33 protein-coding genes, 1 tRNA gene and 2 pseudogenes are annotated in these 44,578 nt (G+C 69.5%); 25 read left to right on the plus strand and 11 right to left on the minus strand.

Annotated features, from left to right (window positions below):
• Together JUB11_RS27340 and JUB11_RS33005 are read left to right on the plus strand one after the other, a co-directional pair.
• Positions 1 to 131: pseudogene (locus tag JUB11_RS27340) on the plus strand (IS256 family transposase); the annotation flags it as partial.
• A 38-nt stretch (positions 132 to 169) separates the two neighbouring features.
• Positions 170 to 478 (plus strand): annotated as a pseudogene (locus tag JUB11_RS33005) (transposase); the annotation flags it as partial.
• A 269-nt stretch (positions 479 to 747) separates the two neighbouring features.
• Here JUB11_RS33005 and gyrB read toward each other — a convergent pair.
• From gyrB to JUB11_RS27360, 4 genes are all read right to left on the minus strand, one after another.
• A complete protein-coding gene (gene gyrB / locus JUB11_RS27345; RefSeq protein ID WP_207461965.1) occupies positions 748 to 3,219 on the minus strand; it encodes a DNA topoisomerase (ATP-hydrolyzing) subunit B in 2,472 nt (823 codons plus the stop codon).
• A gap of 96 nt (positions 3,220 to 3,315) precedes the next feature.
• Positions 3,316 to 4,476 carry a DNA replication/repair protein RecF gene (recF, locus tag JUB11_RS27350; RefSeq protein ID WP_207461966.1) on the minus strand — a complete coding sequence of 387 codons (1,161 nt, stop codon included), beginning with the start codon at positions 4,474 to 4,476 and terminating at the stop codon, positions 3,316 to 3,318.
• 247 nt (positions 4,477 to 4,723) lie between these two features.
• On the minus strand, positions 4,724 to 5,854 hold the full coding sequence (dnaN, locus tag JUB11_RS27355; RefSeq protein WP_207461967.1) for a DNA polymerase III subunit beta: 1,131 nt from the start codon (positions 5,852 to 5,854) through the stop codon (positions 4,724 to 4,726).
• 161 nt (positions 5,855 to 6,015) lie between these two features.
• Positions 6,016 to 6,930 carry an SDR family oxidoreductase gene (locus JUB11_RS27360; protein ID WP_207461993.1) on the minus strand — a complete coding sequence of 305 codons (915 nt, stop codon included), beginning with the start codon at positions 6,928 to 6,930 and terminating at the stop codon, positions 6,016 to 6,018.
• A gap of 49 nt (positions 6,931 to 6,979) precedes the next feature.
• Between JUB11_RS27360 and JUB11_RS27365 the strand changes: the two genes are divergently transcribed.
• Positions 6,980 to 7,768 (plus strand): tetratricopeptide repeat protein, encoded by a 789-nt coding sequence (locus JUB11_RS27365; protein WP_207461968.1) that lies wholly within the window; start codon positions 6,980 to 6,982, stop codon positions 7,766 to 7,768.
• Between the two features lie 478 nt (positions 7,769 to 8,246).
• Here JUB11_RS27365 and JUB11_RS27370 read toward each other — a convergent pair whose 3' ends face one another.
• The 3 genes from JUB11_RS27370 to JUB11_RS27380 all read right to left on the minus strand — a co-directional run bounded on the left by JUB11_RS27370 (position 8,247) and on the right by JUB11_RS27380 (position 15,200).
• Positions 8,247 to 8,915 carry a glutathione S-transferase family protein gene (locus JUB11_RS27370; protein WP_207461969.1) on the minus strand — a complete coding sequence of 223 codons (669 nt, stop codon included), beginning with the start codon at positions 8,913 to 8,915 and terminating at the stop codon, positions 8,247 to 8,249.
• Between the two features lie 156 nt (positions 8,916 to 9,071).
• A complete protein-coding gene (gltB, locus tag JUB11_RS27375) occupies positions 9,072 to 13,613 on the minus strand; it encodes a glutamate synthase large subunit (RefSeq protein WP_207461970.1) in 4,542 nt (1,513 codons plus the stop codon).
• 135 nt (positions 13,614 to 13,748) lie between these two features.
• On the minus strand, positions 13,749 to 15,200 hold the full coding sequence (locus JUB11_RS27380) for an NAD(P)-dependent oxidoreductase (protein WP_207461971.1): 1,452 nt from the start codon (positions 15,198 to 15,200) through the stop codon (positions 13,749 to 13,751).
• 385 nt (positions 15,201 to 15,585) lie between these two features.
• Between JUB11_RS27380 and JUB11_RS27385 the strand changes: the two genes are divergently transcribed.
• Positions 15,586 to 16,389: an undecaprenyl-diphosphate phosphatase gene (locus JUB11_RS27385; RefSeq protein WP_207461972.1), complete on the plus strand. Its 804-nt coding sequence runs from the start codon at positions 15,586 to 15,588 to the stop codon at positions 16,387 to 16,389.
• A gap of 79 nt (positions 16,390 to 16,468) precedes the next feature.
• Here the strand turns inward: JUB11_RS27385 and JUB11_RS27390 are convergent, their stop codons facing one another.
• Positions 16,469 to 17,467, minus strand: coding sequence for a complex I NDUFA9 subunit family protein (locus tag JUB11_RS27390; RefSeq protein WP_207461973.1), 999 nt, complete (start codon positions 17,465 to 17,467; stop codon positions 16,469 to 16,471).
• 267 nt (positions 17,468 to 17,734) lie between these two features.
• Between JUB11_RS27390 and JUB11_RS27395 the strand changes: the two genes are divergently transcribed.
• The 10 genes from JUB11_RS27395 (at position 17,735) to JUB11_RS27440 (ending at position 26,268) form a co-directional block, all read left to right on the plus strand.
• A tRNA-Leu gene (locus JUB11_RS27395) sits at positions 17,735 to 17,821 on the plus strand.
• A gap of 140 nt (positions 17,822 to 17,961) precedes the next feature.
• Positions 17,962 to 18,612, plus strand: coding sequence for a ribonuclease H-like domain-containing protein (locus JUB11_RS27400; RefSeq protein ID WP_247887366.1), 651 nt, complete (start codon positions 17,962 to 17,964; stop codon positions 18,610 to 18,612).
• 409 nt (positions 18,613 to 19,021) lie between these two features.
• Positions 19,022 to 19,936 carry a KpsF/GutQ family sugar-phosphate isomerase gene (locus tag JUB11_RS27405; protein ID WP_207461994.1) on the plus strand — a complete coding sequence of 305 codons (915 nt, stop codon included), beginning with the start codon at positions 19,022 to 19,024 and terminating at the stop codon, positions 19,934 to 19,936.
• Positions 19,937 to 19,962: 26 nt separating this feature from the next.
• Positions 19,963 to 20,757 (plus strand): LPS export ABC transporter periplasmic protein LptC, encoded by a 795-nt coding sequence (lptC, locus tag JUB11_RS27410; RefSeq protein ID WP_207461975.1) that lies wholly within the window; start codon positions 19,963 to 19,965, stop codon positions 20,755 to 20,757.
• Positions 20,757 to 21,599: an LptA/OstA family protein gene (locus tag JUB11_RS27415; protein ID WP_207461976.1), complete on the plus strand. Its 843-nt coding sequence runs from the start codon at positions 20,757 to 20,759 to the stop codon at positions 21,597 to 21,599. Before lptC ends, JUB11_RS27415 begins: the two co-directional genes overlap by 1 nt.
• Positions 21,596 to 22,408 (plus strand): LPS export ABC transporter ATP-binding protein, encoded by an 813-nt coding sequence (gene lptB / locus JUB11_RS27420; RefSeq protein ID WP_348771521.1) that lies wholly within the window; start codon positions 21,596 to 21,598, stop codon positions 22,406 to 22,408. Before JUB11_RS27415 ends, lptB begins: the two co-directional genes overlap by 4 nt.
• Before the next feature lie 17 nt (positions 22,409 to 22,425).
• Complete coding sequence (gene rpoN / locus JUB11_RS27425; protein ID WP_207461977.1) at positions 22,426 to 23,997, plus strand: RNA polymerase factor sigma-54; 1,572 nt, start codon at positions 22,426 to 22,428, stop codon at positions 23,995 to 23,997.
• 153 nt (positions 23,998 to 24,150) lie between these two features.
• A complete protein-coding gene (raiA, locus tag JUB11_RS27430) occupies positions 24,151 to 24,756 on the plus strand; it encodes a ribosome-associated translation inhibitor RaiA (protein ID WP_207461978.1) in 606 nt (201 codons plus the stop codon).
• Positions 24,757 to 24,793: 37 nt separating this feature from the next.
• Positions 24,794 to 25,252: a PTS IIA-like nitrogen regulatory protein PtsN gene (gene ptsN, locus JUB11_RS27435; protein WP_207461979.1), complete on the plus strand. Its 459-nt coding sequence runs from the start codon at positions 24,794 to 24,796 to the stop codon at positions 25,250 to 25,252.
• A 479-nt stretch (positions 25,253 to 25,731) separates the two neighbouring features.
• A complete protein-coding gene (locus JUB11_RS27440; RefSeq protein WP_207461980.1) occupies positions 25,732 to 26,268 on the plus strand; it encodes a Uma2 family endonuclease in 537 nt (178 codons plus the stop codon).
• Positions 26,269 to 26,368: 100 nt separating this feature from the next.
• On the opposite strand, the gene ubiG is transcribed toward JUB11_RS27440, so the two are convergent.
• The gene (ubiG, locus tag JUB11_RS27445; RefSeq protein WP_207461981.1) at positions 26,369 to 27,130 is read right to left on the minus strand and encodes a bifunctional 2-polyprenyl-6-hydroxyphenol methylase/3-demethylubiquinol 3-O-methyltransferase UbiG; all 762 of its coding nucleotides are present in this window, start codon (positions 27,128 to 27,130) and stop codon (positions 26,369 to 26,371) included.
• Positions 27,131 to 27,280: 150 nt separating this feature from the next.
• On the opposite strand from ubiG, the gene JUB11_RS27450 reads away from it, so the two are divergent.
• From JUB11_RS27450 to JUB11_RS27490, 9 genes are all read left to right on the plus strand, one after another.
• Positions 27,281 to 28,516 (plus strand): aspartate kinase, encoded by a 1,236-nt coding sequence (locus JUB11_RS27450; RefSeq protein WP_207461982.1) that lies wholly within the window; start codon positions 27,281 to 27,283, stop codon positions 28,514 to 28,516.
• Between the two features lie 29 nt (positions 28,517 to 28,545).
• Positions 28,546 to 29,607, plus strand: coding sequence for a nitronate monooxygenase family protein (locus JUB11_RS27455; RefSeq protein WP_207461983.1), 1,062 nt, complete (start codon positions 28,546 to 28,548; stop codon positions 29,605 to 29,607).
• Between the two features lie 249 nt (positions 29,608 to 29,856).
• Positions 29,857 to 32,142 (plus strand): phosphoenolpyruvate--protein phosphotransferase, encoded by a 2,286-nt coding sequence (gene ptsP / locus JUB11_RS27460; RefSeq protein WP_247887367.1) that lies wholly within the window; start codon positions 29,857 to 29,859, stop codon positions 32,140 to 32,142.
• Positions 32,143 to 32,333: 191 nt separating this feature from the next.
• A complete protein-coding gene (locus tag JUB11_RS27465; protein ID WP_207461984.1) occupies positions 32,334 to 33,668 on the plus strand; it encodes a helix-turn-helix domain-containing protein in 1,335 nt (444 codons plus the stop codon).
• A gap of 165 nt (positions 33,669 to 33,833) precedes the next feature.
• Positions 33,834 to 34,979 (plus strand): flavodoxin-dependent (E)-4-hydroxy-3-methylbut-2-enyl-diphosphate synthase, encoded by a 1,146-nt coding sequence (ispG, locus tag JUB11_RS27470; protein WP_207461985.1) that lies wholly within the window; start codon positions 33,834 to 33,836, stop codon positions 34,977 to 34,979.
• Positions 34,980 to 35,242: 263 nt separating this feature from the next.
• Positions 35,243 to 36,622: a glutamyl-tRNA reductase gene (hemA, locus tag JUB11_RS27475; protein ID WP_207461986.1), complete on the plus strand. Its 1,380-nt coding sequence runs from the start codon at positions 35,243 to 35,245 to the stop codon at positions 36,620 to 36,622.
• Complete coding sequence (prfA, locus tag JUB11_RS27480; RefSeq protein ID WP_207461987.1) at positions 36,619 to 37,692, plus strand: peptide chain release factor 1; 1,074 nt, start codon at positions 36,619 to 36,621, stop codon at positions 37,690 to 37,692. The genes hemA and prfA overlap by 4 nt, the downstream gene beginning before the upstream one ends.
• Complete coding sequence (prmC, locus tag JUB11_RS27485; protein WP_207461988.1) at positions 37,689 to 38,543, plus strand: peptide chain release factor N(5)-glutamine methyltransferase; 855 nt, start codon at positions 37,689 to 37,691, stop codon at positions 38,541 to 38,543. The genes prfA and prmC overlap by 4 nt, the downstream gene beginning before the upstream one ends.
• Before the next feature lie 278 nt (positions 38,544 to 38,821).
• Positions 38,822 to 39,256: a DUF4167 domain-containing protein gene (locus JUB11_RS27490; RefSeq protein ID WP_207461989.1), complete on the plus strand. Its 435-nt coding sequence runs from the start codon at positions 38,822 to 38,824 to the stop codon at positions 39,254 to 39,256.
• Between the two features lie 73 nt (positions 39,257 to 39,329).
• On the opposite strand, the gene JUB11_RS27495 is transcribed toward JUB11_RS27490, so the two are convergent.
• Complete coding sequence (locus JUB11_RS27495; RefSeq protein ID WP_207461990.1) at positions 39,330 to 40,091, minus strand: MOSC domain-containing protein; 762 nt, start codon at positions 40,089 to 40,091, stop codon at positions 39,330 to 39,332.
• A gap of 143 nt (positions 40,092 to 40,234) precedes the next feature.
• Entirely contained in the window at positions 40,235 to 40,855 is a 621-nt protein-coding gene (locus JUB11_RS27500; protein ID WP_247887368.1) for an NUDIX domain-containing protein, read from the minus strand.
• 293 nt (positions 40,856 to 41,148) lie between these two features.
• On the opposite strand from JUB11_RS27500, the gene clpB reads away from it, so the two are divergent.
• Entirely contained in the window at positions 41,149 to 43,770 is a 2,622-nt protein-coding gene (gene clpB / locus JUB11_RS27505; protein ID WP_207461991.1) for an ATP-dependent chaperone ClpB, read from the plus strand.
• Positions 43,771 to 43,957: 187 nt separating this feature from the next.
• A complete protein-coding gene (locus JUB11_RS27510; RefSeq protein WP_207461992.1) occupies positions 43,958 to 44,410 on the plus strand; it encodes an SH3 domain-containing protein in 453 nt (150 codons plus the stop codon).
• Positions 44,411 to 44,578: the final 168 nt, after the last annotated feature.

Consider the following 44,578-nt stretch of genomic DNA (forward strand, 5'->3'; position numbering starts at 1 on the left):
TGAAACTCCTGTTTCTCGTCTTGAACCGTGCCGAGAAAGACTGGAAGATGTCAGCCCGTGAATGGACGGCCGCCAAGGCACAGATGGCCATCATGTTCGGCGAGCGCTTCACAAAGGCGATGAACGCCTGAAACTGAAACCGCCCCTGCCGAGCACGAAATTCCGGACACTCCCGACCCAACTCGCCCCGACCTTGCGGCCGGGCGACGTTGTCATCCTGGACAATCTGTCCAGCCACAAAAGCAAAAAGGCCGAGACCATCCTCAAGGAGCGCGGCGCCTGGTTCCTCTTCCTGCCTCCCTACAGCCCCGATCTCAACCCGATCGAGATGGCCTTCGCAAAGCTCAAGGCTCATCTCCGACGCATCGGAGCCAGAACCATAGAGGAGCTGTGGAAGGCCGTCGGCTCCATTTGCGACCTCTACACACCTGAGGAGTGCTGGAACTACCTCAAACACGCAGGCTATGCGTCAGATTAAACGCTCGAAGCTCTAATAAGGTGTCTTTACGTCCGCAAAGACGTAGCGCCCGGCGTGTTGGCATCTCGCCTCAAGACAAATGCCAAAGTCGGATCACGGCACAGCATCTCTGCGCGCATCTATGGCGCAGCAACTTTGCAACTGAATGCGCGGTAATGCCAGACTGATGCATAGCCCGGAAACAGCCGCATATAGAGCGTAAAACAGCTAATGTTCACGCTCTATATGCCAGCTTTCTCAACTTCTGTTCAGGAAACGACAAGTGCCCATTACACGTCCAAGTTCGCCACCTTCAGAGCGTTCTCCTGGATGAACTCGCGGCGGGGTTCCACGACGTCGCCCATGAGGGTGGAGAAGACCTCCTCCGCCTCGTCGGCGTGGTTGACGCGGACCTGGAGGAGGGAGCGCTTGGTGGGGTCCAGCGTGGTTTCCCAGAGCTGTTCGGGGTTCATCTCGCCCAGCCCCTTGTAGCGCTGGATGGTCACGCCGCGTCGGCCCAGCTCCATGACCGTGTCGAAAAGGGCCATGGGGCCGATCACGCTGCGGATCTCCTTCTGCTTCTCGAAGGCCCGGCCCGGCTCGGTGAAGGCGCGCTTCAGGTCGGCGGCGAGCGCGTCCAGGCGGCGGGCCTCCGCGCTCTTCAGCAGATCGGAGTCCAGGCGATGGCGGTGGGTCACGCCGCGCCGGGCGCGGACGAGCTGGTAGCCGCCCTCGGGCAGGGCCTCGCCGGTCCAGCCGCCTTCCTCGTCCAGACGGTTCAGCCGGTCGGCCACGGCCTTCGCGGCCTCGGCGGCGACGGCCGGGTCGGTGGCGGCCGCCGCCGGCAGGGCGCCGGCGACGGCGGCCTGCTCGGCGACGGCGTAGCTGCCGGCCTTGCGGGCGAGCGCGTCGATGTTCTGGCGGGCGGTGCGGGCCTGCTCGACCAGCGCCTTCAGGTCGTCGGCGGCCAGGATCGCCCCGTCGGCGCGCTGCACCGTCAGGTCGCCCAGAGCCGCCTCGATCAGGTATTCCTCGAGCGCCCGGTCGTCCTTCAGGTACCGCTCGCGCGCGTTGCCGCGCTTGATGCGGTAGAGCGGCGGCTGGGCGATGTAGAGGTAGCCGCGCTCGATCAGCTCCGGCATCTGCCGGTAGAAGAAGGTCAGCAGCAGCGTGCGGATGTGGCTGCCGTCCACGTCCGCGTCGGTCATGATGATGATCTTGTGGTAGCGCGTCTTGTCCGGGTTGAACTCGTCGCGCCCGATGCCGGTGCCCAGCGCCGCGATCAGCGTGCCGATCTCGGCCGAGGACAGCATCTTGTCGAAGCGCGCGCGCTCCACGTTCAGGATCTTGCCGCGGAGCGGCAGGATGGCCTGGAACTGGCGCGAGCGGCCCTGCTTGGCGGAGCCGCCGGCCGAATCGCCCTCGACAATGAACAGCTCCGACAGAGCGGGGTCGCGCTCCTGGCAGTCGGCCAGCTTGCCGGGCAGGGAGGCCATGTCGAGCGCACCCTTGCGCCGGGTCAGCTCGCGCGCCTTGCGGGCGGCCTCACGGGCGGCGGCGGCCTCGGCCACCTTCTGCACGACGCGGCGGGCGTCGGCCGGATGCTCCTCGAAATATTGGGCCAGCGCCTCGCCGACGATGGCCTCGACCACCGGGCGCACCTCGCTCGATACGAGCTTGTCCTTGGTCTGGCTGGAGAATTTCGGGTCCGGAACCTTCACCGACAGAACGCAGGTCAGGCCCTCGCGGGCGTCGTCGCCCGACAGCGTGACCTTTTCCTTCTTCGCGATGCCGGATTCGTTCGCGTAGTTGTTGATGGCGCGCGTCAGCGCCGCGCGGAAGCCGGCCAGGTGCGTGCCGCCGTCGCGCTGCGGGATGTTGTTGGTGAAGCAGAGCGTCGTCTCGTGGTAGCTGTCGTTCCACTGGAGCGAGCATTCCACCGTGACCACGCCGCCATGCTCGGTCGGCCGCTCGGCCTTCACGGAGATGGCCGGCTTGTGCAGGGGGACCTTGGAGCGGTCGAGATAGTTGACGAAGGCCTCCAGCCCGCCCTCGTAGAACAGGTCCTGGCTCTTCGGCTCGACGCCGCGCGCGTCGGTCAGCACCAGCCGCACGCCGGAGTTCAGGAAGGCCAGCTCGCGCAGCCGGTGCTCCAGCGTCGAATAATCGAACTCGGTGTTGGTGAAGGTGTCCTTCGACGGCAGGAAGGTCACCTCCGTGCCGCTCAGCGTCTTGCCGTTCTCCAGCACCGGGGCGGGGCCGACGTCGGCCAGCCGGGCGTCGGCGACGCCGTGGCGGAAGCGCATGAACCATTCGCGGCCACCGCGCCAGATGCGCAGGTCCAGCGTTTCCGACAGGGCGTTCACGACGGACACGCCCACGCCGTGCAGGCCGCCGGAGACCTTGTAGCTGTTCTGGTTGAACTTGCCGCCGGCGTGCAGCTGGGTCATCACGACCTCGGCAGCCGACACGCCCTCCTCGGAGTGGATGTCGGTGGGGATGCCGCGCCCGTTGTCGCGCACCGTCACCGATCCGTCGGCGTTCAGCTGCACCACGACCTTGTCGCAGTAGCCGGCCAGCGCCTCGTCGATGGCGTTGTCCACCACCTCGTAGACCATGTGGTGCAGGCCCGAACCGTCATCGGTGTCGCCGATGTACATGCCGGGCCGCTTGCGCACGGCGTCGAGACCACGCAGGACGGTGATCGACTCGGCGCCGTATTCCCCCTGGAGGAGGTCGTTGTTCAGAGCTTCCTGTGCCATCCGATTATTGTACCAGAGTCCGTTGGATTTCGGCGATTTACCGTACTGTGACGGCGCATTTTTTTGCGTTTTCCCCAGCCCTTCAGGGGGAATGGATCAGGGGATCGGCGTCACGGTCGCGTCCTCGATGTGGAACCGCCTGGCGTCCTGCCCGAAGGGGGTGAAGACCCCCTCGTCGGTGCCGGTCATCCAGGCCTGGGCGCCCAGCGCCAGGATCTCCTCGAACAGGGCCTCGCGGCGGTGCCCGTCCAGGTGGGCGGCCACTTCGTCCAGCAGCAGAAGCGGGGCGGCCCCGCGCTCGGCCGCCAGAAGCCGGGCGTTGGCCAGCACCATGGAGATCAGCAGCGCCTTCTGCTCGCCGGTGGAGCAGAGCCCCGCCGGCATGCTCTTGGCGGCGTGGTGGACCGACAGGTCGCTCTTGTGCGGCCCGACGGCGGCCCCGCCGCTGTCCGAATCCTGCCGGCGGCTCTCGCGCAGGCTCTGGCGCAGCGCGTCCTCGGCGGCCAGCGCCGGCCCCAGGTCCAGCCAGCCCTCCACCGTCCCCAGCACGGCGAGGTCGGCGGCGGGGAAGGGGCCGACCGAGCGGGCGCAGGCGGCGCGCAGCCGCTGCACCACGTCGCGCCGGGCGGCGGCCACGGCGATGCCGGTGGTCGCCATCTGGTCCTCCAGCCCGCTCAGCCAGCCCTCGTCGAACCGCCCGTCGCGCAGCAGCCGCGCGCGCTCCCGCAGGGCGTGCTCGTACCGGTTCAGCCGCCCGGCGTGGGCCGAGTCGAATCCGAAGACCAGCCGGTCGAGGAAGCGGCGGCGGCCCGACGATCCCTCCAGGAACAGCCGGTCCATCTGCGGGGTCAGCCAGACCACGGCGACATGCTCGGCCAGCGCCGTCTGGCCCTTGGCCGGGTGGCCGTCGATGCGCACCACGCGGCGGTCGCGCTCGGCCCCACCGTCGCGGCTGCTGCCCTCGCGGCCCGTGCCGATGTCCAGCGGACCCATGGGGGTTTCCAGCGTGGCGGCGACGGCCCAGCCGGTGCCGGGCGGGGATCCGAGCCGGTCCACCTCCGACAGCCGGGCGCCGCGCAGGCCGCGGCCGGGGGCGAGGAAGCTCACGGCCTCAAGAAGGTTGGTCTTGCCGGCCCCGTTCGGGCCGATCAGCAGCACGGGGCGGCGGTCCGTCTCCAGCCGCGCGGCCTCGTAGCCGCGGAAGCGGGTCAGCGTCAGCCGCGTGACGGCGAGCGATCCGGTGGGCGTGCCGGTCAAGGCGCCGGGTCCCGACCGAAGGTCGGCCTTACCATCAGCCGGACGCAAATCGTCCTCCCCATCATCGGACGGAAGGTCCGTGGGGAGCGAATCCGGAAGGGCCGGATGGATGGCCTCCGGCAAATCATGAATGCGCCTGGCTTCGAGCACTGATCCGTTACCACTCCGCGGGAGCCGGTGGCGCCCGGCGACACGCGCGCGAGGGCACCGTTCCATGGCGGGGCGTTATCGGGCGCCCCCCGCCTGGTCACACACGCATGGGCATCAGCACATACAAGGCGGTGCCGTCGGCAACGTCGCGGATGATGGTCGGCGAGGCCGCGTCCGCCAGCGTGAAGCGGGCGCCCTCGCCCTCGATCTGCTGCGTGATATCAAGCAGATAGCGAGAGTTGAAGCCGATTTCCAGGGGGGTCTCGCTGTAATCGACCTCCAGCTCCTCCTGGGCGCTGCCGGCCTCCGGGCTGGTGGCGGACAGCACCAGGGCGCCGCGGTTCAGCGACAGCTTCACGGCCCGGCTCTTCTCCGTGGAGATGGTGGCGACGCGGTCCACGGCGGCGGCGAACAGCTTGGCGTCCACCTCCATCGACTTGTCGTTGCCCACGGGGATCACCCGCTCATAATCGGGGAAGGTGCCGTCGATCAGCTTCGACGTCACGGTCACCGAATCGAAGGTGAAGCGGATCTTGTTGTCGGACATCGACAGCTCGATGGCGTCGGCGGCCTCGTCGATCAGCTTGCGGATCTCGGTGACGGTCTTGCGCGGCACGATGACGCCGGGGATGCCGTCGGCCCCCTCCGGCAGGGGCATCTCCACCCGCGCCAGCCGGTGGCCGTCCGTCGCCACGGTGCGCAGCACCGGCAGCTCGGCGCCGCTGTCCTTGGAGCGGGCGGCGTGCAGGTAGATGCCGTTCAGGTAATAGCGCGTCTCCTCCGTGGAGATGGCGAAGCGCGTGCGGTCGATCAGGCGGCGCAGCTCGCCCGCCGGGACGTTGAAGCGGTGCTTCAGGTCGCCGCCGGACAGCTGCGGGAAATCCTCCACCGGCAGGCAGGACAGCTTGAACTGCGACCGGCCGGCGCGCAGCGTCAGGATCGTGCCCTCGCCGCCCAGCTCCAGCTCCACCTGGCTGCCGTCGGGCAGCTTGCGGACGATGTCGTACAGCGTGTGGGCCGGAGCGGTGGTGCCGCCCGCGCGGGACACGGTCGCCGGCACCGACTCGACGATCTCCAGGTCCATGTCGGTCGCCGCCAGCGACAGCTCGCCGTTGGCGGCGCGCAGCAGGACGTTCGACAGGATCGGAATCGTGTTGCGCCGCTCCACCACACTCTGCACGTGACCGAGGGACCGAAGAAGGGCGGCGCGTTCGATGGTGATGTTCATGCTGGTCTTCTTGTCCCGGCAGGTCGGTTGGCGGTTTAATCCGGCGGTTTTCTCGAATCTCTGCCGATCCAGGCCGGTTTGCGGCCCAGAACGGGCGGCCATGATATCACAACATGGTTGTCACCGAACCAAATTCGTGCGCCGCGCGCATCGCGCCGCCATCATCCCGCCATTTTCCCGTCCGTGGCAGCCCGTTCGGCAGTCCGTTCCGCGGCGAGCTGGGCCGCCAGCCCGGCCCGGTAGTCCGGGTGTTTCAGCACCACCCCAAGCCGGGTCTTGATGCGGTCGTTCCGCACGCGGCGGCAGTCGGCGTAGAAGCTCGCCGCCATGGGCGACAGCTCGGCCTGATCGAAGGGCACCAGCGGCGGCGGCTCCACCCCCAGCAGCGCGCAGGCGTGGGCCACCACCTCGTGCGACGGGCAGGGCAGGTCGTCGGCGAGGTTGTAGACGGCGCCGGGGCTGATCGACGCCATGGAGGCGCGCAGGGTCGCCGCGATGTCCTCCACATGGATGCGGCAGAAGACCTGCCCCGGCTTGTCCACCCGCTTGGCCGTGCCCTCGCGCACATGATCGATGGCGCTGCGGCCGGGGCCGTAGATGCCGGCCAGCCGGAAGATGTGCATCGGCACCCCGTATTCCCGGTGCAGATACTGCCAGCCGCGCTCCGCCTCCACCCGGCGGCGCTGCCGGTCGCCGTTGGGGCGCAGCCAGGAAGCCTCGCTTACCCATTCCCCGCCGGTGTCGCCGTAGACGCCGGTGGTGGAGAGGTATCCGGCCCAGTCCAGCCTGCGCAGCCCGGCGATGTCCCGGCCGTGCAGGTCCAGCACCGGGTCGCCCTTGGCGTCGGGCGGCACGCTGACCAGCAGGTGGGTGACGCCGTCGAGCAGGGCGGGGGCGTCGGGCAGGGGGTGCTCGCGGTCGAACAGCACGGCCTCGAAGCCACGCGCCTCCAGCTCGGCCCGCTTCTCCTCCGTGCGGCAGGTGCCGCCGACCCGCCAGCCGTCCGCCTTCAGCGCCTCGGCGAAGACGCCGGCGCTGTAGCCGAGGCCGAACACGAACAGGCGGGGAGCGGTCATCATGCGGGTCCTTGCGTCACGTCGGGCGATGGCGGAGTGTAAGGCCACCATGACCGGACGCAAACCCTCCCTTGCCGCCGCGCTCGCGCTGTTCCTCGCCGGCGCGGCCGCCACCGCTTCCACGCCCTCGCCGGCCGCCGCCATCGATCATGACCGGCAGTTCCAGGCCTGCGTCACGCTGGCCGAGCGCGCGCCGTCCGACGCGCTGGGCAGCGCGCGGAGCTGGATGAGGCAGGGCGGGGGCGACCGCGCGCGGCTCTGCCAGGCGCTCGCCCTCTTCCACAAGGGCGAGTTCAAGGAGGCCGGCACCCAGCTGGAGGAGCTGGCCCCGCTGCTGGGCGGGAACGACCCGGCGGTCGAGGCCTCGCTGCTGGCGCGGGCCGGCTGGGCCTGGCTGCGCGCCGGCGACGCGGCCCAGGCCGACCGGCTCTACAGCACGGCACTCTCCAAGCAGCCCGAGGACGTGGACCTGCTGATCGACCGCGCCATCGCGCGCGGCGAGACGGAGCGCTACTGGGACGCCGTCGCTGACCTGGACAAGGCCATCAAGAGGGACCCGCAGCGCGCCGACGCCTGGCTCTACCGCGCCACCGCGCACAAGGCACTGGCCAACGCCCGCCAGGCCCTGTCCGACGTGGACCGCGCCATCGCCCTGCGGCCCGGCGACCCGGACGCCCTGCTCCTGCGCGGCAACCTCCGCGCCGAGACCGGCAACGCCGACGGCGCCCGCGCCGACTGGCAGGACACCATCCGCTCCGCCCCCGACAGCAACGCCGCGAAGACGGCCAGGCGCAACCTGGATCGGGTTCCGGCGGCGGGGCAGGGCGGGAAGAAGTAGGGGGAGGGAGACAATGGGCGAAGCGTGTCTTTCGAAGACGACGCCCCTCCGCATCAACCACCGTCATTCCCGCGAAAGCGGGAATCCAGTGTTCCCGAAGCGAAACCGTTGGAAACCCTGGATCCCCGCGTCCGCGCATGGGCGCTAACTTTTGCATGTTCGTCCGTTCGACCGAAGCCCACGCCATCCCTCTTCGTCATTCCCGCGAAAGCGGGAATCCAGTCCCTTCCCGCAGCGAACCTGTTGGAAACTCTGGATCCCCGCGTCCGCGGGGATGACGGTGAAGAGTGGTCGAACCGTTGTTTCGGTCGCTCAACCCTCAAAGTCAGCGCCTATGCGCGTCCGCGGGGATGACGGTGGAGGGGGGCGGAGGCTTGCTTCAGTCAGTTAGCCGCTAAAGTTAGCGCTTATGTGCTTTCGCGGGGATGACGGAGCGTTGCAGGCTGCTGGTCAAAGCTGCTCCTGCGCAGCCAGCCCCTCAGAAATCCAGATCCGCGTAGTGCCTGGGCGGGGGCGCGCCGGGGATGCTGTCGGCGAGGAGGGGGCGGAAGCTGGGGCGGGACTTCATGCGGGCGTACCAGTCCTTGGCCTCGCGGTTGTTGTCCCAGGGGACGTCGCCGACATAGTCCAGGCAGCTCAGCTGCGCCGCCGCCGCGATATCCGCGAGCGAGAGGCTGTTTCCGGCGAGCCAGGGGCGCCGTTCCGACAGGAAGGCGATGTAGTCCAGGTGGACCGTGATGTTGTGCAGCCCGGCCCGGATCGCCGGGGCGTAGGGCTGGCCCTGGCCCGACAGGCGCTTCATCAGCTTCTCGCCGAGAAGGTTGTCGGTCACCTCGCGCTCGAACTTCTGGGTGAACCAGGCGACCAGCCGGCGCACCTCGGCGCGCTCGGCGATCTCCCGCGGCATCAGCGGCGTGTCGGGGTAGGCCTCGATCAGATATTCCAGCGCCGGCCAGCCGCCGGCGACGACGGTCCCGTCCTCCTCCACCAGCACCGGGACCTCGCCGGACGGGTTGAGGGCGAGGAAGCCCTCGCGCCATTCCCACGGCTTTTCGACCACCGTTTCGAAGGGAAGGCCCTTCTCGGCGAGCACGACCCGCAGGATGCGGGAGAACGGATGGAGGGGGTGGTGATAGAGGGTGCGCATGGCGGGCCGGACTGTAACGCAAGCGCCATCGTGAGAACAGCCCGCGCGACGCCCGGCGGGCCGCCCGTTGGTGGGAGTCCGCTACTCCCTTCGGAATAGAAAAGGCGGCCCGGTTTCCCGGGCCGCCCTGACGTCGCGGTGCTGGAGGGGAACGCCTTACTCGGCGGCCCTGGCGGCGGTCACGGGGACCTCCAGACGCTTCAGCATCTCCTTGGGCACGATCTGCCAGAACTTCGGCAGGACGCGCTCCCAGTCGTTCAGCAGCTCCTCGGCGAAGCGGCTCTGCGTCTCATGCACATGCTCCTGGATGAGCTGCTTGAGCTGGTTCTCGTAATGGGCCACCTCGACGCGCTGGTAGATCACGCTCTCCTCGTTGACGCGCGAGGGCAGGGTGCCCTGCTCGTCGTAGATGTAGGCCATGCCCCCGGTCATGCCGGCGCCGAAGTTGTCGCCGACCGGGCCGAGGATCACCGCGACGCCGCCGGTCATGTACTCGCAGCCGTTGGAGCCGCAGCCCTCGACCACGACGCTGGCGCCGGAGTTGCGCACCGCGAACCGCTCGCCGGCCTGGCCCGCCGCGAACAGCTTGCCCGCCGTGGCGCCGTACAGGACGGTGTTGCCGATGATCGTGTTCTTGTTGCTGATCAGCGGGCTGGCGCTGGTCGGGCTGACCACGATGGTGCCGCCGGACAGGCCCTTGCCGACATAGTCGTTGGCGTCGCCCATGACCTCCAGCTTGATGCCCTGCACCGCGAAGGCGCCGAGCGACTGGCCGGCCGTGCCGCGCAGCCGGACGGTGATGTGGCCGGGCTGCAGCCCGTACATGCCGAACTTGCGCGTCACCATCGAGGACAGCCGCGTGCCGATGGCGCGCTGCGTGTTCCGGACATTGTAGGCGAGCTGCATCTTCTCGCCCTCCTCGAACAGCGGGCGGGCATCCGCGACGATGCGGGCGTCCAGCGTGTCCGGCACCTCGTTGCGGCCCTGCAGCGTGCAGTAGCGCGCGTTCTCGCCCGGATCGACCTGCGCCAGCAGCGGGTTCAGGTCGAGGTCGTCGAGATGCTCGGCGCCGCGGCTGACCTGGTGCAGCAGGTCGGTGCGGCCGATCACCTCGTTCAGCGAGCGGAAGCCGAGCTGGGCCAGGATCTCGCGGACCTCCTCGGCCAGGAAGGTGAAGAGGTTGACGACCTTCTCCGGCGTGCCGACGAACTTCTCGCGCAGCTTCGGATCCTGCACGCAGACGCCGACCGGGCAGGTGTTGGAGTGGCACTGGCGGACCATGATGCAGCCCATCGCGATCAGCGAGGCCGTGCCGATGCCGAACTCCTCCGCACCCAGCATGGCGGCGATGACGATGTCGCGGCCGGTCTTCAGGCCGCCGTCGGTGCGCAGCCGCACGCGGTGGCGCAGGCGGTTCAGCGTCAGGACCTGGTGGACCTCCGACAGGCCCATCTCCCACGGAACGCCGGCGAACTTCACGGAGGTCTGCGGGCTGGCGCCCGTGCCGCCGCTGTGGCCGGAGATCAGGATGATGTCGGCGTTGGCCTTGGCGACACCGGCGGCGATGGTGCCGATGCCCGACCGGCTGACCAGCTTCACCGTGACCTTGGCGTCCGGGTTGATCTGCTTCAGGTCGTAGATGAGCTGCGCCAGATCCTCGATCGAGTAGATGTCATGGTGCGGCGGCGGGCTGATGAGCGTGACGCCCGGCGTCGAGTGACGCAGACGCGCGATCATCTCCGTCACCTTGAAGCCGGGGAGCTGGCCGCCCTCGCCGGGCTTGGCGCCCTGGGCCACCTTGATCTCCAGCTCGCGGCACTGGTTCAGGTACTCGGCGGTGACGCCGAAGCGGCCCGAGGCCACCTGCTTGATCGCGGAGTTCCAGTTGTCGCCGTTCTTGTCCGGGCGGAAGCGCGCCGGATCCTCGCCGCCCTCGCCCGAGTCGGAGCGGGCGCCGATGCGGTTCATGGCGACATTCAGCGTGCCGTGCGCCTCGGGCGACAGGGCGCCCATGGACATGCCCGGCGTGATGAAGCGCTTGCGGATCGCGGTGATGCTCTCGACCTCGTCCACCGAGACCGGCTTGTTGGCCGAGCGGAACTCCAGCAGGTCGCGGATCTGCATCGGCGGCCGCTTGTTCACCTGCTCCGAGTACTTCTTGAAGGCGGTGTAGCTGTCGTTGGTGACCGCCTGCTGGAGGGTGTGGATGATGCCGCCCTCCCAGCCGTGCCGGTCGCCCGTCTTGCGGAAGCGGTAGAAGCCGCCGACCGGAAGCGTCACGACCTCCTCGCTGTAGGCGATGGCGTGCTGCTCCAGCACCTTCTTCTGGATGCCGTTCAGGCCGATGCCGGAGATGCGGCTGACCATGGTCGGGAAATGCTCGGCGACCATGGCGCGGGACAGGCCCACCGCCTCGAAGTTGCAGCCGCCGCGATAGCTGCTGATGACCGAGATGCCCATCTTGGACATCACCTTCAGCAGACCCTCGTCCATGGCCTTCTTGTAGCGGACCATGCACTCCTCGAGGGAGATGGCGCCGAACAGGCCGCGGCGGTGGCGGTCGGCGATGGCCTCCTGCGCCAGGTAGGCGTTCACCGTCGTGGCGCCGACGCCGATCAGCACGGCGAGGTAGTGCACGTCCAGCGCCTCGGCCGAACGGACGTTCAGCGAGGTGAAGGTGCGCAGGTTGTTGCGCACCAGATGGGTGTGGACCGCACCCGTGGCGAGGATCATCGGGATGGCCGCGCGGGCGGCGTCCATCCGCTCGTCGGTCAGGATGATGTGGGTGGCGCCCCCGCGCACCGCGTCCTCGGCCTCCTGGCCGATGCGGCGGAGCGCGTCGCGCAGCGCGTCGGGACCGGCGGCGGCCGCGAAGGTCGCGTCGATCTCCGCCGCCGTCTCGCCCATGTAGGCGCGCATGGCGCGGAACTCGGCCGTGGTCAGGACCGGGCTGTCGAGCTGCAGCAGGCGGGTCTGGCTCTCATCCTCGTCCAGGATGTTGCCGAGGTTGCCCAGCCGCGTCTTCAGGCTCATCACCCGGCGCTCGCGAAGCGAGTCGATGGGCGGGTTGGTGACCTGGCTGAAGTTCTGGCGGAAGAAGTGGTGCATGCCGCGGTACTTGTCCGACAGCACGGCGATGGGGCTGTCGTCGCCCATCGAGCCGATGGCCTCCTTCGCGTCCTCCACCGTCGGGTGCAGGATCAGCTCCATGTCTTCCATGGTGATGCCGAAGGCCATCTGGCGGCGGCGCAGCTCGGCCTTCTCCATCTCCGACGGCTCGCCGCGGTTCGCGGCCTGCTTCACGAGGTCGTCGAGCTGGGTGGTGTTCTTCATCCAGTTCGGCCAGGGGCGCTGGCCGGCCAGATGGGCCTTCAGCTCGCGGTCGTGGTAGAGCTTGCCGGCGCCGAGATCGACGGCGATCATCTCCCCGGGCCCGAGGCGGCCCTTCTCGATCACCTGGGACTCGTCGATGCGCACCATGCCCGTCTCGGAGCCGGCGATCAGCAGCCCGTCGGTGGTGATGGTGTAGCGCATCGGGCGCAGGCCGTTGCGGTCCATGCCGCCGACGACCCAGCGGCCGTCGGTCATGGCGAGTGCCGCCGGGCCGTCCCACGGCTCCATCACCGAGTTGCAGTAGCCGATCAGCGCCTGGTAGTCCTCGGGCATGGAGGCCGAGCGGGTCATCGCTTCGGGCACCAGCATGACCTTGACCATCGGCGCGGTGCGGCCGGCACGGACCAGAACCTCGAACACGGCGTCCAGCGCGCCGGAGTCGGACAGGCCGACGCCGATCACCGGCTTGATGTCGCCGACGTAGGACCCGAACGCCGCATGCTCCATGCGCGTCTCGTGGGCCTTCATCCAGTTGACGTTGCCCTTCAGCGTGTTGATCTCGCCGTTGTGGGCGAGCATGCGGAAGGGCTGGGCCAGCGGCCAGGTCGGGAAGGTGTTGGTCGAGTAGCGCTGGTGGTAGATGGCGAAGCTCGACTCGAAGCGCTCGTCCAGCAGGTCCGGGTAGAAGGTCGTCAGCTGCTCGGCGAGGAACATGCCCTTGTAGATGATCGAGCGCGCCGACAGCGAGCAGATGTAGAAGTCGTTGATCTGCTCGTTCTTCACCGCCCGCTCGATGCGGCGGCGGATGACATAGAGGTCCAGCTCGAACTGTTCGTCCGAGACGCCCTTGCTGTTGCCGATGATGATCTGCTCGATCTCCGGCCGGGTGGCGTTGGCCTTCTCGCCGACGATGTCGACGTTCACCGGCACCTGGCGCCAGCCGTAGATGTAGTAGCCGAAGCTGAGGATCTCGGTCTCGACGATGCAGCGGCAGGCTTCCTGCGCTTCCATGTTGATGCGCGGCAGGAAGACCTGGCCGACCGCCAGGTTGTTCTCCGGCGCGCGGTGGCCGACCACCGCGACATGGTCCTTGAAGAACTTCTGCGGGACCTGGACATGGATGCCGGCGCCGTCGCCGGTCTTGCCGTCGGCGTCCACGGCGCCGCGGTGCCAGACGGCCTTCAGGGCCTCGATGCCCTTCTCGACCACCGAGCGGCGGGGCTTGCCGTCGATCGCGGCGATCAGGCCGACGCCGCAGGCGTCATGCTCGTCCGACGGATCGTAGGCATGGGCAGTGGTGAGCGCCTCCGCGTTGGCGCGGTACTCGGCAACGAACTGCTCGCCCTGGTTCATCTCGGTGGCCATGGGTGGACCCTTTCCGTCAGTCTGTTCCGAAGGGGGCGCCGCCCCCTTCTCCCCCACCGGAGGCCTCTCGGCCCCCGGTTCCCGGATATCGATGTTTGAGGTGCCGGTTCCGGCGGTTCTTGCCGGGCGGCCGTCTTATTCGGCGGCTTGGGCCATGCCGGCCCGGGCCTTCGCCTGGGCGTAGGCGTGGATGCCGTCGGCGGCCTCGCGGCCGTCGCGGATCGCCCACACGACGAGGCTGGCGCCGCGCACGATGTCGCCCGCGGCGAAGACGCCGTCCAGGTTGGTCATCTTGTTGCGGTAATCGACCAGCAGGGTGCCCCAGCGCGTGACCTTCAGCTCCTTGTCGCCGAACAGGCCAGGCAGGTCCTCCGGTTCGAAGCCCAGCGCCTTGATGACGAGGTCGGCCTCGACCGTGAACTCGGAGCCTTCCATCACCTGCGGCGTCTGGCGGCCGGTGGCGTCGGCCACACCCAGATGGATGCGGACGGCCTTGACGCCGCTGACCTTGCCACCGGCGCCGTCGAAGCTCTCAGGGGCGGCCTGCCAGAGGAACTCAACGCCCTCTTCCTCGGCGTGGGCGACCTCGCGCTGCGAGCCCGGCATGTTCTTGCGGTCGCGGCGGTACAGACACTTCACGGAGGTGGCGCCCTGGCGGATGGCGGTGCGCACGCAGTCCATGGCGGTGTCGCCGCCGCCCAGCACCACGACCTTCTTGCCCGCGGCGTTCAGCGAGCCGTCCTCGTAGGCGGCGACCGTGTCGCCCAGACCGACGCGGTTGGAGGTGGTGAGGTACTGCAGCGCCGGCACGATGTTGCCGAGGTCCGCACCGGGCAGGTCGAGGTCGCGGGCCTTGTAGACACCGGTCGCGACCAGCACGGCCACGTGGCGGTCGCGCAGCTCGGCCAGCGAGGCGTCGCGGCCGACCTCGAAGCTCGGGTGATAGATCACCCCGGCCTCGGCCAGCAGCTTCACGCGCCGCTCGACGACGTACTTCTCCAGCTTGAAGGAGGGGATGCCGTAGACCATCAGACCGCCCATGCGGTCGTAGCGGTCGTAGACATGCACCTCGTAGCCCTTGGCGCGCAGCTCCTCGGCGGCGGCGAGGCCGGCCGGGCCGGCGCCGATGATGCCGACGGACTGGCCCAGCTCGCGCGAGGGCTTGCGCGGCTTGACCCAGCCGTTCTCCCAGGCCGTGTCGTTGATGTACTTCTCCACCGAGCCGATGGTCACGGCGCCGTGGGTGGACTGCTCGATGACGCAGTTGCCCTCGCACAGCCGGTCCTGCGGGCAGATGCGGCCGCAGATCTCGCCGAAGTTGTTGGTCGCCTGCGAGGCCTCGTAGGCCTCCTCCAGCCGGCCCTCGGCGGTCAGCTTCAGCCAGTCCGGGATGTTGTTGGCGACCGGGCAGTGGACTTGGCAGAAGGGAACCCCGCACTGGGAGCAGCGGTTGGACTGCTCGTGCGCGCGCTCGTCGGAGAACTGCGCGTAGATCTCGCCGAAGTCCTGGCGGCGCTCCTCGGCCGAACGCTTGTCGGGCATCCGCTGCGCGGTGTGCACAAAGCCCAACATCCTCTGGTTCGCCATGGCGCCTGCTCCTTCTTCGCGAGCCCGCACCCCCGGCCGGGGGCGGACCTCTTGGCTAGCGAGGCCGTGCCGGTCTCTTCGGCACAGTCATCGGTGGATAGAGAAACCTGCGTCCATCGCAAGTCATGGGTCATATACCGCACGTGCCAAGGGGTTGCGAGCATAAAAACGCCGATTGGTCAGCATACCTGACCCGAATTTTCCAGGCTGCCGCCGAACCGCGCCGCCTGCCCAAAGATTGCGCGCGAAACCGGGAGAAAAATAGTACCGATACGGACCTATCGCCCTCTTTGGGGTACCAACCCATTCACATCGTCAAGCGAAGCCGCCGCTGCTATAAGCCCGCTGTCCCCCCGCCGCATTCACAGCGAAAGCGTTTCGCCGCATGCCGACCGACCAGCTTTTCAACGCCGCCCTCCTCGGCCTCCTGGAGGGGCTGACGGAATTCCTGCCTGTGTCCTCGACCGGCCACCTCATCCTCTTCGGCGAGCTGCTCGGGTTCCAGGGGCCTCCCGGGCGGGTGTTCGAGGTGGTGATCCAGCTTGGCGCGATCCTGGCCATCTGCCTCGTCTATTTCGGCCGCTTCCAGCGCGTCCTGACGGGGATGCTGCGCGCCGACCCCGACGCCTGGCGCTTCGTCCGGGCGGTGCTGCTGGCCTTTCTGCCGGCCATGATCCTGGGCGCCCTGCTGCACGGCTTCATCAAGGAGAGGCTGTTCAACCCGACCGTGGTGAGCGTGATGCTGGTTCTCGGCGGCATCGCCATCCTGGTGATCGAGCGTTACCTGCCCCCGACGCGGCACAAGGAGATCGAGCGCTTCCCCGCACCGCTCGCCCTCAAGATCGGCCTGTTCCAGTGTCTGGCGCTGGTGCCCGGCGTGTCGCGCTCCGGCGCCACCATCATCGGCTCGCTGATGATGGGGGTGGACCGCCGCACCGCCGCGGAGTTCACCTTCTTTCTCGCCGTGCCGACGATGGCCGGCGCCACCGTCTACGACCTCTACAAGAACTGGGGGGAGATGAGCCTCGACGCGGGCGGCCTCGTCGCCGTTGGCTTCATCGCCGCCTTCATCGCCGCGGCGCTGGTCGTCAAGACGCTGGTGGAGTTCGTCGGCCGCTACGGCTTCGCCCCCTTCGGCTGGTACCGCATCGCGCTCGGCCTCGGCATGCTGGCCTTCCTGCACCTGTGAGGGCCACCTTCGCGCATGAAAAAGCCCCGGCCGCGAGGCCGGGGCTTTTTTGCTGCGCGTGACGGGCCGTGCCGGCCGGTCAGTGCGCGCTGGGGTACTTGTTGAACTTGCTGACGTCGCGGGTCAGCGTGGCGTTGCGGCCGCCGACGATGAAGCGGTGCAGGTAGGTCGGCAGCATCACCTCGCAGGAGGTCAGCTCGGTCATGCCCAGCTCCTTGAAGCCGGGGGCGTCCTCCGGAACGACGTTGTCCGTCTTCAGCAGCTCCACCTGGTCGCGGGTCACCAGCGGGGTGATGACGGGGATCTTCTCGAAGACGCGGCCGAGCGTTTCCGACAGGCTCCAGCTCACCGGCCACAGGCGGCGCTTGCGGCGGATCTCCGACAGCATCAGTTCCATCATCTCGCGGAAGCTGTAGACGCGCGGGCCGCCCAGCGCGAAGGTCTTCCCCTTGGCCTCGGGCACCTGCAGGGCGCGGATGATGGCCTCGGCGAGGTCGCCGACATAGACCGGCTGGAACTTCGTCTCGCCGCCGCCGACCAGCGGCAGGACCGGCATCACCTGCGCCATCGCGGCGAACTTGTTGAAGAACCGGTCGTCCGGGCCGAAGACGACGCTGGGGCGCAGGATCACGGCCTCGGGGAAGGCCTCCAGCACCCGCTTCTCGCCCTGCGCCTTGCTGCGCGCGTAGGTGGACTTGGAGCCCTCGTCGGCGCCGAGCGCGGAGACATGGACGAAGCTCTGCACCCCGGCGGCCTTGGCGATGCGGGCGATGCGGGCCGGGGCCTCGACATGGACGGCGTCGAAGCTCCAGGGGCCGCGCTCGAACAGGGCGCCGATGAGGTTGATGACGATGTCGCTGCCCTTGATGACGCGGGCGACCGACTCGTCGTCCATCACGTCCGCCGACAGCGACGCGATCTGGCCGACCGACCCCGCCGTGCGCAGGTAATTGCCCTGGCCCGGATGCCGGGAGACGATGCGCACCGTGGCGCCGTGCTTGGCGATCTTCCGGATCAGATGGCGGCCGATGAAGCCCGACCCGCCGAACACCGTGACAACCTGACTGCGATAAGTCATCGACCCTCTCCCCTGTGCCTTCGTGGCTGCCGTGCCCCGTTGACGTGAGCCGCGCGGGCCAATCACCGGCCAAATTCCGAATTCAACGGCGCAAGCTTATATAGAAGGCTCGCAATTCAGGCCAGACCCCTCGGGCGCCCTTTCCGCAGGGCGGGGCGCGCCCCGCCGGCCGTCCGGCAGGGGCGGCGGGAGGGCGTGAAAAAACCTGTTGACGGGCGCCGGACGGATCGCTAAAAACCGCCCACCGCACCGAGCACCGGTTGCTGAGCCCAGGTGGCGGAATTGGTAGACGCGCAGGTTTCAGGTACCTGTGGCAGAAATGTCGTGGAAGTTCGAGTCTTCTCCTGGGCACCATATCTACCCGACAACGCCGCATGCCGCAGGGCAGAGCGGCGTTTGTCGTTTCCGGGCTCCTGATTCCGGTCTTCCGATCCGGGCGCCCGTCCAAAAGCCATCCACATCGATCGCCGGGTTCCATGCGCGGGAGGCCTTCCTTGTCCAACGCGGTGTCCAACGCCGTTCCCATCACGCTCCATGACGGGGACCTTCCCGACGGGCTCGACCTGAAGGCCGCGGCGCGTGGCGGCGCCGTCGCCGTGGACACAGAGACGATGGGGCTGAACCCGCACCGCGACCGGCTGTGCCTCGTCCAGCTCTCCGCCGGCGACGGCAGCGCGCATCTCGTGCAGTTCCGGAAAGGCCGCTACGAGGCGCCGAACCTCACGCGGCTTCTGGCGGACGGGGAGGTCACCAAGCTCTTCCATTTCGCCCGCTTCGACGTGGCGGCGCTCCAGGCCTATCTCGGCGTGACCTGCGCGCCGGTCTACTGCACGAAGGTCGCCTCGAAGCTGGTCCGCACCTTCACCGACCGGCACGGGCTGAAGGACCTCTGCCGCGACCTGCTGGGGGTGGAGCTGTCCAAGCAGCAGCAATCCTCGGACTGGGGTGCCGCGGCCCTGACGCCGGAGCAGATGAAGTACGCGGCGTCGGACGTGCTGCACCTGCACGACCTGCGCGACCGGCTCGACCGGATGCTGGAGCGCGAGGGGCGGGTGGAGCTGGCCGAGGCCTGCTTCCGCTTTCTGCCGGCGCGCGGCGCGCTGGACCTCGGCGGATGGAGCGAGCCGGACATCCTCGCCCATTGACCGGCCCGGCCTCTTGATCGGGCCTTTCATCCCGCCCGTGCGCCCCGGACTTTCGCCCCGGACTTTCGCGTTGCCCCTTCCGGGGCGGTCGGTTCGTCCTATATCTCCAGATTGATTCGCCGAAGGCGTATCGGGGGCGTGTTTGACCGGCCCTCCGCCGACAGGCATACTGCGCGCGGGTTGTTCGCCGTTTCGGACGTTCGAGGCAGCCCCTTCGGCGAAGCTTCCGGCCGGATCTTCCGGGCCAAACAGTGGGACGACGTCACCCTTGACCTCAGCCTTTGCAACCGTGCCCGCCGCCCTCCAGGCCGATCCGGCGGGCGCCCGAACGGACGGCGTGGACGCGCAGGCGGCTCCCGCCACGGCGGTTCCCGACCGCGACCTCGCCAGCGCCGTCCGGGTGCTGCGCATGGAAGCCGACGCGCTGAACACGCTTGCCGGATCGCTGGACGGCGCCTTCGGCCGCGCGCTCGACCGGCTGGCCGCGGTGACCGGGCGGATCGTGGTCACCGGCATGGGCAAGTCCGGCCATGTCGCGCGCAAGATCGCCGCGACGCTCGCCTCCACCGGCACGCCCTCGATGTTCGTCCATCCGGGCGAGGCCAGCCACGGCGACCTCGGCATGATCACGCGGTCGGACGCGGTGGTCGCCCTGTCCAATTCGGGCGAGACGAACGAACTCGGCGACATCATCGCCTACACCCGCCGCTTCGCCATCCCGCTGATCGGGATCACGCGCCGCGCCGGCTCCTCCCTGGCGGAGCAGTCGGATGTGGCGCTGGTCCTGCCCCCGGCTCCGGAGGCCTGCCCGCTGGGGCTGGCGCCGACCACATCGACGACGATGATGCTTGGGCTGGGCGACGCCCTGGCGGTCGCCCTGCTGGAGCGCAAGGGCTTCTCGGCCTCGGACTTCCACCAGCTCCACCCCGGCGGCCAGCTCGGGCAGCTGCTGATGAAGGTCACGGACGTCATGCACAAGGGCGGCGACATGCCGCTCTGCGGGCTGGCGGCGCCGCTCAGCGAGGTCATATTCGAGATGACGGCCAAGCGGCTGGGCTGCGTCGGCGTGACGGACGGGTCCGGCGCGCTCGTCGGCGTCATCACGGACGGCGACCTGCGCCGCCACCTGAAGCCGGAGCTGCTGGGCGGACGGGCGGACGGCATCATGTCGCCCCGCCCGAAATCGATCCGGCCGCAGGCGCTCGTGACGGAGGCCCTGCGCGAGATGAACGAAAAGCAGATCACGAGCCTCTTCGTGGTCGAGGCTGGCCGGCCGCTCGGAGTCGTGCACATCCACGACTGCCTGCGCGTCGGCGCGGCCTGACCGCGGGGGTTTTCTGGAGCGATGCGATGAGCGTGCAGAACCTTCACCCGGAACTCGAGCAGGACGTGGAACAGAAGATCGCGAAGCGTCCGGCGCCGCGCCGCGCGGCCCTGCCCCCGCTGGAGGAGTTCGGCGCCCGGTCCGTGCACCGCCGCACCGTGCGGCCGGTCAGCCGCTTCCACAGCCGTTTCGTGGCTTCGCTCAAGGTCGTGCTGCCCGTGCTGGCGTTGGCGCTGCTGGCGCTGCTCGCCGCCTGGCCGAGTCTGACCGAGCCGCCCCGGCCGCAGATCACCGCCGACAAGGGCCAGCTGGAGATGATCAAGCCTCGCTACTACAGCGTGGACGAGCAGAACCAGCCCTTCTCCGTGACCGCCGCCGAGGCCGACCAGTCGGCCGACCAGCCGGGCATCATCCTGCTCGACCAGCCGGAAGCCGAGATGACGGAGCTGAACGGGACCTGGGTCACCATGCGCTCCGACAAGGGCTGGTACAACCAGGAGACCGGCATCCTGAAGATGCGCGGCCATGTCCGGCTGATCCGCGACGACGGGAACGAGTTCACGACGCCGGAAGCCGACGTGGACGTGAAGAAGGGCACCGCCTGGGGCGACGCCCATGTCGAGGGGCAGGGGCCGGACGGCGTCATCGACGCCGAGGCCTTCCGCATGACCGACCGCGGCAAGACGATCACCTTCCTGAACCAGTCCACGGCGTCGGTGCAGACCAGCGCTCCCCAGTCCGGTGCGCCCCAATCCGGCGCCGGCTCCAACACGCCGGACGGCGCGACGTCCAAGCCCGGCTCCACGAAAGGTCCGAAGTGATGAGCGCGCGTTCCGCCATCCTGGGCGCCCTGCTGCTGGGCGGTGTTCTGTCCATCGCCCCCCTGGCCCCGTCCGCCCTGGCGCAGGGCATGCCGGGAATGGGCGAGGGCAAGCAGCCGCTGGAGATCGACGCCGACCAGGCCATCGAATGGCACCAGGACGTGCGCGCCTATGTGGCGCGCGGCAACGCCTCGGCCAAGCAGGGCGGCAGCACCGTCTTCGCCGACGTGCTGACCGCTTATTACCGGCAGGTCCCCGGGCAGGGCAACGTGGTCTTCCAGATCGTCGCCGACGGCAACGCCCGCATCGTCTCCCCCTCGCAGGAGGTGTTCGGCGAGCGCGCGATCTATGACGTGGACAAGCAGGTGGCGGTGGTGACCGGCCGGAACCTGAAGCTGGTGACCCCCGAGCATGTGGTCACCGCCCGCGACAGCCTGGAATATTACGAGGCACGCGACCTCGCCGTGGCGCGCGGAGACGCGGTGGCCGTGCGCGGCCAGGACCGCATCACCGCCGACGTGCTGATCGGCCAGTTCAAGGACGGCCCGGACGGCGCCAGCCGGATGGAGCGGCTCGACGGGTCCGGCAACGTCGTGGTGACGACTCCAACCGATGTGGCGCGTGCCGAGAAGATGGTCTATTCCATCCCCGACGACACCGCCGTGCTGATCGGCAACGTGAAGATCACGCGCGGCCAGAACCAACTCAACGGCCAGGCGGCGGAGATGAACATGAAGACCCGGATCAACCGGGTGATTTCCGGCGAGCAGGCGGGGGGGCGCGTCAAGGGCCTCCTCATCCCCGGCCAGACCGGCCCGGATCCGAAGGCGCCTTCCTCGTGACCGATCCCGATCTCGACATCCCCCCGATGCCGTCCTCCGCGCAAGCGCCCGACGGCGCGGCCCGTGCGGCGGAGGGGACCGCGCCGGCCGAGGGTCTGGTCGCCCTCAACCTCGGCAAGTCCTACAAGAAGCGGCCGGTGCTGCGCGACGTGTCCGTGCGCGTGCAGCGTGGCGAGGCGGTCGGGCTGCTGGGGCCGAACGGCGCCGGCAAGACCACCTGCTTCTACATGATCACCGGCCTGGTCTCGGCGGATGCCGGCACGATCCTGCTGGACGGCCAGGACATCACCGACCTGCCCATGTACCGGCGGGCGCGGCTCGGCATCGGCTACCTTCCGCAGGAAGCCTCGATCTTCCGGGGCATGTCGGTGGAGAACAACATCCGCGCGGTGCTGGAGGTGGTCGAGCCCGACCGCGCCGCCCGCGAGGCGATGCTGGAAGACCTGCTGACCGAATTCTCGATCACCCACATCCGCCGCTCCCCCGCCGTCGCCCTGTCGGGCGGCGAGCGGCGGCGCGTCGAGATCGCCCGCGCGCTCGCCTCGCAGCCCCATTTCATCCTGCTGGACGAGCCGCTGGCGGGCATCGACCCGATTGCCGTGAACGACATCCGCGAGCTGGTCAGCCATCTGCGGGATAGGGGTATCGGAGTACTCATAACGGATCACAACGTAAGAGAAACTTTGGACCTCGTCGATCGGGCATACATTTTGCACGACGGTGTGGTATTGATGGAGGGAGAGCCGTCGGAGATCGTGGCGCACGAAGGCGTGCGCCGGGTCTATCTCGGCGACCGGTTCAGTCTCTAACCTGGTCCTCTCCGCCCATGGCGCTTACGCAACGCCTCGATCTCCGTCAAAGCCAGACCCTGGTGATGACGCCGCAGCTGCAGCAGGCCATCAAGCTGCTTCAGCTGTCCAACATCGAGCTGTCCGACTTCGTCGATCGCGAGATCGAGCAGAATCCCCTTCTCGAGCGTGACGGCGGCGGACCGGACGGCGGCGACGGCTTCGACGGCGAGGCCGGCGCCCCCGACCGCGCGGCGGCCGAGGCCGCCGGTGCCGACGGCGCGGGCGAGGCCGCCCTTCCGCCGTCCGACGGACGCACCCGCGACACCGTCGAGATGACCTCGTCGGAGACGATGGGCTCCGCGACCGAATCCCCGCTCGACACCGATTTCGAGAACGTCTACGGCGACGACCGCTTCGGCGACGGCTCCGACGGCGGGGCGGAAGTCTATGGCGCCTGGAACGAACGGGGTGGGCGCGGCTTCGAGGACGACTCCAGCCTGGAGGCGACCCTCACCGGCGAGAAGAGCCTGCGCGAGCATCTCATCGAGCAGCTCAAGATCGACCTTCCCGACCATGGCGACCAGCTCATCGGGCTGGCCCTGATCGACTCCCTGGACGAGGCCGGCTATCTCGTCGGGATGGACCTGGCCGGGCTGGCCGGGCAGCTCGGCTGCGGCCTGGACCGGGTGGAGCGGGTGCTGGCCGCCGTTCAGCGCTTCGAGCCCTCGGGCATCTTCGCCCGCTCGCTGAAGGAATGCCTGGCCATCCAGCTCCGCGAGAAGAACCGGCTCGACCCCGCCATGCAGGCGCTGCTCGACAATCTGGAGCTTCTGGCCGCCCGCAACCAGGCGGCGCTGCTGAAGGTCTGTGGCGTGGACGCCGAGGATCTCACCGACATGGTGGCGGAGATCCGCAAGCTGAACCCGAAGCCGGCGCTCAGCTACGACCACACGCCGGCCCAGCTCGTCACGCCGGACATCCTGATGCGGGCGAGCCCCGGCGGCGGCTGGCTGATCGATCTCAACCCCGACACGCTGCCGCGCGTGCTGGTGAACCAGCGCTATTTCGCCCGGATCTCCGACACCGCGCGCAACAAGGCGGATAAGGACTACATCGCCGAGCGCTTCCATTCCGCCAACTGGCTGGTGAAGTCGCTGCACCAGCGCGCGACGACGATCCTGAAGGTGGCCGGGGAGATCATCCGGCAGCAGGACGCCTTCTTCACCCACGGCGTGTCGCACCTGCGCCCGCTGATCCTGCGCGACATCTCCGAAGCCATCGGCATGCATGAGAGCACGGTCAGCCGCGTCACCACGAACAAGTTCATGGCGACGCCGCGCGGCGTGTTCGAGCTGAAATACTTCTTCACCTCCGCGATCCAGGGCTCCGACGGGCAGGCCGCCCATTCGGCCGAGGCGGTGCGCCACCGCATCAAGACCATGATCGACGCGGAGAAGCCCGAGGACGTGCTGTCCGACGACAAGCTGGTGGAGGTCCTGCGCGCCGAGGGGATCGACATTGCGCGCCGGACGGTTGCGAAGTATCGTGAGGCGATGCGTATACCGTCCTCGGTGCAACGCCGCCGTGCCAAGATGTCGCGCATGTAGCAGGGCCGCCGGCCCCGCACCGATCATCACCGGCCGCCCCTTCATTGACAGGGTGGGGGGGCGTCACTATGGTGCGCCACCGCCACGGCGGGTGGCCGTTTCCACCCGCCCTTCGGGCATCGTCCTTTGCGGAACATTGTGGGAAAGCGCCAGATGCAACTGACCGTCAAAGGGAAGCAGCTTGACGTTGGCGACGCCTTGCGCACGCACGTCGCGGACAGCCTGAACGCGGTGGTCGGCAAGTACTTCAAGAAGCCGATCGAGGCCCATGTGGTCATCGCGCGCGACGCCCACCTCTACAAAGTGGACATCCAGGTGCATGCCGGCGCCGGCATCGCCCTGCAGACCCAGGCCCAGGCGACCGAGCCCTACCCGGCTTTCGACGCGGCCTGCGAGAAGATCGCCGGGCGTCTCCGCCGGTATAAGAGCCGTCTGCGCGGCCACCACAATGGGGATGCCCCGCAAGAGCCCGTGCCCGCCCGCTACCAGATCCTGGACGCCGGGGCCGACGCCCCCCATGTCGAAGAGATCGGGGACGCCGACGGGCAGGGCGACACAGCCGCGCAGCCCGTTGTCGTCGCCGAGATGCAGACCTCCATCGCCACCCTGACGGTGAGCGAGGCGGTGATGCGGATGGAACTGGCCGAACTGCCCGCCCTGATGTTCCGCAGCAGCGTCTCCGGCGGACTGAACATGGTGTACCGCCGCGCCGATGGGAACATCGGCTGGGTCGATCCCGCGGAGCGGGCGAACGCCTGATCCCGGCGCGACTCCCATTGAAGACTGTTTGAAGCGTATGCTCGATCTCATCACGCCGCACGCCATCCTGCCCAGCCTGAAGGCCGCCAGCAAGAAGCAGGCCCTCCAGGATCTGGCCCGCAAGGCATCCGAACTCACCGGCCAGCACGAACGGACGATCTTCGACGTCCTGCTCGAGCGCGAAAGGCTGGGCACCACCGGCGTCGGGCATGGCATCGCCATCCCGCACGGCAAGCTGCCCGAACTGGACCGTGTCTACGGGGTCTTCGCCCGGCTGGAACGTCCCGTCGATTTCGACGCGATCGACGAGCAACCGGTGGACCTGATGTTCCTCCTGCTCGCCCCGGAACACGCCGGCGCCGATCACCTGAAGGCGCTGGCCCGCGTGTCGCGCCTGCTGCGCGACCAGTCCATGTGCGAGAAGCTGCGCGGCTCGGACTCCGCCGACGCCATCTACGCCCTGCTGACCCAGAACGAAGCCAGCCACGCGGCGTGAGTCGGAACGGTGTTCCAGAGGACAAAATTTCTGTGAGCACAACCACTTGACCGTCACCCCCGCGAAAGCGGGGGTCCAGGACTCCTCCACAGCGTTCGTTGTGCGGACGTCTGAATCCCCGCTTTCGCGCATGGGCGCTAACTTTTGTGCATCGGCCCGTTTTGCCGAAGCCTGCAACCTCCCTCTTCGTCATTCCCGCGAAACGCTCTCGGCGAATGCCTTTGGCATTCGCCTGCCGCGTCAGCGCAAACGAAGTTTGCGTGAGAGCGGGAATCCAGTCCTTCCCGTAGCGAACCCTTTGGAAACTCTGGATCCCCGCGTCCGCGGGGATGACGGTGGAAGGGTGTTCGGAAGCTTGCTTCAGTCAGTCAGCCGTGAAAGTTAGCGCCTATGCGCTTCCGCGGGGATGACGAACTTTTTTCGAACAGGGTTCTGTTGGGTGATGGAAGGGCTGACTGCCGCGTGGCACACTCGCCCGTATGTCAGGTACTGTCCGAAAGCCCTGGATTTCACCCGAAGCTTATCTTGCCGCTGAACGTACGTCTGGCGTACGCCACGAGTACGTGGACGGGGAGCTCTTCCCCATGCCCGTGGAGAGCCATCGGCACGCGGCTATTGCCGGCAACATCGGTGCCGCTATCCGGGAAACCGCTCCCCTTCATGCCGCCTACGTCCATGTTGGCAGCGCCAGGGTTTGGATCGAGGAGGCAAACGTCTGCTACTGCCCGGACGTCGTCGTTTCCGGTGGTCCCGGCAACGCCGACATCGCGGAGAGGCCGCTTCTGATCGTGGAAGTGCTGTCGGACCGCACTGAAGCGACGGACCGGCGCGAGAAGCGGGTGAACTACCTTCGTGTTGCGTCCATCCAGGAATATGTCTTGGTTTCCCAGAACGAGCGCTCCATCGAGCTGTACCGTCGCGACGGTGACCAATGGAACGCCGAGATCACCGACGACGGAGAGGTTCTTCTGGAAGCGGTCGGGGCCGTGCTGCGCCTGGACGAAGTGTACCGATAACGGGCCGTCAGGCCCGCTCGGTCCAGCCCCCTGGGCCGTCAGGCCCGCTCGGCCCAGCCCCCTGGGCCGTCAGGCCCGCTCGGCCCAGCCCCCTGGGCCGTCAGGCCCGCTCGGCCCAGCCCATGTAGTTGACGTCCAGGTCGCGCGCGTTCAGGCGGAACTCGTCGGACAGCGGGCTGTAGGTGACGCCGGTCAGGCCCTTGATCTCCAGCCCGGCGTCGCGCAGGGCGGCGGCCATCTCGGAGGGGCGGATGAACTGGCGCCAGTTGTGGGTGCCGCGCGGCAGCCAGCCCAGTATGTACTCCGCCGCGACGATGCCCAGCGCATAGGATTTCGGGGTGCGGTTCAGGGTGGACAGGAACAGGGCGCCGCCGGGGGCGAGCAGGGCGCCGCAGGAGCGCACGAACAGATCCACGTCGGCGACATGCTCGATCACCTCCATGGCGAGCACCACGTCGAACCGCTCGCCCGACGCCGCGAGATCCTCCGCCGTGGTGGCTCGGTAGGCGACCGTGGTCCCGGTCTCCGCGGCGTGGGCGGCGGCGGTCAGGATGTTCTTCTCCGACGCGTCGATGCCGACGACCTCGGCCCCCATGCGCGCCATCGGCTCCGACAGCAGGCCGCCGCCGCAGCCGATGTCCACCACGCGCAGGCCCTTCAGGGGCAGCGGCATCAGCGGGTCGCGCCCGAGCCGCCGGCACAGCGTGTCGCGGATGTAGGCGAGGCGCAGAGGGTTCAGCCGGTGCAGGGGCCGGAACTTGCCCGCCGGATCCCACCATTCGGCGGCAATCGCGGAGAATCGGGCGACGTCGGCGGGGTCGATCGTTCCGGTGCTTTCGGCCAGGCCGGCGGTCGCGGTCATGGGGCAAAATCCATATGTAGATTGGTCGAGACAAATGCGGGGCGACCTTGCCTCGCCCCGGCTGACAGAGTATGGATACGCCGCCCCGCGCCGGCAACGGTAGAGCGGAGGAGCAAGGCCGGCTCAATCCGGCGAGAAATGGTGTGAGGTATGGCGCGGATCGTCCTCAAGTTCGGCGGCACGTCGGTCGGCGACATCGACCGGATCAAGAACGTGGCGCGGAAGGTCGAGCAGGAAGTGAAGGCGGGCCACCAGGTGGCCGTCGTCGTGTCGGCCATGTCCGGCGTGACCAACCAGCTCGTCAAATACTGCAACGACATCGACAAGCTGCACGACGCGCGCGAATACGACGCCATCGTCGCCTCGGGCGAGCAGGTGACCTCCGGTCTCCTCGCCGTGGCGCTGCAGTCGATCGGCATCCCGGCGCGTTCCTGGCTCGGCTGGCAGATCCCGATCCACACCGACGACACGCACGGCAAGGCCCGCATCGTCTCCATCGACACGGCGGGGATCGCCGGGCGCATGGAGACCGGCGAGGTCGCCGTCGTCGCCGGCTTCCAGGGTGTCACGCCCGACGGCCGCATCACGACGCTCGGCCGCGGCGGCTCCGACACCTCGGCGGTCGCCCTGGCGGCGGCGCTGAAGGCCGACCGCTGCGACATCTACACCGACGTGGACGGCGTCTACACGACCGACCCGCGCATCGTCACCAGGGCCCGCAAGCTCTCCAAGATCACCTACGAGGAGATGCTGGAGATGGCGTCGCAGGGCGCCAAGGTCCTGCAGACCCGCTCGGTCGAGATGGCGATGAACCACCGCGTGCGCGTGCAGGTCCTGTCGAGCTTCGAGGAGGCCGCCGGCAGCGCGCTTCCCGGCACCATGGTTGTTGACGAGGATGAGATCGTGGAAAAGGAAGTTGTGAGCGGCATCGCCTACAGCCGTGACGAGGCGAAGATCACGCTGGTCGGCGTGCCCGACAGCCCCGGCGTCGCGGCCGGCATCTTCGGCCCGCTGACCGACGCCGCGGTCAACGTGGACATGATCGTCCAGAACGTGTCCGAGGACGGCAAGTCCACCGACCTGACCTTCACCGTCGGCCGGGCCGACATCGCCCGCGCCATCAAGGTGCTGGAGGACGCCAAGTCCGAGCTGAACTACCGCCGCCTGGTGTCCGACGACGCCGTGGTGAAGGTGTCGGTGATCGGCGTCGGCATGCGCAGCCATGCCGGCGTGGCCCAGCGCATGTTCAAGGCGCTGGCCGACAAGGGCATCAACATCCAGGTCATTTCCACCTCGGAAATCAAGATCAGCGTGCTGATCTCCGAGGAGTATGCGGAGCTGGCGCTGCGCGCCCTGCACACCGCATACGGCCTGGACGCGGCCTGAGCCGCACGCGCGCCGAAGGGGAGCCGGCCATGACGACCGCAGGGACGACCGCGGCAGGATATGACCGGCTCGACCGGCTTTGGGCGCGCGGCCGCGCCTTCCTCGGCACGCGCACCGCCGTGATGGGCGGCGCGATGAGCTGGGTGTCGGAACGCAACCTCGTCTCGGCCATCTCCAATGCTGGGGGCTTCGGCGTGCTGGCCGGCGGCTCCATGCCGCCCGAGCTGCTGGAGGCGGAGATCGCGGCGACCCGCGCGCTCACCGCGCAGCCCTTCGGCGTCAACCTCATCAACATGCACCCGCAGCTCGACCGGTTGATCGAGGTCTGCGCGCGGCAGGGGGTGGGGCATGTCGTGATCGCCGGCGGCTTCCCCAGCGGCGCCACCATCCGGCGCATCAAGGACGGCGGCGCCCGGGCCATGGCCTTCGCCCCGACGCTGGTCGTCGGGCGGCGCCTCGTCCGCCAGGGCATCGACGCCCTCGTCATCGAGGGCACGGAGGCCGGCGGCCACATCGGCCCGGTCTCCACCACCGTGCTGGCGCAGGAGATCCTGCCCGAGCTGCGCGAGGTCCCCGTCTTCGTCGCCGGCGGCATCGGCCGGGGCGAGGCCGTCGTCTCCTACCTGGAGCAGGGGGCGGCGGGCGTGCAGATCGGCACGCGCTTCGTCTGCTCCACCGAATCGATCGCGCACCCGCGCTTCAAGCAGGCCTTCATCCGCGCCTCCGCCCGCGACGCCCAGCCTTCGGTGCAGCTCGACCCGCGCTTTCCGGTGATCCCGGTCCGCGCCCTGCTGAACGAGGCGAGCCGCCGCTTCGCGGCCTTCCAGCGCGAGACCATCGGGAAGGTGGACAGCGGCGAGCTGACCCGCGAGGCCGGCCTGCTGGAGATCGAGCATTACTGGGCCGGCGCCCTGCGGCGCGCGGTGGTCGACGGCGACATCGAGAACGGCTCGCTCATGGCCGGCCAGAGCGTCGGGCTGGTGACGCGCGAGCAGCCCGTCGCCGAGATCGTCGCCGAGCTGATCGCCCAGGCCGAGGCGGCCCTGACCCGCCGCGACCCGTCGCCCGCGCCGGTGCTGGGCGCCGCCTGACGCCTCTGCCGCGGGTTCCGCTCCGGCTCTCTTCACCCGGTTTCATCCAGCTACAGAGGCGTCCCGCCTCCAGCTATAGAGGCGTCCCGCATCCAGCTATAGAGGCGTCCCGCCTCGAGAGCCGCATCCACTTGTGGGCGCGCCGCGCACCGGCCTTGCGCGGCGGTGCGCGCTGCCGCATTCTGGACGGAACGGCCGGTCGCGGACCCCGCCCGCAGGGCCGCGCGCCACAGGGATTCAAGCGGACCCATGGACACCAGGACAGAGCCGATGGTCAGTTTCGACGGGGCCGCCTCGCGCCGCATGCTCGCGCGCCTGCGGGACGTCATGGCCGGGTCCGGGTCCGGGCAGGAGCGGCTGGACAAGATCGTCACGCTGATCCGCGCGGAGATGCGGGCCGACGTCTGCTCCTGCTACGTGATGCGGGCGGGCGAGGTTCTGGAGCTGTTCGCCACGGAAGGCCTGAACAAGACCGCCGTGCACAACACGCGCCTGCGGGTGGGCGAGGGCATCGTCGGCGACATCGCCGCCCACGCCCGCGCCATAGCGCTGGACAACGCGCCCTCGCACCCCAGCTTCGCCTACCGCCCGGAAACGGGCGAGGATCCCTTCCTGTCGCTGGCCGGCGTGCCGATCCTGCGCGGCGGCAAGGTGCGCGGCGTGCTGGTCATTCAGCACAAGGAGCGCCACCGCTACACCGAGGAGGTGGTTGAGGTCCTGCAGACCATCGCCATGGTCGTCGCCGAGCTGGTGGCGGCGGGCGAGCTGGTCAACCCGCAGGAGGTGGCGGCCACCGGCGACCCGGTCCTGCTGCCGACCCGCCTGTCGGGCGCGGCGCTCAACCCCGGCCTCGCCATGGGGCTGGCGGTCATCCACCGCCCGCAGCTCACCATCCGCCAGATGGTTGCGGAGGACGCCGGCACCGAGCTGGAGCGGCTGAACCAGGCGCTCGCCAGCATGCACGACGCCATCGACAAGCTGCTTGCCGCGACCGCGCTCGCCGGCCTGGGCGAGCCGCGCGACATCCTGGAGACCTACCGCATGTTCGCGGAGGACCGGGGCTGGCTGTCGCGCATCCGCGAGGCGATCCGCAAGGGGCTGACCGCCGAGGGCGCCGTGCAGCAGGTGCAGGACGACACCCGCGCCCGCATGAGCCACATGACGGACCCCTACATCCGGGAAAAGCTGCTCGACTTCGAGGACCTGACCAACCGGCTTCTCCAGCACCTGTCGGGCCGGGGCCAGGACGGCGCCGGCGCGCTGCCCGAGGACACCATCCTGGTCGCGCGCTCCATGGGGCCGGCGGAGCTTCTCGACTACGACCGGCACCGGCTGCGCGCCGTGATCCTGGAGGACGGCTCGCCGTCGAGCCATGTCTCCATCGTGGCACGGGCGCTGAACATACCGGTCGTCCAGGCGACCGAGGCCTTGAGCCGGATCGAGCCGCTCGACCCACTGATCGTGGACGGCGACCATGGCGCCGTCTATGTGCGGCCGGCCGAGGACATCCAGATGACCTTCTCCGAGAGCGTCGCCCTGCGCGCCATGAAGGAGCAGGTCTATGCGGAAACCCGGGGCCTGCCCTCGGTGACCAGGGACGGCGTGCCGATCTCCATCGTGCTGAACTGCGGGCTGCTGTTCGATCTGGCGCACCTGCACGCCAGCGGGTCGGAGGGCATCGGGCTCTACCGCACCGAGATCCCCTTCATGGTGCGCTCCAGCTATCCCGACGTGCAGGCGCAGACCGAGCTTTACGCCCGCATCCTGGACGAGGCGGCCGACAAGCCGGTGGTCTTCCGCACGCTGGACGTCGGCGGCGACAAGGTGCTGCCCTACATCTCGGCCGGTGCGGAGGAGGAGAACCCGGCGCTCGGCTGGCGCGCCATCCGCATCGGGCTGGACCACCCCTCGCTGCTGCGCCAGCAGCTCCGCGCGCTGCTGCGCGCCGCCGCCGGACGGCCGCTGTCGGTCATGTTCCCGATGATCGCCGAGGTGGCCGAGCTGGACGCCGCGCGGCGGCTCCTGGAGCTGGAGCTGACGCGGCTGCGCGCCCACGGCGTCGAGGAGCCGAGCCGCCTGCGCGTCGGCGTGATGCTGGAGGTGCCCTCCCTGCTCTGGCAGCTTCCGGCGCTGCTGCCGCGCGTGGACTTCGTGTCGGTCGGCTCCAACGACCTGGGGCAGTACATCTTCGCCAGCGACCGCGGGAACCCGCGCACCGCCCACCGTTACGACCCGCTGTCGCCTGCCATGCTGACCCTGCTGAAGCGGCTGGTGGAGGCCTGCGGCGAGGCGCGCGTGCCGCTGTCGATCTGCGGGGAAATGGCCGGCAAGCCGCTCGACGCCATGGCGCTGATCGGGCTGGGCTTCCGCACTTTGTCCATGTCCCCGCCGTCGGTCGGGCCGGTGAAGACGATGCTCCGCTCGCTCGACGTCGCCGCCCTGCGGCAATATATGGACGGGCTGTACCAGCGCGGTGACCACAGTGTCCGGATCAAGCTGCGCGCCTTCGCCCAGGACCACGGCGTCGTGATCTGACGGCTTCCTGACCTGATGGCCCCGTGACCTGATCGCAACCCTGGCCGCCCGGCGGCAGGATTTGCGCCGGCCTCCGCCGTTTGTTACAACGGCCTGGCCGATAGGCGTATACAACTGTGTTTCGACACGGCCGCACCCCGAGACGGGGGACGGCTTCGCCCCTTGTCCCTAGCGACGGTACGGCTGGTTCCATGGCCAAGCGCACGCCTCACGACACTCTTTCGTCCGCCGACGCCGCCCCGGCCGGTCCCGGCGTCTCCGACACGCTGCGCGAGACGCGCGAGGCGCTGGGCTACGAGCTGGCCGACGTCGCGCGGATGCTGCGCATCCGCTATCCCTACCTGCAGGCGATCGAGGACGGCCGGTTCGAGGATCTGCCGGGCGCCACCTACGTGGTCGGCTTCCTGCGCTCCTATGCGGAGTATCTCGGGCTCGACCCCGACGCCGTGGCCGCCCGCTACAAGGAGGAGGCCGCCGGCAACCTCCGCCGCCAGCAGCTCTATCTGCCGACTCCGGCGCCCGAGGGCCGCATTCCCGGCGGCACGGTCCTGCTCGGCACGATGGTGCTGGCCGGCATCGTCTATGGCGGCTGGTATTATCTCTCGGCGACGGACCGCTCGGTCGTGGACCTCGTCCCGGTGCTGCCGGACCGGCTCGTCTCGCTGCTCGACCCGCTGCCCTACGGCGACCCGGCCAGGACGGAGGCGGGCCTGCCCGGCGCCGCCCCCGCCCCGGCGCAGACCGCGGCGCTGGCGCCCGAGGCGACGGCCCTGACGCCGTCCGCCCCGATGGTGCCCGCGCTGCCGCCGTCCCAGGGAGGGGCCTCCACGGCCGTCATCCCGCCGGCCCCGGTCGTGCCCGGCATGACGACTGTGCCGGCCCAGCCGGCGCCCATCCAGACCGCCGCGCTTCCGCCCGCGGCGGCCCCGGTTCCGCCGGCGGCCGCCCACCCGGCTCCGTCCGTTCCGGCGGCTCCCGCTCCCGCTCCTGCTCCCGTGGCGGTCTCCGCTCCGGCCGTGGTGCCCGCCGCTCCGGTGTCCGTGGCGCCGCCGGCCGCCGCCGCGGTTCAGGCGGCCGTCCCGCCCAGCGCGATCGTTCCGCCGGCCGACGGGGAGGAGGAGGATGGCGAGGCGGCGCAGGAGCCCACTCCGCTCTCGCCGACCGCCCCGGCGCTCGCCGCCATTCCGCCCGCCCCGCAGCCGGCGCCGAACCCCTCGGTCCCGCCGGTCAAGGTCTATGGCAGCCAGAACCAGGCGTCGCGCGTCCAGCTCCGCGCGAGCCAGGACAGCTGGGTCCAGGTGCGCGACCGCGAGGGCGAGATCATCTTCACCCGCGTCCTGCGGGCGGGCGAGGTCTACCGCGTTCCGGACCGGCCGGGCATCCGGCTGCGCACCGGCAACGCCGGCGGCCTGACCGTCATGACGGACGGGGTGGAGGGCGCTCCGCTCGGTGCCGTCGGCCAGGTGATGCGCGAGGTCCAGCTCGACCCGCAGACCCCGGCGGTGCGCGCGTCCGCCGCCAACTGAACGGCGGCGCCGGGACGGGCGTTGCAGCCGGGCGCGCCCGGCGCGCGTGGCCGCGTCCCGGAAAATTCACTTGAATCCCGGATGCCCGACCGCACTTTTGGCGTGAGCCCGGCTGCGCTATAACGGCGCTTCCGGGCCGTTTTTCCCTGCCGAAGGCTGTCGTTCATGAGCGTCCGTCCCTACCGCGAGATCCTCCGCCGCAAATCCCGCCAGATCATGGTGGGCAAGGTGCCCGTGGGCGGCGACGCGCCGATCTCGGTGCAGACCATGACCAACACCCCGACGGTGGACGTCAAGGCGACGGTCGAGCAGATCCTGGCGGCGGAGCGGGTCGGCGCCGACATCGTGCGCGTCTCCTGCCCCGACCAGGAATCGGCGCTGGCGCTGAAGGACATCGTGCGCCAGGTCAACGTGCCGATCGTCGCCGACATCCATTTCCACTACAAGCGCGCCATCGAGGCGGCGCAGAGCGGCGCCGCCTGCCTGCGCATCAACCCCGGCAACATCGGCTCCGCCGACCGCGTGCGCGAGGTGGTGAAGGCCGCCAAGGATTACGGCTGCTCCATGCGCATCGGCGTGAACGCCGGCTCGCTGGAGCACGACCTGCTGGAGAAATACGGCGAGCCCTGCCCGGAGGCGATGGTCGAGAGCGCCATGAACCACGCGAAGATCCTGGAGGACCATGATTTCCGCGAGTTCAAGATCTCGGTGAAGGCGTCGGACGTCTTCCTCGCCGTCGCCGCCTACCAGGGGCTGGCCGAGGCCTGCGACTACCCCCTGCACATCGGCATCACCGAGGCCGGCGGCCTGCGCGCCGGCACGGTGAAGTCCTCCATCGGGCTCGGCATGCTGCTGTGGTCGGGCATCGGCGACACCATCCGCGTGTCGCTGTCCGCCGACCCGACGGAGGAGATCCTCGTCGGCTACGACATGCTGAAGTCGCTCGGCTTGCGCCGCCGCGGCGTCACCGTCATCTCCTGCCCGAGCTGCGCGCGCCAGAACTTCGACGTCATCAAGACGGTGGAGATCCTGGAACAGCGCCTCTCCCACATCACCACGCCGCTCACCCTGTCGGTCATCGGCTGCGTCGTGAACGGGCCGGGCGAGGCGCGCGAGACCGACATCGGCCTGACCGGCGGCGGCAACAACACGCACCAGATCTACATCTCCGGCGTGACCGACCACCGGCTGAAGGACCAGAACATCGTCGATCACCTCGTCGGGCTGGTCGAGAAGAAGGCCGCCGAGATCGAGGCCGCCAAGGCGGCGGCAGAAGCGGCTGAGGCGACCGAGTCCGTTCCGGCGGAGTGAGCCACGGGTAAGTTCTGAGGAAAAACATGGACTTGCCGTCATCCCCGCACAAGCGGGGCTCCAGAACTCCGGGCGGAGCGCCGTCATCGCGGGGCCTGGATCCCCGCTTCCGCGGGGATGACGGAACAGTGGTCTTGTCTTCCTGAACGCGGCAGCCCCGTTCAGCATGAGCCTCCGAGTATGGGTTTCTCCGGCCTCGCGCCTAGGAAAACGCCACCTTCCGTGCTTAGAATAAGAAAAGTGACGCCTATCCCGGCCAGAGTGTGATCGCCTCCTACTTCGTCATCGGCGCCAGCCACCGGACCTGTTCGGGCTCGCTTCGCGACCGCCTCACGACGGAGGAGGTCGAGGTGCCGGCCCTGCTGGCGCGGCTGCGCGCCGCCGGGCTGGAGCAGGCGCTGTGGCTCAGCACCTGCGACCGGGTGGAGGTGCAGGGGGTGCACGAACGCCCGGCCGAGGCGGCGCTGGCCGCCGCCGCCATCATGGCGGAACGGCTGGGCGTCCCGCCGGCCGACCTCGCGGACCAGCTCTACAGCCTGACCGGCGAGGCCGCGGTGCGGCACGTCTTCGCGGTCGCCTGTTCCCTGGACAGCCAGATCGTCGGCGAGCCGCACATACTGGGGCAGGCGAAGGCCGCCCACCGGCAGTCCGCCGCCGCCGGCATGACCGGCCCGGAGATGGAGGCATTGCTCCAGGCCGGCTATGCCGCCGCCAAGCGCGTGCGCAACGAGACCGCCATCGCCGAGGGGGCGACCTCGCTGATCGCCGCCGCCGTGCAGGTGGCGCGCGACCTGCACGGCGACCTCATGCGCTGCACCGCCCTGCTCATGGGGCTGGGCGACATGGGACTGATGGTGCTGGAGGGGCTGCGCGAGGCCGGGCTCGGCCGCGTCACGGTGGCGGCCCCGGTGGATCGTCGGGCCGAGAACGCCGCGCGCCGGCTCGACGGGCATTTCGTTCCCTGGGCGGACATGGATTCGGCGCTTGCCGCGGCCGATATCGTGGTGACCGGAGCCGGGCTGGGGCGCTATATCCTGTCGCGTGACGCGCTGGCGGCGGCGCTGAAGCGGCGCCGGCGGCGTCCGGTCTTCGTGGTCGACACGGCCATACCGGCGGATGTGGAGCCCGAGGTCGGACGGCTGGAGGAGGCCTATCTCTACGACCTGGCCGACCTGGAGCGCGTGGCGCTGGAAGGCCGGGTCGGGCGGGAGGCGGCGTTGAAAGCCGCATGGGCGATCCTGGACGAATCGGTTGCCGGCTTCGCGCAGGCGCGGGCCGAGCGGGCCGCCGTTCCCGCCGTGACCGCGCTGCGCGCGCATTTCGAGGCGGAGCGCCGGCGGCTGCTGGCGGAGCATGGCGGGCTGGACGCGGGTGCGGCCACCCGGCTGCTGGTGAACCGGCTGCTGCACTGCCCGTCGGAGGTGCTGCGCGGCCTGGCGGCGGATGCCGAGGCGGGAGCGCTGGCGGAACGGGCGGCAGCGGAGCGGCTGCTGTTCCAGCTCTTCCGGCTGGACAGAGCCGAACCCGGCCGTTTGGACCCCGGCAGACAGGACTCCGGCGGACAGGACTCCGGCAATCCGGACGTTGGCGGTCCGGGCGGTGACACGGAATTGGACAGAGAGAAGCAGGGGCGGGCGTCGTGAATTTGGAAGATCGTTTCAACAAGGTCCTGGCCCGCCACGACGAGCTGCGCGACGCGCTGGCGGCGGGCACGGCCGACTCCGGCGAGTACAGCCGGATGTCCAAGGAATATTCCGACCTCACCCCCGTCGCCGAGGCGATCTCCGCCCTCAAGAAGGCGAAGGCGGAGGCCGCCGACCTCGCCGCCATGATCGCCGATCCCGGCGGCGACGCGGAGATGAAGGCGCTGGCGGAGGAGGAGTTCCAGGACCTCACCCGCAACATCCCCGCCCTGGAGCGGCGGGTGCAGATATCGCTCCTGCCCAAGGACGAGGCGGACGAGAAGAACGCCATCCTGGAGGTGCGCGCCGGCACCGGCGGTGACGAGGCGGCGCTCTTCGCCGCCGAGCTGTTCGAGATGTACCGCCGCTACGCCGGCCTGCACGGCTGGCGCTTCGAAACGATGGAGATCAGCGAGACGGGGATCGGCGGCTACAAGGAGGCCATCGCCAGCATCACCGGCCGCAGCGTCTTCGCCCGGCTGAAGTTCGAATCGGGCGTCCACCGCGTCCAGCGCGTGCCGGCGACCGAGACGCAGGGGCGCATCCACACCTCGGCCGCCACCGTCGCCGTGCTGCCGGAGGCCGAGGAGGTGGACATCCACATCGATGAAAAGGACCTGCGCATCGACGTCTTCCGGTCTTCCGGGCCGGGCGGCCAGTCGGTCAACACGACCGACAGCGCGGTCCGCATCACCCACCTGCCGACGGGCCTCGTGGTCAGCCAGCAGGACGAGAAGAGCCAGCACAAGAACAAGGCCAAGGCGCTGAAGGTGCTGCGCGCCCGGCTCTACGAGCTGGAGCGCTCCGCCAAGGACGCGGCCCGCGCCGCCGACCGCAAGAACCAGGTCGGCAGCGGTGACCGCTCCGAGCGCATCCGCACCTACAATTTCCCGCAGGGGCGGGTCACCGACCACCGGATCAACCTGACGCTCTACAAGATCGAGAAGGTGATGGCGGGCGAGGCGCTGGACGAGCTGGTCGACGCGCTGACCGCCGAGGACCAGGCGCTGCGCCTGTCGGAGCTTCAGTGAGCACGCTGCGGGAAATCCGCCGCGCCGCCGAGCGGCGCCTGCGCGAGGCGGGGGTGGACACGCCGGAGCTGGACGCGCGGCTCCTGGTGCAGCACGCGCTGGGGCTGGAGCGGGACGAGCTGTTCCTGCGCATGGAAACCTCCTATCCGGAGGAGGTGGAGGCCCGCGTGGCGGCGATGGTCGAGCGCCGCGCCGCGCGCGAACCGGTCGGCCGCATCCTCGGCCACCGCGAGTTCTGGACCCTCGACCTGGCGCTGAACCCCGGCACGCTGGAGCCGCGCCCGGACACCGAAACGGTGGTGGAGGCGGTGCTCGGCGCCGTGGAGAATCCGGGCGCGCCGCTGCGCATCCTGGACCTCGGCACCGGGACCGGCTGCATCCTCCTGGCCCTGCTGGCCGAACTGCCGCGGGCCACCGGGCTGGGCGTCGATCTCAGCCCGCAGGCGGTCGAGGCAGCGACGGGCAACGCCGCCCGCAACGGGCTGGAGGCGCGGGCCGCCTTCCGCACCGGCGACTGGGGGCGGGGGCTGGAGGAGCGGTTCGACATCGTCGTCTCCAACCCGCCCTACATCCCCAGCGCGGAGATCGCGGGGCTGGCGCCGGAGGTGCGGGAGCACGATCCACTGCGGGCGCTGGACGGCGGCGGCGACGGGCTGGACGCCTACCGGGCCATCGTGGCGCAGCTCCCCGGCCTTCTGAAGCCGGGCGGGATCGCCGCCTTCGAGGTCGGGCAGGGCCAGGCGCCGGACCTGCAGGCCCTGCTGCGGGACGCCGGGCTGGAGGTCACGGGCGTGTTCAGCGACCTCGGCGGGGTGGAGCGGTGCGTCCGGGCGCGAAACGGCCGTTCGTGACATGGGGTCGGTTCGGGGGCGCAATGTTCGCCACGATGGCAGCGCCGCGAAAAAAAGGTTGGATTGCCCGGCTTTCCCGGTTAGGGTGCCTTCCACGATGCTTTCGCCCGAGCCGCCGGAATTGTATCCGCTTGGCCGCCCTTGATTGAGGCGGGCACATCGTTTTTTGATCCCCGTGATCGATCCGCGGCATCGGCCGCGGCGGACTCCTCGGCCGGATGGGCCGCCGGAGCGTTCCGGGGGATGCACTTTCTCTTACATGGGGCTTTAAGAGCCGAATGAGACAGGGACCGAACTCCAGGCGTTCACGCGGTCGGGGCAACGGCGGCGGCGGCGGTGGAAACGCTGGTGGTGGCGGCAATCGCGGCCGGCAGAACGTTCCGCTCCGTCACCAGAACTTCGACAGCAACGGTCCGGACGTCCGGATCCGTGGCAACGCCTGGCAGGTGCACGAGAAGTACCAGACGCTGGCGCGCGACGCCGCGACCGCCGGCGACCGCGTGCAGGCGGAAAACTACATGCAGCACGCCGAGCACTACCTGCGCATCATCAACCAGATCCAGGAGTCCGAGAATCGCCAGCGCGGCGTCGCCGGCAATGGCCAACTTCCCGGCCAGTACCAGAATGGTGGCGGCACGGACGGCGAGGAGGAGTCCGCCGAGGGCTCCGAGGAGAGCGAAGGCTCCGAGGAGCGGGCGTCCCTCAACGCCTGAAGCTCCGGGCGCCTGAAGCTCCGGGCGCTTGAGGCCTCGGACGTTCAAAGCCCCAAGCTCAAAGCCCCCAAGCTCAAAGCAAGGCCACCGGGTCGCCCAGCGCGACCCGGCCGCCTTTCAGGACCTGGGCATGGACGCCGCAGCGGTCGTGACCGTAGCCGCGCTCCAGAACGGGAAGCGCGTTGAAATCACGCGCACCGGTGGCGGGATTGACGTCCCAGGCCGGGCTGTATTCCATGAGCGCCATGAGGCGCAGGGTCACGTCCCCGACCGTCAGCACGCGTCCGACCCAATGCCGCTCCTCCCAGGGGGGCAGACCGTCGATCAGCAGGTTGGCGCGGAAGCGGCGCGGATCGACCGCCTTCTTGGCGACGCGCTCCTCCAGGTCGCGGACGCTGGCGAGGTTCAGCAGCGTGACCGTCGGCTCCTCCAGCTCGGTGAAGGCGCAGCCCTTGGCCTCGATCAGCTTCGGCGCGCCGGGGGCGAGCCCGGCCAGATAGGCCGCGAAGAACTGCTCGACCAGCATGCGCCCCATCGGCTGGTCGAGCCGCCCGCGCGTGACCTGCCGGCCGCCGCGCCGGATGACCAGCGACCGCGTTTCCTCCTCGAAGACCGTGTCGAGCGCCGCCAGCTTCTCGGTGCGCTCCAGCGTGAAGAAGTCGGAGGCGGGCCGCCAGCCCGTCCGGTCCATATCCTGCGCCGCCGGCCCGTGCAGCAGCCCGTAGGCGCGGTCGAGCGGAACGGCCTTGCCCTCCGCCAGCTCCACGGCGGTCAGGTCGTCGGCGCTCAGCCCCTTGACGGGATAGCGGCGTATGGCGGTGACGCTCGGTGTCATTTGCACTGCACAATCGTTTGCACCGACAGTGGTGCGCGGGGTGTGTCCCTGTCAATCGGTCACACTGTCGCTTCCCGCACTCTCAACCGCCCTGCGCGCGATGAGTCGCACGCCGCGCCACCAGCCCCGGTTGCCAGCCCCGGCTACCAGCGCTCCGCCAGGGGGGCCAGCCCCTGAAACTCGGCGAGCCGCCGCCGCGTCCCGGGCGAGGTGTCCTCCGGCAGCGCGTCCAGCGGGAAGAAGCCGGTCTCCAGGATCTCCACCCCGTCCGCCTTCGGCGTGCCCGACCAGCCCTTGGCGATGAAGACCGCGACATGGTCGCTGGCGCCGTGGCGGAAGCGCGCGAAGACGCCGAGCGGCTGGACGTTCGCCTCGACCCGCAGCCCCACCTCCTCGCGCACCTCGCGGCGCATGGCCTCGACCAGCGTCTCGCCGGTGTCCACCCCGCCGCCGGGCAGGTGCCAGCCGGCGATGTAGCTGTGGCGGATCAGCAGGACGCGCGCCGAGCCGCCGTTCGACTCGTCCAGGATGATGGCCCGAACCCCCATGGTCAGGGGGCGCGCCACCCAGTGCCAGACGTTGCGTCCCCACCAGGCCATGCGCAGCAGCTTGCCCTTCCGGCTGCCCGGAAGGGCGGCGGGTCCGGATTTCCGGCCGTCCATCCGCGCGCGGTCCGTGCCTTGCCCGTCCTTGTCCTGGCTTTCCGCATCGGGGCGTCCGGCCGCGTCGCGGCCGGCGGGGGTCGGGTCGAGGATGGCGGCCATGGGCACCTTCGCGAGGATGATCCGCGTTCTCGGCGGGCGCGCCTTTCCGGAACGCCCTGAGATACCGTGATACTAGCTGGCTACCCTATCGCGTGGTTTCCCACCTGCGGAAGGGGTGCAATCGGCTGGTGGGTGCCTTGAGCGAAAGGCGTAGGACGGACCGCCGGGCCCGTCTTGCAACCGTGACGGGCTCCCCCACATCTAAGGCCGGCACCCTTTGTGGATCGCACGGAACGTGGATCTGGCGGACCGGGCTGCCTTGCGGACGGTCTGCCGAAGAGAGGAGCAAAAGCATGGATTTCGAGAACTACACCGAACGCAGCCGCGGCTTCGTCCAGGCGTCGCAGAACCTGGCCTTGCGGCGCGGCCACCAGAGGCTGGCGCCCGAGCATCTGCTGAAGATCCTGCTCGACGACAAGGAAGGGCTCGCGGCCAACCTGATCCGCGCGGCCGGGGGCGACCACGCCCTGGCGCTGTCGGGCATCGACGCCGAGCTGGACAAACTCCCGAAGGTCGAAGGCTCCGGGGCGGGCCAGGTCTATCTGACGCCGGAGCTGTCGCGCCTGTTCGAGCAGGCCGAGAAGCTGGCCCAGAAGGCCGGCGACAGCTTCGTGACCGCCGAGCGGCTCCTGCTGGCGCTGAGCATGGCCGACGGCACGCCGTCCGCCGCCGTGCTGAAGCGCGCCGGGGTGACGCCGCAGGCGCTGAACAAGGCCATCAACGACATCCGCAAGGGCCGCACGGCCGACAGCGCGTCGGCCGAGCAGGGCTACGACGCGCTGAAGAGATACGCGCGCGACCTCACCGAATCGGCGCGCACCGGCAAGCTCGACCCGGTCATCGGCCGCGACGAGGAGATCCGCCGCACCATCCAGGTGCTGGCCCGGCGCACCAAGAACAACCCGGTCCTCATCGGCGAGCCCGGCGTCGGCAAGACCGCCATCGTCGAGGGACTGGCCCAGCGCATCGTCAACGGCGACGTGCCGGAGGGCCTCAAGAACAAGCGGCTGCTGTCGCTCGACCTCGGCGCGCTGGTCGCCGGCGCCAAGTTCCGCGGCGAGTTCGAGGAGCGGCTGAAGGCCGTGCTGGCGGAGATCCAGGCGGCCGCGGGCGAGGTCATCGTCTTCATCGACGAGCTGCACACGCTGGTCGGCGCCGGCAAGGCGGAAGGCAGCATGGACGCCTCCAACATGCTGAAGCCGGCGCTGGCGCGCGGCGAGCTGCATTGCGTGGGCGCCACGACGCTGGACGAGTACCGCAAGCACATCGAGAAGGACGCGGCCCTCGCCCGCCGCTTCCAGCCGGTCTTCGTGCCCGAACCGACGGTGGAGGACACCATCTCCATTCTGCGCGGCCTGAAGGAGCGCTACGAGGTCCATCACGGCGTGCGCATCACCGACGCGGCGATCGTCGCGGCGGCGACCCTGTCCAACCGCTACATCACCGACCGCTTCCTGCCCGACAAGGCCATCGACCTCGTGGACGAGGCCTCCTCGCGCCTGCGCATGGCCGTGGACAGCAAGCCGGAGGAGATCGACGAGCTGGACCGCCGCGTCATCCAGCTGAAGATCGAGCGCGAGGCGCTGAAGCGCGAATCCGACGAGCCGTCGCGCCACCGCCTCGCCACGCTGGAGCAGGAGCTGGCCGACCTGGAACAGCAGTCCGCCGAGCTGACCGCCAAGTGGCAGGCCGAGAAGGACAAGCTGCAGAGCGCGCAGAAGCTCAAGGAGCAGCTCGACCAGGCCCGCGTGGAGCTTGACCAGGCCCAGCGGTCCCAGAACTGGAACCGTGCCGGCGAGCTGACCTACGGCGTCATCCCGCAGCTCGAGCGCCAGCTCGCCGAGGCCGAGAAGGCGTCCCAGTCGCACATGCTGAACGAGGAGGTGCGCGACCAGGACATCGCCGCCGTCGTCAGCCGCTGGACCGGCGTGCCGGTGGACAAGATGCTGACCGGCGAGCGCGAGAAGCTGCTGGCGATGGAATCGCGCCTGCGCAGCCGCGTGGTCGGGCAGGAGGAGGCCATCGTCGCCGTCTCCAACGCCGTGCGCCGCGCCCGCGCCGGGCTGCAGGACCCGAACCGTCCCATCGGCTCCTTCCTGTTCCTCGGCCCGACCGGCGTCGGCAAGACCGAGCTGACCAAGGCCCTGGCGGAGTTCCTGTTCGACGACGAGACGGCGATGGTCCGGCTCGACATGTCGGAATACATGGAGAAGCACTCCGTCGCCCGCATGATCGGCGCGCCTCCGGGCTATGTCGGCTACGAGGAGGGCGGTGCGCTCACCGAGGCGGTGCGGCGGCGGCCCTATCAGGTCGTGCTGTTCGACGAGGTGGAGAAGGCGCACCCGGACGTCTTCAACGTGCTGCTCCAGGTGCTCGACGACGGGCGCCTGACCGACGGGCAGGGCCGCACGGTGGACTTCCGCAACGTGGTCATCATCATGACCTCGAATCTCGGCTCCGAGCTGCTCGCCAACCAGGCGGAGGGCGAGGAGAGCGAGGCCGTGCGCGACGGCGTGATGGAGGTGGTGCGCGGGCATTTCCGGCCGGAATTCCTGAACCGGCTGGACGAGATCCTGCTGTTTCACCGCCTGAACCGCGGCGACATGGGCGGCATCGTCCGCATCCAGCTCGGCCGGCTGGTGCGGATGCTGGCCGAGCGCGACATCGCGCTGGAGGTGGACGATGCCGCCACCGCCTGGCTGGCCGAGGCCGGCTACGACCCGGTCTACGGCGCCCGGCCGCTGAAGCGCGTGATCCAGCGCGAGCTTCAGAACCCCATGGCGACCATGCTGCTGGAGGGCCGCATCGCCGATGGCCAGACGGTGCGCATCGGTGCCGAGGCCGGCGCGCTGACCATCAACGGCCAGCCGGCGGCAAACGCCCCGGCCCGCGGACGCCGGGAAGCGGCGGAGTAGGCCGGCCGTCCCGTCGGAACGAACCCCTCCTCCCCGCCGGGGGAGGAGGGCGCCCGGCCCCGATACGCCGCTCACAAAACGCTCACAGCCAAGCTCTGTCTCGACGGTGGCGGTGCGGCACCGGATTCCTGTATCGTCGCGCCGACCCGGCCATCCGGCCCTTTCGACCCAGCGGTAACACCCCCCGATGATCCGCCTTCCGCGCGCCGTTTCCCTGGCCCTCGCCTGCGCCCTTGTCATTTCCGGCTGCCAGCGCACCCTGCCGCCGGCCCCCGTGACGCAGGGCAGCGGGTCGGCGCCCGCCGCGGGTGCGGGGCTGGAGAAGGTCCATGGCGAGTGGGAGGCCGACCGCTCCGTCCAGCTCCGCGCCTCGCCTTCCGCCGGTGGTGCGGTCGTCGGCTCCCTCCAGCCGGGCCAGGCGGTGACGGTGTTGGGACGCACGCGCGGCACCGACTGGGTGGCGGTCAAGGCGTCGGGCACGACGGCCTATGTGCGCATGCATCTGCTGCGCCTGCGCGGCAGCGCGCCGGTGACCGCGCGCGGCACCACGACGGTCCTGCCGAAGGCCGAGGACAACGCCGGCCCGGCCATCAAGGCCGCCCCACGCCGCAAGATCGAAGCGGCGCCCATCGCGCCGTAAAATCATGCTGGCGGGCTCCGGAAGGCTCGCCCAAACCGCAGAAAAAGCCCCGGTCCGCGCTGGCGGATCGGGGCTTTTCCTTGGTGCGCCCAGCATGGGCGTTCTCTTGTGGGTGCAAGTCCCATCGTAAGCTGATCACGGCGAGCGAAGTGAAGCGCAACTGCGGAA

This window comes from Azospirillum sp. SYSU D00513, assembly GCF_017356015.1.
Lineage (GTDB): Bacteria > Pseudomonadota > Alphaproteobacteria > Azospirillales > Azospirillaceae > Azospirillum.

Excerpts from the sequence above, each read along its gene's own strand:
- gyrB (WP_207461965.1), bottom strand. The coding sequence starts at position 3,219 with ATGGCACAGGAAGCTCTGAACAACGACCTCCTCCAGGGGGAATACGGC.
- dnaN (WP_207461967.1), bottom strand. The coding sequence starts at position 5,854 with ATGAACATCACCATCGAACGCGCCGCCCTTCTTCGGTCCCTCGGTCAC.
- JUB11_RS27360 (WP_207461993.1), bottom strand. The coding sequence starts at position 6,930 with ATGACCGCTCCCCGCCTGTTCGTGTTCGGCCTCGGCTACAGCGCCGGC.
- JUB11_RS27365 (WP_207461968.1), top strand. The coding sequence starts at position 6,980 with ATGACCGGACGCAAACCCTCCCTTGCCGCCGCGCTCGCGCTGTTCCTC.
- JUB11_RS27370 (WP_207461969.1), bottom strand. The coding sequence starts at position 8,915 with ATGCGCACCCTCTATCACCACCCCCTCCATCCGTTCTCCCGCATCCTG.
- gltB (WP_207461970.1), bottom strand. The coding sequence starts at position 13,613 with ATGGCCACCGAGATGAACCAGGGCGAGCAGTTCGTTGCCGAGTACCGC.
- JUB11_RS27380 (WP_207461971.1), bottom strand. The coding sequence starts at position 15,200 with ATGGCGAACCAGAGGATGTTGGGCTTTGTGCACACCGCGCAGCGGATG.
- JUB11_RS27385 (WP_207461972.1), top strand. The coding sequence starts at position 15,586 with ATGCCGACCGACCAGCTTTTCAACGCCGCCCTCCTCGGCCTCCTGGAG.
- JUB11_RS27390 (WP_207461973.1), bottom strand. The coding sequence starts at position 17,467 with ATGACTTATCGCAGTCAGGTTGTCACGGTGTTCGGCGGGTCGGGCTTC.
- JUB11_RS27405 (WP_207461994.1), top strand. The coding sequence starts at position 19,022 with ATGGAAGCCGACGCGCTGAACACGCTTGCCGGATCGCTGGACGGCGCC.
- lptC (WP_207461975.1), top strand. The coding sequence starts at position 19,963 with ATGAGCGTGCAGAACCTTCACCCGGAACTCGAGCAGGACGTGGAACAG.
- JUB11_RS27415 (WP_207461976.1), top strand. The coding sequence starts at position 20,757 with ATGAGCGCGCGTTCCGCCATCCTGGGCGCCCTGCTGCTGGGCGGTGTT.
- rpoN (WP_207461977.1), top strand. The coding sequence starts at position 22,426 with ATGGCGCTTACGCAACGCCTCGATCTCCGTCAAAGCCAGACCCTGGTG.
- raiA (WP_207461978.1), top strand. The coding sequence starts at position 24,151 with ATGCAACTGACCGTCAAAGGGAAGCAGCTTGACGTTGGCGACGCCTTG.
- ptsN (WP_207461979.1), top strand. The coding sequence starts at position 24,794 with ATGCTCGATCTCATCACGCCGCACGCCATCCTGCCCAGCCTGAAGGCC.
- JUB11_RS27440 (WP_207461980.1), top strand. The coding sequence starts at position 25,732 with ATGTCAGGTACTGTCCGAAAGCCCTGGATTTCACCCGAAGCTTATCTT.
- ubiG (WP_207461981.1), bottom strand. The coding sequence starts at position 27,130 with ATGACCGCGACCGCCGGCCTGGCCGAAAGCACCGGAACGATCGACCCC.
- JUB11_RS27450 (WP_207461982.1), top strand. The coding sequence starts at position 27,281 with ATGGCGCGGATCGTCCTCAAGTTCGGCGGCACGTCGGTCGGCGACATC.
- JUB11_RS27455 (WP_207461983.1), top strand. The coding sequence starts at position 28,546 with ATGACGACCGCAGGGACGACCGCGGCAGGATATGACCGGCTCGACCGG.
- ptsP (WP_247887367.1), top strand. The coding sequence starts at position 29,857 with ATGGACACCAGGACAGAGCCGATGGTCAGTTTCGACGGGGCCGCCTCG.
- JUB11_RS27465 (WP_207461984.1), top strand. The coding sequence starts at position 32,334 with ATGGCCAAGCGCACGCCTCACGACACTCTTTCGTCCGCCGACGCCGCC.
- ispG (WP_207461985.1), top strand. The coding sequence starts at position 33,834 with ATGAGCGTCCGTCCCTACCGCGAGATCCTCCGCCGCAAATCCCGCCAG.
- JUB11_RS27490 (WP_207461989.1), top strand. The coding sequence starts at position 38,822 with ATGAGACAGGGACCGAACTCCAGGCGTTCACGCGGTCGGGGCAACGGC.
- JUB11_RS27495 (WP_207461990.1), bottom strand. The coding sequence starts at position 40,091 with ATGACACCGAGCGTCACCGCCATACGCCGCTATCCCGTCAAGGGGCTG.
- JUB11_RS27500 (WP_247887368.1), bottom strand. The coding sequence starts at position 40,855 with ATGGCCGCCATCCTCGACCCGACCCCCGCCGGCCGCGACGCGGCCGGA.
- clpB (WP_207461991.1), top strand. The coding sequence starts at position 41,149 with ATGGATTTCGAGAACTACACCGAACGCAGCCGCGGCTTCGTCCAGGCG.
- JUB11_RS27510 (WP_207461992.1), top strand. The coding sequence starts at position 43,958 with ATGATCCGCCTTCCGCGCGCCGTTTCCCTGGCCCTCGCCTGCGCCCTT.